This is a genomic window from Streptomyces sp. RG80, from assembly GCF_040446465.1.
In the GTDB taxonomy this organism is placed as follows: domain Bacteria; phylum Actinomycetota; class Actinomycetes; order Streptomycetales; family Streptomycetaceae; genus Streptomyces.
Genome location: NZ_JBEAAJ010000006.1, coordinates 281461 through 339131, shown reverse-complemented (window position 1 = coordinate 339131; position 57671 = coordinate 281461). Strand labels below are relative to the sequence as shown.

General features: G+C 72.2%; 47 protein-coding genes and 1 pseudogene (2 of these 48 only partly in view). 23 read left to right on the top strand and 25 right to left on the bottom strand.

Going from position 1 to position 57671, the window contains the following annotated elements; all coding sequences use genetic code 11:
* A protein-coding gene (locus ABKA17_RS22325; RefSeq protein WP_353693932.1) for a serine hydrolase domain-containing protein crosses the window boundary here: on the top strand, window positions 1–452 show its final stretch. Its footprint begins 748 nt before the window's first position; the window shows 452 of its 1200 coding nt (coding positions 749–1200); its start codon lies beyond the left edge, outside the window; the stop codon is at window positions 450–452.
* On the opposite strand, the gene ABKA17_RS22320 is transcribed toward ABKA17_RS22325, so the two are convergent.
* Window positions 425–1099 carry an NADPH-dependent F420 reductase gene (locus ABKA17_RS22320; protein ID WP_353693931.1) on the bottom strand — a complete coding sequence of 225 codons (675 nt, stop codon included), beginning with the start codon at window positions 1097–1099 and terminating at the stop codon, window positions 425–427. The two genes, ABKA17_RS22325 and ABKA17_RS22320, sit on opposite strands and share 28 nt — an antisense overlap.
* Window positions 1100–1170: 71 nt before the next feature.
* Here ABKA17_RS22320 and ABKA17_RS22315 point away from each other — a divergent pair, with 71 nt between their 5' ends.
* Window positions 1171–1527 carry a winged helix-turn-helix transcriptional regulator gene (locus ABKA17_RS22315; RefSeq protein WP_353693930.1) on the top strand — a complete coding sequence of 119 codons (357 nt, stop codon included), beginning with the start codon at window positions 1171–1173 and terminating at the stop codon, window positions 1525–1527.
* 37 nt (window positions 1528–1564) lie between these two features.
* Window positions 1565–2545 carry a threonine ammonia-lyase gene (locus ABKA17_RS22310; protein ID WP_353693929.1) on the top strand — a complete coding sequence of 327 codons (981 nt, stop codon included), beginning with the start codon at window positions 1565–1567 and terminating at the stop codon, window positions 2543–2545.
* A 33-nt stretch (window positions 2546–2578) separates the two neighbouring features.
* Here the strand turns inward: ABKA17_RS22310 and ABKA17_RS22305 are convergent, their stop codons facing one another.
* A complete protein-coding gene (locus tag ABKA17_RS22305; protein ID WP_353693928.1) occupies window positions 2579–3736 on the bottom strand; it encodes a serine hydrolase domain-containing protein in 1158 nt (385 codons plus the stop codon).
* Between the two features lie 200 nt (window positions 3737–3936).
* On the opposite strand from ABKA17_RS22305, the gene ABKA17_RS22300 reads away from it, so the two are divergent.
* Window positions 3937–4413 carry a hypothetical protein gene (locus ABKA17_RS22300; protein ID WP_353693927.1) on the top strand — a complete coding sequence of 159 codons (477 nt, stop codon included), beginning with the start codon at window positions 3937–3939 and terminating at the stop codon, window positions 4411–4413.
* 30 nt (window positions 4414–4443) lie between these two features.
* On the opposite strand, the gene ABKA17_RS22295 is transcribed toward ABKA17_RS22300, so the two are convergent.
* Window positions 4444–5649: an MFS transporter gene (locus ABKA17_RS22295; protein WP_353693926.1), complete on the bottom strand. Its 1206-nt coding sequence runs from the start codon at window positions 5647–5649 to the stop codon at window positions 4444–4446.
* A gap of 486 nt (window positions 5650–6135) precedes the next feature.
* On the opposite strand from ABKA17_RS22295, the gene ABKA17_RS22290 reads away from it, so the two are divergent.
* The 8 genes from ABKA17_RS22290 (at window position 6136) to ABKA17_RS22255 (ending at window position 22387) form a co-directional block, all read left to right on the top strand.
* The gene (locus ABKA17_RS22290) at window positions 6136–6783 is read left to right on the top strand and encodes a hypothetical protein (protein WP_353693925.1); all 648 of its coding nucleotides are present in this window, start codon (window positions 6136–6138) and stop codon (window positions 6781–6783) included.
* 74 nt (window positions 6784–6857) lie between these two features.
* Window positions 6858–7331: a hypothetical protein gene (locus ABKA17_RS22285; protein WP_353693924.1), complete on the top strand. Its 474-nt coding sequence runs from the start codon at window positions 6858–6860 to the stop codon at window positions 7329–7331.
* Between the two features lie 289 nt (window positions 7332–7620).
* The gene (locus tag ABKA17_RS22280; RefSeq protein WP_353694231.1) at window positions 7621–9642 is read left to right on the top strand and encodes a DUF1996 domain-containing protein; all 2022 of its coding nucleotides are present in this window, start codon (window positions 7621–7623) and stop codon (window positions 9640–9642) included.
* Window positions 9643–9920: 278 nt separating this feature from the next.
* Window positions 9921–10787 (top strand): DUF4132 domain-containing protein, encoded by an 867-nt coding sequence (locus tag ABKA17_RS22275; RefSeq protein ID WP_353693923.1) that lies wholly within the window; start codon window positions 9921–9923, stop codon window positions 10785–10787.
* Complete coding sequence (locus ABKA17_RS22270; RefSeq protein ID WP_353693922.1) at window positions 10784–15688, top strand: DNA-binding protein; 4905 nt, start codon at window positions 10784–10786, stop codon at window positions 15686–15688. The genes ABKA17_RS22275 and ABKA17_RS22270 overlap by 4 nt, the downstream gene beginning before the upstream one ends.
* A 110-nt stretch (window positions 15689–15798) precedes the next feature.
* Window positions 15799–16959, top strand: coding sequence for an ATP-binding protein (locus tag ABKA17_RS22265; RefSeq protein WP_353693921.1), 1161 nt, complete (start codon window positions 15799–15801; stop codon window positions 16957–16959).
* Window positions 16956–20522, top strand: a complete 3567-nt coding sequence (locus ABKA17_RS22260) for a vWA domain-containing protein (protein WP_353693920.1) — start codon at window positions 16956–16958, stop codon at window positions 20520–20522. The genes ABKA17_RS22265 and ABKA17_RS22260 overlap by 4 nt, the downstream gene beginning before the upstream one ends.
* Window positions 20519–22387, top strand: coding sequence for a hypothetical protein (locus tag ABKA17_RS22255; protein ID WP_353693919.1), 1869 nt, complete (start codon window positions 20519–20521; stop codon window positions 22385–22387). Before ABKA17_RS22260 ends, ABKA17_RS22255 begins: the two co-directional genes overlap by 4 nt.
* Before the next feature lie 49 nt (window positions 22388–22436).
* Here the strand turns inward: ABKA17_RS22255 and ABKA17_RS22250 are convergent, their stop codons facing one another.
* Window positions 22437–23429 (bottom strand): helix-turn-helix transcriptional regulator, encoded by a 993-nt coding sequence (locus tag ABKA17_RS22250; RefSeq protein ID WP_353693918.1) that lies wholly within the window; start codon window positions 23427–23429, stop codon window positions 22437–22439.
* Between the two features lie 112 nt (window positions 23430–23541).
* Here ABKA17_RS22250 and ABKA17_RS22245 point away from each other — a divergent pair, with 112 nt between their 5' ends.
* Window positions 23542–23964, top strand: a complete 423-nt coding sequence (locus ABKA17_RS22245) for a VOC family protein (protein WP_353693917.1) — start codon at window positions 23542–23544, stop codon at window positions 23962–23964.
* Between the two features lie 88 nt (window positions 23965–24052).
* On the opposite strand, the gene ABKA17_RS22240 is transcribed toward ABKA17_RS22245, so the two are convergent.
* The gene (locus ABKA17_RS22240) at window positions 24053–25006 is read right to left on the bottom strand and encodes a hypothetical protein (RefSeq protein ID WP_353693916.1); all 954 of its coding nucleotides are present in this window, start codon (window positions 25004–25006) and stop codon (window positions 24053–24055) included.
* 3 nt (window positions 25007–25009) lie between these two features.
* Window positions 25010–25390, bottom strand: a complete 381-nt coding sequence (locus ABKA17_RS22235; protein ID WP_353693915.1) for a hypothetical protein — start codon at window positions 25388–25390, stop codon at window positions 25010–25012.
* A 114-nt stretch (window positions 25391–25504) separates the two neighbouring features.
* Here ABKA17_RS22235 and ABKA17_RS22230 point away from each other — a divergent pair, with 114 nt between their 5' ends.
* A complete protein-coding gene (locus ABKA17_RS22230) occupies window positions 25505–28501 on the top strand; it encodes a CHAT domain-containing protein (protein ID WP_353693914.1) in 2997 nt (998 codons plus the stop codon).
* 25 nt (window positions 28502–28526) lie between these two features.
* Window positions 28527–30062 (top strand): tetratricopeptide repeat protein, encoded by a 1536-nt coding sequence (locus ABKA17_RS22225; protein ID WP_353693913.1) that lies wholly within the window; start codon window positions 28527–28529, stop codon window positions 30060–30062.
* A gap of 205 nt (window positions 30063–30267) precedes the next feature.
* Here the strand turns inward: ABKA17_RS22225 and ABKA17_RS22220 are convergent, their stop codons facing one another.
* Entirely contained in the window at window positions 30268–30882 is a 615-nt protein-coding gene (locus ABKA17_RS22220) for a dihydrofolate reductase family protein (protein ID WP_353693912.1), read from the bottom strand.
* Window positions 30883–31038: 156 nt separating this feature from the next.
* Between ABKA17_RS22220 and ABKA17_RS22215 the strand changes: the two genes are divergently transcribed.
* Together ABKA17_RS22215 and ABKA17_RS22210 are read left to right on the top strand one after the other, a co-directional pair.
* On the top strand, window positions 31039–33054 hold the full coding sequence (locus ABKA17_RS22215; protein WP_353693911.1) for an alpha/beta fold hydrolase: 2016 nt from the start codon (window positions 31039–31041) through the stop codon (window positions 33052–33054).
* An 82-nt stretch (window positions 33055–33136) separates the two neighbouring features.
* On the top strand, window positions 33137–33679 hold the full coding sequence (locus ABKA17_RS22210; protein WP_353693910.1) for a GNAT family N-acetyltransferase: 543 nt from the start codon (window positions 33137–33139) through the stop codon (window positions 33677–33679).
* Window positions 33680–33689: 10 nt separating this feature from the next.
* Here ABKA17_RS22210 and ABKA17_RS22205 read toward each other — a convergent pair whose 3' ends face one another.
* Together ABKA17_RS22205 and ABKA17_RS22200 are read right to left on the bottom strand one after the other, a co-directional pair.
* A complete protein-coding gene (locus tag ABKA17_RS22205) occupies window positions 33690–34103 on the bottom strand; it encodes a DUF6234 family protein (RefSeq protein WP_353694230.1) in 414 nt (137 codons plus the stop codon).
* A gap of 124 nt (window positions 34104–34227) precedes the next feature.
* Complete coding sequence (locus ABKA17_RS22200) at window positions 34228–35340, bottom strand: ABC transporter substrate-binding protein (RefSeq protein WP_353693909.1); 1113 nt, start codon at window positions 35338–35340, stop codon at window positions 34228–34230.
* Window positions 35341–35485: 145 nt separating this feature from the next.
* Here ABKA17_RS22200 and ABKA17_RS22195 point away from each other — a divergent pair, with 145 nt between their 5' ends.
* From ABKA17_RS22195 to ABKA17_RS22185, 3 genes are all read left to right on the top strand, one after another.
* On the top strand, window positions 35486–36004 hold the full coding sequence (locus tag ABKA17_RS22195) for a GIY-YIG nuclease family protein (protein ID WP_353693908.1): 519 nt from the start codon (window positions 35486–35488) through the stop codon (window positions 36002–36004).
* Between the two features lie 69 nt (window positions 36005–36073).
* Window positions 36074–36673, top strand: a complete 600-nt coding sequence (locus ABKA17_RS22190; RefSeq protein ID WP_353693907.1) for a cysteine hydrolase family protein — start codon at window positions 36074–36076, stop codon at window positions 36671–36673.
* 10 nt (window positions 36674–36683) lie between these two features.
* Window positions 36684–37592, top strand: a complete 909-nt coding sequence (locus tag ABKA17_RS22185) for a GlxA family transcriptional regulator (RefSeq protein WP_353693906.1) — start codon at window positions 36684–36686, stop codon at window positions 37590–37592.
* Between the two features lie 83 nt (window positions 37593–37675).
* Here ABKA17_RS22185 and ABKA17_RS22180 read toward each other — a convergent pair whose 3' ends face one another.
* The 8 genes from ABKA17_RS22180 to ABKA17_RS22140 form a co-directional block, all read right to left on the bottom strand.
* Window positions 37676–38602 (bottom strand): L-tyrosine/L-tryptophan isonitrile synthase family protein, encoded by a 927-nt coding sequence (locus tag ABKA17_RS22180; protein ID WP_353693905.1) that lies wholly within the window; start codon window positions 38600–38602, stop codon window positions 37676–37678.
* A 115-nt stretch (window positions 38603–38717) separates the two neighbouring features.
* On the bottom strand, window positions 38718–39917 hold the full coding sequence (locus ABKA17_RS22175) for a cytochrome P450 family protein (protein ID WP_353694229.1): 1200 nt from the start codon (window positions 39915–39917) through the stop codon (window positions 38718–38720).
* Window positions 39918–39965: 48 nt separating this feature from the next.
* Complete coding sequence (gene asnB, locus ABKA17_RS22170; protein ID WP_353693904.1) at window positions 39966–41792, bottom strand: asparagine synthase (glutamine-hydrolyzing); 1827 nt, start codon at window positions 41790–41792, stop codon at window positions 39966–39968.
* Between the two features lie 13 nt (window positions 41793–41805).
* Window positions 41806–43188 carry an MFS transporter gene (locus ABKA17_RS22165; RefSeq protein ID WP_353693903.1) on the bottom strand — a complete coding sequence of 461 codons (1383 nt, stop codon included), beginning with the start codon at window positions 43186–43188 and terminating at the stop codon, window positions 41806–41808.
* Between the two features lie 283 nt (window positions 43189–43471).
* Window positions 43472–44275, bottom strand: coding sequence for an ABC transporter ATP-binding protein (locus ABKA17_RS22160; RefSeq protein WP_353693902.1), 804 nt, complete (start codon window positions 44273–44275; stop codon window positions 43472–43474).
* Complete coding sequence (locus tag ABKA17_RS22155) at window positions 44272–45342, bottom strand: FecCD family ABC transporter permease (RefSeq protein ID WP_353693901.1); 1071 nt, start codon at window positions 45340–45342, stop codon at window positions 44272–44274. The genes ABKA17_RS22160 and ABKA17_RS22155 overlap by 4 nt, the downstream gene beginning before the upstream one ends.
* A 2-nt stretch (window positions 45343–45344) precedes the next feature.
* Window positions 45345–46418 carry an ABC transporter substrate-binding protein gene (locus ABKA17_RS22150; protein ID WP_353693900.1) on the bottom strand — a complete coding sequence of 358 codons (1074 nt, stop codon included), beginning with the start codon at window positions 46416–46418 and terminating at the stop codon, window positions 45345–45347.
* 926 nt (window positions 46419–47344) lie between these two features.
* On the bottom strand, window positions 47345–48052 hold the full coding sequence (locus ABKA17_RS22140) for an SDR family NAD(P)-dependent oxidoreductase (RefSeq protein ID WP_353693899.1): 708 nt from the start codon (window positions 48050–48052) through the stop codon (window positions 47345–47347).
* 101 nt (window positions 48053–48153) lie between these two features.
* Between ABKA17_RS22140 and ABKA17_RS22135 the strand changes: the two genes are divergently transcribed.
* Together ABKA17_RS22135 and ABKA17_RS22130 are read left to right on the top strand one after the other, a co-directional pair.
* Entirely contained in the window at window positions 48154–48996 is an 843-nt protein-coding gene (locus ABKA17_RS22135; protein ID WP_353693898.1) for a helix-turn-helix transcriptional regulator, read from the top strand.
* Between the two features lie 118 nt (window positions 48997–49114).
* Window positions 49115–49699, top strand: a complete 585-nt coding sequence (locus ABKA17_RS22130) for a TetR/AcrR family transcriptional regulator (protein ID WP_353693897.1) — start codon at window positions 49115–49117, stop codon at window positions 49697–49699.
* 27 nt (window positions 49700–49726) lie between these two features.
* Here ABKA17_RS22130 and ABKA17_RS22125 read toward each other — a convergent pair whose 3' ends face one another.
* The 8 genes and pseudogenes from ABKA17_RS22125 to ABKA17_RS22090 all read right to left on the bottom strand — a co-directional run bounded on the left by ABKA17_RS22125 (window position 49727) and on the right by ABKA17_RS22090 (window position 57059).
* Entirely contained in the window at window positions 49727–50203 is a 477-nt protein-coding gene (locus ABKA17_RS22125) for a tautomerase family protein (protein ID WP_353693896.1), read from the bottom strand.
* 84 nt (window positions 50204–50287) lie between these two features.
* The gene (locus ABKA17_RS22120; protein WP_353693895.1) at window positions 50288–50962 is read right to left on the bottom strand and encodes a PaaI family thioesterase; all 675 of its coding nucleotides are present in this window, start codon (window positions 50960–50962) and stop codon (window positions 50288–50290) included.
* 21 nt (window positions 50963–50983) lie between these two features.
* Window positions 50984–52003 carry a zinc-dependent alcohol dehydrogenase gene (locus tag ABKA17_RS22115; protein ID WP_353693894.1) on the bottom strand — a complete coding sequence of 340 codons (1020 nt, stop codon included), beginning with the start codon at window positions 52001–52003 and terminating at the stop codon, window positions 50984–50986.
* A gap of 72 nt (window positions 52004–52075) precedes the next feature.
* A complete protein-coding gene (locus ABKA17_RS22110; protein ID WP_353693893.1) occupies window positions 52076–52399 on the bottom strand; it encodes a putative quinol monooxygenase in 324 nt (107 codons plus the stop codon).
* Between the two features lie 48 nt (window positions 52400–52447).
* A pseudogene (locus ABKA17_RS22105) lies at window positions 52448–53589 on the bottom strand (serine hydrolase domain-containing protein).
* A gap of 2 nt (window positions 53590–53591) precedes the next feature.
* On the bottom strand, window positions 53592–55115 hold the full coding sequence (locus tag ABKA17_RS22100) for a flavin-containing monooxygenase (protein WP_353693892.1): 1524 nt from the start codon (window positions 55113–55115) through the stop codon (window positions 53592–53594).
* A 56-nt stretch (window positions 55116–55171) separates the two neighbouring features.
* The gene (locus tag ABKA17_RS22095; RefSeq protein ID WP_353693891.1) at window positions 55172–56215 is read right to left on the bottom strand and encodes an AraC family transcriptional regulator; all 1044 of its coding nucleotides are present in this window, start codon (window positions 56213–56215) and stop codon (window positions 55172–55174) included.
* A gap of 148 nt (window positions 56216–56363) precedes the next feature.
* Window positions 56364–57059 carry an SDR family NAD(P)-dependent oxidoreductase gene (locus tag ABKA17_RS22090; RefSeq protein ID WP_353693890.1) on the bottom strand — a complete coding sequence of 232 codons (696 nt, stop codon included), beginning with the start codon at window positions 57057–57059 and terminating at the stop codon, window positions 56364–56366.
* 102 nt (window positions 57060–57161) lie between these two features.
* On the opposite strand from ABKA17_RS22090, the gene ABKA17_RS22085 reads away from it, so the two are divergent.
* On the top strand, window positions 57162–57671 hold the 5' portion of the coding sequence (locus ABKA17_RS22085) for a helix-turn-helix domain-containing protein (protein WP_353693889.1). 369 nt of this gene lie beyond the right edge of the window; 510 of the gene's 879 nt are visible here — the first part of the coding sequence; it begins with the start codon at window positions 57162–57164; its stop codon lies beyond the right edge, outside the window.

Below are 57671 nucleotides of genomic sequence, written 5' to 3'. Positions count from 1 at the left end.
TCCCCCTACCGCACTCACGGGGCTACACCAACCAGACGCTGACCGGGGAGGTGACCGACAGCACCGACTGGAACCCCAGTTGGGCATGGGCGGCCGGCGGGATGATCTCCGACCTGCACGACCTGCGCCGCTGGGCGAAGATCGTCGCCACCGGCACGCTGCTACGCCCCGAGACCCAGGCGCAGCGCCTCAAGACGCTGCCCACCGGCATCCCCGGCACGAGTTACGGCCTGGGCATCTTCGACAGCGGCGGCTGGATCGGGCACAACGGCTCCATCCCCGGATACCAGACGGTCACCGTCTACCTGCCCTCGAAGAAGGCCACCCTGGTCCTGATGATCAACACGGACATCGCGTACCAGGGCCAGGAGCCGTCCTCGCTGCTCGCCCGGGCGATCACCGAGATCGTGACCCCGGACAACGTCTACGACCGAGCGCTCCCCCGGCCGTAGTGGGCCGGGCCGGCCGCGTAGGCCAGTGGCGGTGCGATCGCCTGGGCGTCCGCCTCCTCGCCCACCCACAGCGCGATGAACAGCGCCGCGGTCGCCTCCAGGAGTCCCGCTCGGTCCAGCCTGCCGCCGGCCACGGGTGCGCAGCCCACATCGCGCACCAACTCGCGTACGCGCGCGAGGGCCGACTCGTCGTCGCCGCAGACCGGTACGGCCAGCGGCCGCCCGTCGAACACGGGCGGCCGCATACGCCACACGTCCTCGTGACAGAGGTTGAAGGCCTTGACCACATGGGCTCCCGGTGCCGCCGCGGCCAGTCGCTGGGCAGCCGAGGGGCCGCCTTCCGTCAGCAGCCGGAAACCCGGGCCGATCGGGTTGGAGCAGTCGATGAGCGCCTTGCCCTCCAAGGCCGCGCGCAGTTCCCGTACGACGTCCTCCCCCGGCCCGAAAGGCAGCGCGGCCAGCACCACCTGACCGGACTCGGCCGCCGCGCGCAGCCCGTCCGCCCTCGCGCCGCCCCCGATGCGCCCGGCGAGCCGCTCCGCCCTGGCCGCGTCCCGGCCCCCGATGGTCACCTGGTGCCCGGCGCGCACCCAGTGGGTGGCGAGCGCGTCGGCCATGTTGCCCGTTCCCAGCACGCCGATCCTCATCACGCGTTCCTCTCCTGCCGGTTCGACGGTTCATGCCGACGCTAGAGAACCGTTCGGGCACCATTTGGTGCGTGACGACCGACGCCTTCCTCGCCGACTGCCGCGCCCGCCTCGCCTTCGACCTGCTGTCGAACACCTGGAACGCCGTCGTGCTCTGGGCGCTGCGCGACGGCCCCCGGCGCCCGACCGAACTGCGGGAGCGGATCGGGGGAATCAGCTCCAAGGTCCTCACCGAGACGCTGCGCCGCCTTCAGTTCAACGGGCTGGTGCACCGGTACGCGTCCCCCGAGGCACCGTCACGCGTCGAGTACGAACTCACCGCTCTGGGACGGACCTTGCTGGCCCCCATCGACGCCGTCGGCGCATGGGCCTTCGAGCACGGTGACGAGGTGATGGCCGCCCAGGAAGCGGCCTGCGATTCCGCGTAGGGTGCGTCCCGTTCCTCTCCCGCTAGGCTGCCGTGCCGTGCAGAAGACCCGCCTCGAGACCGAACGGATTCGGGCCGCTCGCCGGATGATCGACCCGGTCTTCCTCGACACGCCGCTGTACCGCTGCGAGGCACTGGAGCCCGAACTCGGGTGCGCGGTGAGCATCAAGCTCGAGACGGCGAACCCGGTCCGCAGCTTCAAGGGCCGTGGCACCGAGGTGGTCGCGAGCCTGCTCGCCGGCGGTGACTCGCGGGCGGTGGTGTGTGCCAGTGCCGGCAACCTCGGTCAGGCCCTCGCCTGGTCCGGTCGCGGCCGGGGGCTCGATGTCACCGTCGTGGCATCCCGTTTCGCGACCGCGGCCAAACTCGATCGCATCCGCGCGCTGGGCGCCGAGTTGGAGCTGGTGGACGGCGACCACGAGATGGCTCGCGAGCGGGCGGCGGCCATCGCGCGGTACGAAGGCATCCGGCTCGTCGAAGACAGCCTGGACATCGAGACCTGCGAGGGCGCGGCGACCATCGGGCTGGAACTGGTGGACAGCGCCGCGTCGTTCGACACCGTCCTCATCGCTCTCGGCGGCGGGGCGCTGGCCACCGGTGTAGGTCACGTCGTGAAGGACTTCGCGCCGGACGTGGAGGTCGTCTGTGTCCAGCCGCTGGGCGCACCGGCGTTGACCCTGTCCTGGCGTCAACGACGCGTGGTCACCACCGACGCGACCGACACCATCGCTGACGGGGTCGCCGGCCGGTTCCCCATCCCGGCGGTCCTGGACGACCTCCTCCTGGTCGCCGACGACGCCGTCCTGGTCCGGGAGGAGTCGATCATCGCCGGTATGCGGATGCTGTTCGACCACGCCGGCCTCGTGGTCGAGCCGTCCGCCGCGCTCGGCATCGCGGCGATCCTGGAAGACCGTGACCGCTTCGCCGGCCGGCACGTGGTCACCGTCTTGTGCGGCAGCAACGTGGACGTGGACGCCTACCGCCGCTGGATCGGCCCGCCCGCCGCCCGTCCCTATTGACCGGCCTCTCCCCGAAACGCCACGTCCAAAGGGTCAACCGAGCGCCACGCTCCTCCAGAAGTCCCGCATCAGCGGTGTCGGGGTCGGGCTCTCCATCGCGACCTGTGTGAGAAGGATCGCGACCGTGCCCGTGGACGGAACGACATGTGCCGTCGTGCCCGTGCCGCCGACCCAGCCGTAGCGGCCGGGGACGTTCCAGGGGTCGGCCGCGCTGATGTCGACCTGACCGCCGTATCCCCATCCCTGACCTTCCAGGAAGAGGGTGGCGTTGCCGCGCTGGGCGGGCGTGAGGTGGTCGGTGGTCATCCGGGCAACCGAGGCGGGGGCGAGCAGGCGGCGCCCGCCCGCCTCGCCTCCGTTCAGCAGCATGCGTGCGAAGGCCAGCCAGTCGTCGGCGGTGGAGACCAGGCCCCCGCCGCCGGAGTGGAAGCGCGGGACACGGCTCCACTCCCCGTCCGGGGTATCCACCATCTCCAGGGTGCCGTCCGGGGACGGGCTGTAGGCCGAGGTGAAGCGGTGGCGCTTGGACTCGGGGACCTCGAAGGCGGTGTCGTTCATGCCGAGCGGCTCGAAGATCCGTTCCTTGAGGAAGTCGGGCAAGGAGCGGCCCGACGCCCGGGCGACCAGGATGCCCTGGAGGTCGGAGGAGGTGCCGTACAGCCAGGCGTCCCCCGGCTGGTGCAGCATCGGCACCCGCGACAGAAGGGCCAGCCAGGTGTCGGCGTCGGGCCAGTCCTGGAGCGCGCGGCCGTCCTTCTGGACCGTGAACAGGGACTGCACCGCGGGCAGCGAGAAGTCGTCCGGGAAGCCCCAGCCCGTGCGGGAGCTGAGCAGGTCCTCGACGGTGATCGGACGGGCCGCCGGGACGACGTCCTCGACCGGGGCATCAGGGGTACGCACCACGCTCGGCTTCGCCAGTTCCGGCAGCCACGTCTCCACCGGCGAGTCCAGGGCCAGGCTCCCGTCCTCCACCAGCATCAGGACCGCCGCCGCCGTGATCGGCTTGGTGATCGAGGCGATACGGAAGAGCGAATCCCTCGCCATCGCGGCGCCGCCGGCGGTGTCGACCGAGCCGGCGGTCACGACCTGGACGTCGTCACCGCGGGCCACGAGGCCGACGGCGCCCGGCACCGTTCCGGCGTCGACATACCGGTGCAGAGTGGTGTGCAGTGTGGTGTGCGGCGTGTTCATCGGTGGCCTTCCGGTCGGCTGGTCGTCACGGTTCGACTTCGACTCGACTTACGGCTGATCGTCGCGGGTACGACTCCCGGGGCGGCGAAAAGTCATCGGCCACGTGGCTGCCGTGCTCCGTTCGAGTGGTGTGTTCAGGCCCTCGGTCGTAGCGTCGGAACCGGGACATCCCTCGGCGAGCGGGCAGCGGGGAAACGGCCATGCACATACGCGCACTCACCACGACGATCGCCCTCTTCGCGGCCGCCACCCTCGCCACCGCGGCAGGCACACCGACCGAGGCCCGGTCGGCCCCGGCACCCGCCGCGCAGACCGCGCAGGCCGCACCGCAGGGCGTCGATGTTCCGGTGCTCGTGGACTGCCTGTGGCATCCGGAAGTGCGGCCGGTCGACTTCATGCTCGCCTGCGGTGACGGCAACAGCCGTCTGGCCTCGCTGCATTGGTCCCGCTGGGGCACGGACTCGGCGCGGGCCGAGGGTGTGAACTGGGTCAACGACTGCAAGCCGTACTGCGCCGCCGGCCGCTTCCACGCCTATCCGGTGACCGTGACGCTCGACCACCCGCGGCCGTGGAAGAAGCGGCCTCAGCTTTCGCACTACTCCCGGATCACCCTCGTGTACCCGGACGGTCGGCCGGAGCAGTTCTCACGGACCGTGTCCTATCCGCTCTGGGACTGAACCGCCCGCTCCCCACGACCGGCAGCACTTCTACCGACCGGCGGTGACCTGCTCGGTCTGCGCGCCCGACGACGTGATCACCTCGGAGCGTCGGCCGCCCCGGTCCATGACGCCGCCCATGAACGCCAGCCCCAGCCCCGCCACGCCCAGGGCGGCCCCGACCAGGGCGGGCGAGGCCCAGCCCCAGCCCGCCGAGATGGCGAGACCGCCGAGCCAGGCACCGCCCGCGTTGGCCAGGTTGAACGCGGAGTGATTGGAGGCCGCCGCCATCGTCGGGGCGTCCTTCGCCTTGGCCATGAGCAGGATCTGCACGGGCGTGGTGATGAGGGCACCCATCGCGCCGATGAACGTGATCGTCAGCAGAGCGGGAACCGTGCTGTGGACGGTGAAGTAGAACAGCACCAGCGCGGAGGCCAGCAGGGCGAGCCCCGCGTACAGCGTCGGGCGCAGGGCGCGGTCCGTGAGCGGGCCCGCGATCAGGGTGCCGAGCGTCATGCCGACGCCGTAGAGCGCGAGGACCAGCGTGGTCGAGGAGTCGGACAGGCCCGTCACGTTCGTCAGCATGGGCACCAGGTAGCTGTAGACGGCGAAGAATCCGCCGAATCCCACGACCGCGGTGGCCAGGCCGATCACCACCTGCTTGTTGCCCATCGCCCGCAGTTCGTGCCGGACGCCGGACTGCTCGCCACGGGGCTGGTGGGGAACGAACGCGGCCAGCGCGGCGAGCGCGACGACGCCGATCACGGCCACCGCGACATAGGCGGACCGCCAGCCCAGCTGCTGTCCGAGGGCCGTACCGGCCGGTACGCCGACGATGTTGGCGACGGTCAGGCCGAGGAACATCTTCGACACCGCCCGTGCGGCCCGGTCGGAGGCGACCAGGCGCGAGGCGACGACCGCGCCCACGCCGAACAGCGCTCCGTGGGGCAGGCCGGCCAGGAACCGCGCGGCGAAGAGGAGCCCGAAGTTGGGGGCGAGCGCGGACGCGACGTTGCCGATGACGAACAGCCCGGACAGGAGCAGCAGCAACCGCTTGTGGGGGATCCGCGCGCCGATGCCGGTCAGCACCGGGGCACCGACGACGACACCCAGGGCGTAGGCGGAGACGATGTTGCCGGCCTGCGGCACGGAGACGTCGATCCCGTCAGCGATCTGGGGCAGCAGTCCCATCGTGGCGAACTCGGTCGTGCCGATGCCGAAAGCGACAACAGCCAGGGCCAGGAGAGCCAGTGGCATGGCGCAGCAGAACCTTTCAGAGGAAGCGGTGCGGAAAAAGCGCGGGAACAGGGGCGCGGCCGCGGCAGTGCGGCTCCTCAGGCCCTTCAGGCCCTTCACGCCCGGCATCGTTGCCCGGCGCCCCCCCCAGGGCATGGTGAACCCGCAACCAGTGCAGCAGCCGAACGGCGCCAGGCATTCCAAGATCTCGCCCCGCGCCCCATGATCCATGTCACATCGCTACGACGATCATCTGCCGCCGGTCCGGGCAGAGCGCGGAATCAGCACGACAGCGCACTCAGGGTCCACCACTCGGCGCTCGCGCCGCCCAGTGCATCCGTGCGCCCGGCCGCGTGGCCGGTTCCCGCCCGCCGGTCGAGCATTCGTTCGCCTCGCGGGGTAGTCCTCCGGCATCGGCGGAAGCAGATGCAGGGGGCTGACACTGTGGCACGCCCGTTATGGACGTCCGATCCGACTGAGGAACAGCGTCACTCGAAACGGGACACGGTGCGCAGGCTGCGTGCCCAGGGCCGCTACGGGCCCAGGTTCCGCGATGTCCTGCCCGCCTTCGCGGTTCTGGCGACGGTGGTGTGTTCGGTCGTGGCCGGCCTCGTCGTGGGTTCGCGGGTCGTCGGCCTCGTCGTGCCGATCGCCGGCGTCCTCCTCCTCGCGGCCGTCCTGGCCATCGGGATCAGGCGCCGCCGCCCGGACGCCCGACGCCGTCGTGGGCACTACACCCCGCAGGAACTGTTCGAGCTCGACATCCAGGGGCTGGCCCTGGCGGTGGCGCGGATGCTGCGCCGGGACCACTGGCAGGTGCGGCTGCTCCCCGCGCCGGACCGGCCGCGTCTGTGTGCCCGGCACGCGGACGGCCGCCGGCTCGACGTGGCCTTCCGGCCGGTGGCGGAGCCGCTGCCCGACGAGGCCCTGCCCCACCCTCACACCCATCGGGAGAACCCGGAGACGCTCCTCCACCTGGTCGTCCACCGGGGCACCTTCCAGGCCCGCGACATCCGGTGGGCACGACGCGAAGGCGGAACCTTCCTACTGGACAGCACGGGGTTGCGACGCTGGGCGGAGGGGGCGTGCCTCGACGAGTTGCTGCCGAAAGACCCGAGGGAGCCGAGAGAACCAGGAGAACCGAGAGAACGGTGAGGCATCGCGGGGAGGTGCTCCGCGGAGCAAAAACATGGCGCGCGGATCGACGGCCTCATGCCTTACTGGCTGCCATGGTGGAGCGTTTCCCTGAGATCACGTCCGTGGCGGAGTTCATCCGGCTGCGGGAGAGCGAGGACCCCGCCGAGTACAGGCGCTCGGCGTGGGCGGCGATGGCGTTGCCCCTGTGGTGGGACCTGGTGCGCAACCATCCCGACATGCGGTTCTGGGCCGCGCACAACAAAACAGTGCCGACGGAGATCCTCGCGGAGCTGGTCAAGGATCCGGACTGGCGGGTCCGGGACAGGGTGGCCGGCAAGCGACGCTGTCCGCCCGAACTACTGGAACGGCTGGTCGACGATCCCCATGACGCCGTCCGGCGGGTCGTCGCGGGACATCGTCACTCGCCGCGCTGGGTGGTGGCGCGTCTCGTCGATGATCCGTGGCCGGTGATCGCGCAGGAGGCCCGTGCCCGGCTTGCCGACTGGCCGTCCGAGGGGCCGGCTGTGGGACCGGCCGCGGGACCGGCCGCCCCGAGCGGGGAGTAGCCCTCCGGCCTTCTCCGTTCGGGTTTCCGGTGTACGGGCTTCCGGGCCGTGATCGTCCACCTTCACGGAGCAGGTCAGAACGGGTCTGTGGCGTCCGACGGCACCTGTGCCTCCTATGAGGGTGCTGTGAATTTCCGAGTCGGTTGAACAGGCGTGGTGCCGCATCCGTATGGGACCGGGGGATTTCCATGCCGGGACGGACGACACGCGCAGGAGTACTTCCGTGGGACGCAGCAATCGCAGACGCCCAACAGGTGCGCGGCGGGCGACCTTTGCCGCCGTGGCTCTCATGTTGGGGGGTGGTGGCCTGGTCGCCGCGAATGTCTATGCCTCGGCGACCGAAGACGGCACCGGGACCAGCCAGTCGTCCGACGGTCGTTGGGGTGCCGGTACGATCGGCTGCCCGGACGTGGGAGACGCGTTGACCAGCGTGCCGGACGGCGTGCGGGCGGACGTCGACAAGGAACTCGCCCTGCTGGACCAGCAGACGGCTCAGGCGTACCAGTCGTTGCAGGCACCGGCGGTGCGGGACCGTGAAGCCGCCGAGAGCGAGATCATGAACCCGCTGGCGGAGAACCGGGCCGCCACGATCCAGCGCATAGCCGCCGCTCTCGAGCGCGCGGGCGAACGCCCCGAGGGCCTCGACGAACTGGCGGCGTGCACCCTGCGCCAGTCCGACGACACGGCCGGCGGGGACGACGGCGCCCAGGACGGGCAGGAGGGCCAGGAAGGCCAAGACCAGAACGGCCAGGGCGACCAGGGAGGTCAGGGCGACCAACAGCAGGGCAACGGTGGGCAGTCCGGCAACGGTCCCGTCGCCGCCGACTACGCCGACATCACCAACGCCCCGCCCGCCGCGCAGTCCCCGAACCCCGGGGCCGACGCCTCCCGCGGCACTTTCGTCACCAGCTGCGGTGTGAACGCCAACGGCCTGTTCAACTCGGACAACGTCATCGTCGCGCCGGGCGTGTCCAACGGCGCCCACCACTTCCACGACTACATCGGCAACCAGGCCAACAACGCCTTCGCCGACGACAACGAACTGGCCAACGCCGACACCAGCTGCGTCGACCAGGGCGACAAGTCCACCTACTACTGGCCCGTCCTGCGCCTGCAGAACGGCACCCAGGAGCAGGATGCGAACGCCCCGGGCGGCGGCATCGAGGGCAACGCGGGCGAGATCGTCACGCCCAAGGAGGTCACCCTCACCTTCGTCGGCAGCCCGAACAGCAAGGTCACCGCCATGCCGCGGCTGCTGCGCATCATCACCGGCGACGCCAAGGCGTTCGTCAACGGCACCGCCAACGCCAACGCGTCCTGGAGCTGTACCGGGTTCGAGAACCGGCAGTTGAAGGACAAGTACCCGGTGTGCCCGCAGGGCAGCGACGTGGTCCGCACGTTCAAGTTCCAGAGCTGCTGGGACGGTCGCAACATCGACAGCGCCAACCACCGCACCCACGTGGCGTTCGCCCAGGCCGACGGCGCCTGCCCGGCCGGCTTCCAGGCGATCCCGCAGCTGGTCCAGCGCATCGTCTACGACGTCGACGCGCCGAGCCTCCAGGACGGCGGCCGCACGACGCCGCTCTTCGCGGTGGACGCCTTCCCGGAGCAGCTGCACAAGCCCGTCACCGACCACGGCGACTTCATCAACGTCTTCGACGAGGGCCTGATGAACGAGATGGTCGGCTGCATCAACGAGGGCCGTAAGTGCGGCGTGGGCGCGAACGAGGAGCCCGGCTCCGGCGACAACGGCAACGGCGGCAACGGCGGCAACGGCGGCAACGGCGGCAACGGCGGCAACGGCGGCAACGGCTCAGACGACGGTGCCGACAACGGTTCTGGCAACGGCTCGGACGATGGCTCCGACAACGGCTCGGACAACGGCTCCGGCCAGGAACCCGGCTCCGGCTCCGATTCCGGTTCGGAAGACACCGGCGGATCCGACGACAAGCCCCAGGAGCCGCAGCCGACACCGACCGCCGAGGAATCGACCGGCGCCGGTGACGAAGGCACCGCGCCCGCCGAGAACGAGCCGAAGACGTACACCTCGCCCTCGGCCACCCAGCGGCCCGCCACGCAGTCTCCCGACGCCACGTCGTACCCGCAGGACGACAACACGGCGAGCGCGTCGGAGAGCGCGTCCACCGGGGGTGCCGTGGCGCAGCCTCCGGCCGACGCCCAGACCGAGCCGCAGGGCGGCAAGGGCAGCCTCGCCGAGACCGGCACCCAGTTGTGGCCGGCCGCGGCCGGGGCGGTGCTCCTCGTCTCCGGGTTCGTCCTTCTGCGCCGCACCAGGCGCCGGTACATCTGACGCGGCCCTTCGATTCGCGTACTGCACGGGGCACAGGCCGGTTGGCCGAAAAACCCCGTGCGGTACGCGCGTCCGCGCACCGCCGGTCACGGCCCGCGGCACTGCCGTAGACGCTCCTCGCCGCCCGCGCATCCCCCTGCCGAGACGGCGACCGCCCGCTCCCGGGGCCGATTGTCAGTGATCGCCGCTAACGTTCCTCGCATCGTCGCACTGGCGCCGGGAAGTCCCGGCTGAACTGTGCTTTCTTCTTGCTGTCTTGATGCGGAAGGCGGGGACTCGTGGGTTGGCTCTCGGCGGGTGACGGGTATGAAGTCGCCCTGGTGGACGGACGGGTGGCGGCACGCGCCACCTCGGGCCGGGCGGCGGGGCGGCAGTTGAAAGCGCTGCCGCCCGCACTGCGCGACCATCCGGAGGTGGACCGGCTGCGGCGGTTCGCCGAATGGCTGGATCGGCACGCCACGGCCTGCGTCGCGCAGGTCGACTCCTGGATGGTGTCGTCGTTGCCCGTCCCCACCGCTCTGCTGGCCCGGGTGTGGCCGGACGAGGCCTGGCAGTCCGCGCTGCGTGACATGGCCGTGGTGGGCGACGACCCCGACGAGGTCGGCTTCCTGCGAGGGGCCACCGAGGACGGCGAGCTGCGCGTGGTGAACCTGGACGGCGAGACCGTCCGGCTGTCCCCGCGCACGGTCACGCTTCCGCACCCGGTGCTGCTCCCCGACCTGGACGACATCCGGGAGTTCGCGGCGGAGCTGGGCATCGTGCAGCGCGTCGAGCAGATCCACCGGGCGACGTGGACGCGGCCCGTTGACCTCGATCCCAAGGCCACCGAGATACGGGAGTTCACCGGCGGCTCGTTCCGGTCCCGCTTCGCCCTCGCCGCGCGCGCCAGTTCGCTCGGCTACCGGGTCTCCGGGGGCTACTCCACCGCCCGGGTCCGTGACGGCGGGCGCACCGTGGAGGCCTCGGTGTGGATCGGCGAGCCGTACTGGGAGGACACCGTGGAGACCGGCGGTCTCACGTGGCAGGACCAGGACGGCCGTGCCCTCCCGTTGCGGGAGGTGGGGCCGGTGGCCTGGTCGGAGGGGATGCGGATGGCCGCGGCGCTGTATGCCGGGCGCGTGATCGAGGAGGGCAAGGACGCATGAGCGGGGGGACGCGGGTGTCGTACAAGGAGCTGCTGGCGGCGGGTGCGGTGCTGCCGCCGGACACCGAGGGGGCCGGCGAGCGCGCGGTGCCGCTGACGGCGCGCGCCTACCGTCACCCCGGTCTGGACGACCGTGTGGTGGTGCGGCTGGTGGCCGGTGAACTGGGGGCGGCCGAGGATCTCGCCGCCGGGTTCCTGGGGATGGAGCCGGACGCCGAGCCGGCGGTCGTGGGGCTGGGGCTGCGCCAGTCGTTGGGCTTCCCGGAGTGGGTGCTGGTGCACCACCCCGAGGACGGCCACCACGCGCTGGGGGTCGTGCCGGACCTGGAGCGGGCGGCCCGGCAGGCCAAGTCCCGTCCGAAGGCGGCCATGGACGCCTGTCTGGAGCTCGGTCAGCGGCTGGCCGCGTCGGTCCCGCACTTCCTGCCGACGTTCTACGAGCAGGCCGGGCGGGTGTTCCTCGCCGAGGAGAACGCCACCTACGCCGCCCAGTTGTTCACCCGCGCCCGCAAGGCCGAGGCGGAGCACGGGCTGACGGTGCAGGAGGAGCGCCTGGACGCGGTGTTCCTGGAGTTCGCGCTGGCCGGCGCGCTGCCGGTCAAGGTGCTGTCCGCGTACGTCAAGGAGCTGACCGCGCGGGTGTCTGCGGAGGAGGCGCTGCGTCGCTTCACGCGGTTGTGCCTGCGTCGTACCGCGGGTGGTCTGCCGCCGTCCGCGCAGATGGCGAACGACCTGCGCAAGCTCGCCCGGGCCGCCGGCCAGGACGCCGACCGTGCCGAACAGGACTATCTGGCCGAGCTGCTCGGTCTGCCGGCGACGCTGCGTGCCGCGGCCGGCTGGTGGAAGGGGCATCGGGCGGCCCTGGTGGCGCTGGCCGAGCGGGACCGGCGGGTGCGCGGTGCCCTGCTGGACATGCTGCCCACGAGTGCCGACGACGAGATGCCCGCGATGTGGCTCCAGGTGCTGGAGGCCTCCGGCGCCTCGGCCGGGCTGTGGGACGGCTCCCTGCCCGCGGAGGAGCGGCCTTCCGGCGGCACCGCGGGCTGGCTGGAGCGTTTCCTGGTGTTCCGGGAGCGGGCTCGGTCCTGGCGTGGCTCCACCCGGATGCCGGAGCTGTACCCGCTGGTGGAGCGGGCCGCGGACCTGCTGCGGGCCGAACTCACCGCGTCCGGGCGGGCGTTGAAGGTGCTGCACGACATCGACCTGATCGACCTGCTGCTGTCGTTGAAGGTGCCGGTGGCCGCCCCGGACAAGGGCGAGCATCTGCCGCTGATGGCGTGGGCCGTGGGCGAGGGGCAGCGGGACCTGGTGCTGTTCGGAGCCGACTCCCGCTTCCGTGACGCCTTCCTGCGGGGCGCGGACCACTTCCACAACAGCGACCAGGGGCTGCGGGCCATCCGTCTGCTGGCCGCGTCGCCCGGCGGCCGCCGCTGGCTGACGGAGTGGGTCAGCTCGGTCGTGCAGCGGTTCACCGCGGTCGGTCTGCCCGGGCTGCCGAACGCGCTGACCCGGCTGGGCTGGCTCCCCGCCGAGGCGCTGGCGCTGGCCGAGGACGACGTACGCGCCGCGGTCGGCACCGACCTCGCACCCGTGCTGGCGCGCACCCTGCGGGCCGGGCTCTTCGACGAACTGGGCTGGCCCGCCTGGGAGGAGGCGACCGCCGACCTCGTCCCCAAGGGCCAGGTCGAGGACATCATCGTCGCCGACGCCTGGCCCCACCTCGTCGTGGCCGGCAAGGCGCAGGCCCGGGTCATCGGCGCCGACGGCACCCTGCTCACCCACGATCTGCGGCTGCCCGCGAACGACGTGTCGGGCGACCCGGGTTTCCACCACGTGGACGGCGAGCTCCTCGTGTACTGGAACTCCCGCAAGGACGGTCTGCGCGGCTATTGGCACTCCCGTGCCGACCGCGTCGAGTCCCTCAAGGGACCGCACGCCACCCGCGGCACCGAGATGGACTGGTACCGGGGCGACTTCCCGATCACGCTGCCCCTGCCGGGCGGCGGCCGGACCACCGGCCACGGTGTCCTGCACGCCGGGGACACCACCCTGCCCGAGGAACGCCAGGTGCTCTTCGACGGCTCCTCCTACTGGGTCTGGCACGCCGGCTCCGAGGACCGCGAGACGCACGGCTGGTACGAGTTCGACCCGGCCACGAACGAGCGCGGCCGCATGAGCAGGCCCGCCTTCCTGGCCGACGCCCTGCGCGACGCCCCCGAGGGCAGCAGCTTCGCCGACGGCCGACTGCTCCCCTCCCCCACCGCGGGCGCCACCCCGGCCAGTGCTCCGGTGAACGGCCTGGTGGGCCTCCGGGTGGTGGAACTGCCCGACGGCTCACGGCGTGCCGAGGACCTCGCCGGACACACCGTCACCCTGCCCGCCGAGGTGGGTGTGCCGAGCGCGCTCGTGGTCTTCCCGGGCGCCGAGCGGGCCACCGCCGTCGTGCGCAACAACTGGCAGCTCAACCTGGTCGACGCGGACGGTGTCGTCACCGCCTGGGGCCAGTGCGACCGTACGCCCGGTCTCTTCGGCGACGGGACCCTGCTGCTGCCTCCCGTGCAGTACTGGGAGTGCCTGACCCCGCGTGACCCGGAGGGTTCCAAGGCGCTGCGCGGCCTCGACCGGGACACGGCCGAGGCGTTGCTGGCCGCTGCGGCGCGCGGCAACGCGGAAGGGCTGTCCGACGCGATCCGCGCCCTGCTTCCCGTCACCCACGACGCTCTGGTGAAGGGCATCGCCGGTGTCACGCGCTTTGCCGCGGCCCAGCAGGCCGTCCTGGACGCCGCGGCGGACCGGCTCACCCGCGCCCTCGAAGGCAACCTGGAGGACGAGGGCCCCGCCGGACCGACGGACGGCGCGCTGGTCAAGGCGATGAACGGACTCGGCGCGTCGCGGGGCTACTGGTGGAACCGCGACGACGAGACCGACTGCGTCTTCCGCGCCCTGCGCGTGCTGGCCCGGGCCGCGGGGCTCGCCGAGCCCTCCCTCGCCGACCGGCCGGACGCCCGACTCCACCTCGACGGTCACCGGCTGCCCACGGGACAGCCGGAGTTGGACACGCTTCCCGAGCGGGCGAGTGCCCTGGCCTACCGGGCAGCCGTCGCCACCACCACCGAGGAGCACCGCGAGACACTGCGCACGCTGCTCGCCGCGTTCGACCGCCTCGGGCTGGTGCCGGCGGCGTCCGGGCACTGGCGCCGGGTGCGTCTGCGGGTGGAGGCGGCCGAACTGCGCACGCCTTTGGGCGAGTGGCGCGAAGGGGCGTGGACCGGCCTGCTCCCGCTGCCCGACGGTGCGTTCATCGCGATCACCGGACGCCGCTCGCTCGAGGACGACGGCGGCACGTTCACCGGCTACTTCCACGACCCGTCCGGCCGGTTCGAGACGCCACGGCCGTACACGGCACTGGCATCGGAGCCGCTGGGCCAGGACGCGGACGCCGGACGCCTCGGCACGCTCCTCGCGGAGCTGGCCGAACGTGGCCCGGCGCCCTGGTTCCCGGAGGCCGCCGAGGAGTTCGCCCGGCGCACCGGGGTGACCGACACGATGGCCCGGCTGATCGTCGCCGGCCTGCCGGACATCGACGTCTACGAGCGGAGCTTCCTGAGCTCCGAGGCGCGCACCCTCATCGGGGTGAAGGTCGCCCCGGCGGCGGTCGCCAAGGACGAACTGCACGCCGTCGACGGCGCCGTGCGTTCCGCGGTGGTGGGCGCGCTGCTGCCCGCCGAGCCCGCACGCCTGTGGACCGAGGGCCCGGACGTGGCGGCGGCCACCGCGGTGTGGAACGACCGGCTCGGCAAGCGGACGGCTGTGCCCGAGGAACTGCTCGGCGAGGCGGGCCGCGCCTTCCGGCACGCCTCCTGGAAGATTCGGGAGGCGCTGCCCGCCTTGCTGGACCCGGCCGGTTCCCCGCAGCTCAGCCGGGATCTGGAGTGGGCGGTCAAGGGCGACCGGGTCCGGGCCGTCGGTGACGACACGGACGGGTTCACGGTGGAGACGCTGGTCGGCGCGATCGGCCTGACCGCCTGGCTCGCCCACCGGCTGCCCGCGGGCGACCCGATCCGGGCCGCGCTCCCCCCGGCCCTGACCGCCGTGCGCGAACGGCTGGCCCACCCGGGACTCATGCTCGACCTGGGGCGCTACATCAGCCTCCCCGACTTCCGGAAGACGGCCGGCGCCCCCACCGAGACCGGCCCGGGGTTCGAGCGCTACGGCGCGGTCGTCCTGGCCACCCAGGACGACCAGCCCGCCCCGGCCCTGCGGGTCGCCCTTCTCGACGAGGCGGGCCAGGACCCCTACCTGCCCGCGGTGCGCGTCGACAACCAGCGGCCCTACGCCGCCGAAGTGGCGCTGCGCCTGGTCCGCGACCAGCGGTTCGCCGCCCTCCTCGCGGACCCCGGCGCGCCGCTCGCGGGCGACCGGGACAAGAACGGCACCTGGTGGCCGCAGGACCCGAGCCGCTCGGTTCCCGAGCTGGTGACGGAGGCGGCCAAGGAGTACGGCCTCGGTGAGGACGCAGCCACGCTCTATCTGATGCTGCTCGCCATGCCCGATCCGACCGACCGCATGACGGCCCGCTGGACGGGCTGGAAGCCGGCCCGGCTCAAGGCGGCACGTGCCGAACTGGCCGCCACCGACCTCGTGGTCGAGGCCAACCGGACCCGGGCGGGACGCTCACTGTTCCTGCCCGGCGCCTGGGTCGAGCAGTCGACGCCGCGCGTTCCGCTGGAGCGCTGGAAGCTGCCGCTGTTCGGTGAGGTGACCGACGAGCACGTGCCGTTCGGCCTGATCGTGCCGTTCGAGCCGGCCGCGGAGCTCTACCGCCGGGCGTGGCAGCGCGTGCGGGACGGCGACGCTCCCCGCTTCGAGGAGCTGAGGGTGCGGCGCGGACGCCGTCGCTGACCCGCGCGGTCCCGGGGCGCCGCTCACCGGCGGCGCCCCCGCCCCCCACATCTGTCTCCATCTCCCCCACCCCGCACCGCCACAGACCGATCCATCGAGCAAGGACATCCATGCCCCTGACCGACACGGTGACGGCCCTCCCGGCCCGGCAGACGCTGCCCGCCGAAGAGCGTTTCGCCACCGAACTCGCCTTTCTCGCCGCCCACGACGACGGCCCCCGCCCGCCCGGCTGGCTGCTGACGCCCCGCTCCGTGATCACCTTCGTCTGCGGCAGCGGCGGAGAGGCCCTCAAGCTGCCCGAGGCGCCCGATCCGCTGCCCGACACCCTGGTCATCACGCCCACGTTCGTCGGTGAACGCGCCCTGGTGGAGCGGTGCGTGGTCACCCTCGCCGGAGAACGCGGACTGCTGCTCGTCGGCGAACCGGGCACCGCCAAGTCGATGCTGTCGGAGCTGCTGTCGGCGGCCGTCTGCGGCACCAGCGCGCTCACCGTGCAGGGCACCGCCGGAACCACCGAGGACGCCCTGCGCTACGGCTGGAACTACGCGCTGCTCCTCGCCCAGGGCCCGACCCCGCAGGCCCTGGTGGACTCGCCCGTGCTCGCCGCGATGCGCGCCGGGAAGGCCGCCCGTATCGAGGAGATCACCCGCTGTCTCCCCGAGGTGCAGGACGCCCTGGTGTCGATCCTGTCCGACCGGCGGATGAGCGTGCCCGAACTCTCCGGAACCGACGACGCCCAAGTCTCCGCCGCCCCCGGCTTCACCGTCATCGCCACCGCCAACCTCCGCGACCGCGGGGGCTCGGAGATGTCCGCCGCCCTCAAGCGGCGCTTCAACTTCGAGACCGTGCACCCGATCGCCGACGTCGAGGCCGAGACCGCCCTCGTCAAGTCGCAGGCCACGGCCGCCGTGGCGCGGGCGGGCGCCGCCTTCGGCGTCGACGACGCGGTGCTCGACGTCCTGGTCACCGTCTTCCGCGACCTGCGCGCCGGACGCTCGTCGGAGGGCTGGGACGTGGAGCGCCCGGGCACGGTGATGTCCACCGCCGAGGCGGTGCAGGTCGCCGTCTCCCTGGGCGTGGCCGCCGCCTATCTGCCCGGCGGCGACTCCCTCGACCTGGTCCCCGGCCACCTGCTGGGCGTGGTCCGCAAGGACGACCCCGCCGACCACGCCCGGCTGCTCGGCTACTGGGACGGCCCGGTGCGCCGCCGTGCCGAGGACGGCTCGGCGACCTGGCGCCGGCTGTGGGACCTGCGGGAGAACCTTCGGTGACACTCGCTCAGGAACCGAGGGCGGCCCTCGCCGCCCTCACCGACTCCGTGGTGCCCTATCTGCTGGGCGTACGGCACCACAGCCCGGCGCTCGCCGCCGCCGTGCCCGCCCTGTTGGACGCCTCCGGCGCCGAGGTCGTGTGCGTGGAGCTGCCCACCGACTTCCAGCCGTGGCTGACCCATCTCGGGGCGCCCGGCACTCTCGCCCCGGTCGCGCTTGCCGGGGCCGGCGAGGGCGGGCGGCTCGGCTTCTACCCCTTCGCCGACTTCACGCCCGAACTCGCCGCGGTCCGCTGGGCACGGGAGCGTGGCGCGGAGGTCGTGTGCTGCGACCTGCCGATGTCCGACCCGCGATGGCAAGCCGACGGCCCCGCACCCGTCGCGGACGACGGTGCGCGGGCCGCCTCGGCGCCCACGGCGTTCGCGGCGGCGCTCACCGCGGCCGGGACGGGACGGGACGGCGACGACATGTGGGACCGCAGCGTGGAGGTCCTCGCCCCCGGCTGCGCCCCCGAGGCCGTCCGCCGGGCCGCCCTCGGCGTCGGCTGGGCGCTGCGCCGCGACGCCGAGTCGGCGGGCGGGGTCCCCTCGGTGGACCTGGCGCGTGAGAACCATATGCGTGCGGTGATCGCCCGCGCCGCGGTCGGCGGACGCCGGGTCGCGGCCGTCGTGGGCGCCTTCCACGCACCGGCGTTGGTGGCAGCAGGGGCGGAGACTCACGACGCGGCGCCCGAGTCCGTCGTGGAGCAGCCGTCGGTCGTCGTCACGTCCCTCGTGCCGTATGCGTTCGATCTGCTGGACTCCCGTTCCGGGTACCCGGCCGGTATTCGCGACCCGCGATGGCAGCAGGCGGTGTTCACGGCCGGGGGTGACCCCGAGCGGCTGCACGAGGCCGCCGCGCGGGCGGTCACCGATGTGTGCCGTGAGCTGCGCGCGGCCGGACACGTCGCCGGCACCGGGGAGGCCCGCGAGACCCTGCGTGTGGCCTGTGACCTGGCCCGGTTGCGCGGGCTGGCGGCGCCCGGTCGGGGTGAGGTGCTGGAGGCGCTGACGACCGTGCTGGGCCAGGGTGAACCGCTCGGCCGCGGACGGGCACTGGCGCGGGCGCTGGAGGTCGTCCTGGTGGGCACCGACCGTGGCCGCGTCGCCCCGGGCACGCCCCGCTCCGGGCTCGGCCCGTCCGTCGAGGCCGAACTGGCGGCGCTGCGGCTGCCGGGCCCCGACGAGCCCGCCGCGCGCGAACTGCGCCTCGACCCGCTGCGTTCGGCCCTCGACGGCCGCCGCGAGACCCTGCTGCAACGGCTCGCCGTGTGCGGTGCCGGGTACGGCGAACCGATCCGGGTGTCGGGCACGGGGGACGGGGCCGCGCTGACCACCCGGTGGCGGTTGTCGTGGACGCCGGCCGTCCCCGTCCGGCTGGATCTGGCCGGCATCCGGGGTGTGACCACGGCCCTGGCCGCCGAGGGCACCCTGCGGGAGACCTTCCGCAGGGAGGCGGCGGACGGTGGCCCCACCAGCGCCCTCGTGCTCGCCCAGCTCCGCGGCGCCGCCCAGTGCGACCTGCCCTCCCTGGTCGCCGAGCGGCTGGCCGACGCCGCCGAGGTGCTCCCCACGTGCGCCACCCTCCCCGAACTCCTGACCGCCCTCGACCTGTTGGAGGCGCTGCGGCGGGGCCACCTGCCCGGCGCTACGGCCAAGGGCCGGGAGGCGGCCGCCGAACTCGCCGCCGAACTACTGGAGTCGGCGGTACGGTCCCTGCCTGGCCTGGCAGGCAGCGACGATCCGCAGGACGCGGACGCGCTCGTGGCACTGGCCGCGCGTGCGGGTGAACACCGGCTCGGGTTGCGCATGGACGACGCGCTGGAGAACCTCGCCCGCACCGGCTCCCCGCTGCTCCAGGGGGCCGCGCTCGCCGCCCGGGTCATGCTCGACCTCGACGGCACGGACACTCTAGGCACCCGCGCGGCGGGCTGGATCGACACCGCCACCGGGCCCGGCGAACGGCACGCGATGAGCCGTCGGCTGACCGGCCTGCTCAGCGGTGCCGCGCCGCTGCTCCAGTCGGCGCCGACCGCTCTGGACCCGCTGCTCGACAGGATCGACACGCTCACCGACCAGGGGTTCCTCTCCCGGCTGCCCGCCCTGCGCGGTGGCTTCGACACGCTCAGCCCGGCGGGCCGCGACCGGCTCCTGGGCACGGTCACCGAACGCCTCGGCGACCGTCTCGACCTCTCGCTCGGCGCCTCACCGCGGCTGCTCGCGCTGTGGACCGCCGCCGACGCGGCGGGCCGCGCGGCCGTCGAGTCGCTGCGAGCGCCGCTGGGAACTGCCCTGCCCGCGGCCCAGAGCGCCCCGATCCGCACCGCAACGGACACCACCGACGCTCCCGTGCCCGCCCCACCACCGGCCGCGACCCGGCCCGACGGACCACCCGGCTCAGCCCTCCACCTCACGCCGACCGACCGCTGGCGACTCCTCCTCGGCCGAGAGAGCGACAAACTGCCGCAGAACGCGCTCCGTTACGCGCAGGCACTCGACGAGCTGTACGGCACCGGCCGGGGCGAGGGCTCCGCGGACCTCGGCCGGGAGGGCGGGCAGGGCGGCGGCCAGGACGCGTCCTTCCCTACCGCCCGCGAGTGGGCCGACGAACTCGACGCGCTGTTCGGCGCCGACGTCCGGGAGGAGGTGCTGGCACTGGCGGCCGACCAGGGCCGTAGCGACGTCCTGGCCGAACTCGACCCGAAGGCGGTCCGCCCCTCGGTCGAACTGCTGACGTCCGTGCTGTCCCTGGCCGGCGGTATGCCGGAACAGCAACTGGCCCGGCTGCGCCCGCTGGTGCGCCGTCTGATCGACGAACTGGCCAAGGAGCTGGCCACCCGGCTGCGCCCGGCACTGACCGGACTGGCCACACCGCGCCCCACCCACCGGCCCGGAGGCCGGATCGATCTGCCGCGCACCCTGCGGGCCAACCTCGTCCACACCCGCAGGACGGACGACGGCCGCACCCTGGTCGTCCCGGAACGGCCGGTGTTCAGCACCCGCTCCCGCAGGGAGGCGGACTGGCGGCTGATCCTGGTGGTCGACGTGTCCGGGTCGATGGAGGCATCCGTCGTCTGGTCGGCGCTGACCGCGGCCGTCCTGGGCGGAGTGCCCACGCTGAGCACGCACTTCCTCGCCTTCTCCACGGAGGTGATCGACCTGACGGAGCGCGTCGACGACCCGCTGTCCCTGCTGCTGGAGGTGCGGGTCGGCGGCGGCACGCACATCGCGGCCGGACTGGCCCAGGCGCGTTCCCTGGTGACGGTCCCCAGCCGGACCCTCGTGGTGGTGGTCAGCGACTTCGAGGAGGGATATCCGCTCGGCGGACTCCTCGGCGAGGTACGGGCCCTAGCGGGTTCCGGGGTGCATCTGATGGGCTGCGCCGCCCTGGACGACACCGGCACCCCGCGCTACTCGGTGCCCATCGCCCAGCAGCTCGTCGCGGCCGGAATGCCGGTCGCCGCCCTCAGTCCCCTCGCCCTCGCCCGCTGGGTGGGCGACCGCCTCCGCGGAGAGACCCGATGAACACCGACCTGCCTCCCGTCGCGCCCGAGGTGGTCGCCGCCGCCGTGGAGCAACTGACGTCCCGGCTGCGCAAGAAACTGGACGCCGCGATCGAGACGTACGCGACACTGCCCGTCACCGTCGACGGCGCCGTACGGCGCGTGCGGTGCGGTGAGGACGCCGAGGTCACCCTCACTCCCGGACCGTCCGGCGCGGTCACGGACGACGGCCAGGCGGAGTGCAGCTGTCTGCTCGCGCCCCGGTGCCTGCACCGCGCGGCAGTGCTCGGAGCCGCTCCGGTGGCCGACGCGGACACCGCTGCCGAGGCCCCGGATCCCACCCCCGAGGAGGGCGAGAGCCCGGCAGAAGGACCGGGCGAAGCCGCCGATACGCCCGTCCCCGACATACCGCCGACGGCAGGACCGACCGCGTCTCAGGTGGCGGCCGCGGCCGGACTGTGGACCGCGGCCGCCGCAGTACTCGCCGCCGGTGTGCCCGGCGCGGGCGCGGTGCCGCAGGCCGAGTTGCTGCGGGCCGCGCACACGGCCCGGCTCGCCGGGCTGTACCGCCCGGAGGCCGCCGCCCTGCGGGTGGTGCGCGCGGTGCGCGCGGCCCGCGCCCGCCACGACGGCCACCGGCTGGCCGATCTGGTGGCCGGTCTGCGCGAACTGCTCCTCACCAGCGGCCTGTTGGCAGCGTCCGATCCCGACCCGGCGCTGGTCGGCACCGCCCGGCGCGGTTACCGGCCGGGCGGCAGCCTGCGGGTGCACGGAGTGTGCCGGGAGCCGGTGATCTCGGCGACCGGCTACGGCGGAATCGTCACCCACGTCCTGTCCGACGAGGGGCGCTGGTTCTCCGTGGCCGACGTCAAACCCGGTGGTACGGCACGGGCGCGGGGTGCCGCCACGGCCACCGTCGCGCTCGGTTCCGGCAGCCTCGATCACGCGCAGCTCTCCCGGGGCGGGCTGTTGATCTCCGGTGCGACGCTCTCCCCGGACGGCCGTCTCGGCGCCGGCAAGGGAGTTCGGGCCACCCCCGTCACGGGCCTGTCCTGGACGTCGGGCCCGCTCGCCCGCCTGTTCTCCCGCCCCCTGGCCGAAACCGCGGCGAGGCGGTTGGAGGCCGCCGCGGTGACCGAGCCGGAGCAAGGCGGTCAGGCGGCCGATGAACTGGTCGGCTGTGACGTCATCGTCGTAGGAGCAGCCGAAGACCAGCTGTTCGCACGGGAGTTGCCGCCCGACGGGTCGGCCACGGAGGGGCTGCTGATCCGGCTGGTGCCGGCCAACAGCCATCCCGGCCTGGCCCATGGGGCCAACTTCCGCAAGCTGGCCTCTCGGCCGGGACTGCGGTTGCGGGTCGTAGGACGTCTCGACGCCACGCGCGCCGCGACGCTCCGGCCACTGGCGGTCGGGCCCGTGCCGGACGGCTCGGCGACGCTGCGGCTGCCGCCCGAGTGGGCGGGGCACGCGGATCTGGGCTACGACCGCCTGGAAGGCGCGCACTTCCCGCCGGCCGACGAACTGCCGTCGGTGGAAGGGCTGTCGGCGTTCCCGCCGGATCCAGTGACCGAAGCACCCCTGTGGCGGCTGCGACGGCTGGTCGAGGTAGCCGTGTCCGGGGGCCGCCGGGCCGCCGCCGAGCCCGCGCGTGACGGTGACCGGGCCTCCGGGGCGGCGGCGCTGCGGCGTAGCGGCTTCCGGGCGGCCGCGGAGCTGGCTGAGGCACTCGCCGCGGAGGCCGACCGGCGCGAGCGCGATGTGTTCGGCCGCACCCAGGAGTCCGATCCGGACGCGTACGCACGGAAGTGGCTCGCGGCGGCGGTCTATCTGTCCGGCACGGAACGGGCCCTGGTGGAGGCAACATGGCAGCCGTCACCGGTCACCTGACATCCAACGCCGGGAAACGCCGAGAGCTGAGGCCCGCCGCCGGGTCTCCTCAGGGTGATTGGGCCGGTCCTGGGCCGCCCGCGGCGCGGGTGCAGCGGGCGGCGAGGTCCGCGAACGCCGTCGCCAGCCGGGGTGGGCCGATGACCTCGATCTCGGTGTCGAAGCGGCTGAGGGTGGCGGCGAGTCCGGTCCATGACCAGGAGCCGAGGGTGAGTCGGCAGTGGTGGGGGCCGAGTTCCTCGACGATCCCGTCACCGGCGAAGGGCGCGACCTCGGCCGCCGGGCGGTGCAGGACGACTTCGCCCTGGCAGGGCCAGTCGGTGGCGGCGCCGTCGTTGCCGCGGAATCGGCTGGTGACGAAGGCGGAGACGCTGCCGCCGGGGAGTTCTCGGGGGCTGAAGCGGGGGCCGGTGGGGGTGCGGGGCCGGATGCGGTCGACGCGGAAGGTCCGCCAGTCCTCACGGTCGAGGTCCCAGGCCACGAGGTACCAGCGGTTGAGCCGGGTGACCAGGTGGTGGGGTTCCACTCGCCTGGTGTCGCCGGTCGAGGTGTCGTGGACCGGGGTGTGGTCGAAGCGCAGTTCCTCGCGGGCGTGAACGGCGCGGCCCAGGGCCGTCAGGACGTGCCTGTCGATCCGATCGGTGGCCGGGGCCGTGGGCGGCCGGACGGCCGTGACGGGCAGCAGGTCGATGCGATGGCGCAGTCGGGACGGCATGACCTGGCGCAGGGTGGCCAGGGCGCGGGTGGCGTCCTCGCCGACGGTGGCGTCGGCGGCCGCGGTCCGCAACGCCACGGCCAGGGCGACGGCCTGGCCGTCGTCGAAGAGCATGGGCGGCATGTGGGCGCCCGCGTCCAGACGGTAACCGCCCGCCGGTCCCTTGACGGTCGTGATCCGGTAGCCGAGTTCACGCAGACGGTCGATGTCACGGCGCACGGTGCGCGAGGTGATGTCGAGCCGCGCGGCGAGATCCTCACCGGACCAGTCACGGTGCGCCTGCAGCAGTGAGAGCAGCGCGAGCAGCCGGGAAGAGGTCTTGTGCATACGCTCCATCCTTCCCGCAGTACCGGACACATCCTGTCCGCTACCTCCGACATCGTCGGCACTCGAGCAAGCGCACACGTCATTTCGATCTTCTCGAGGCAGGGAGCAGAGCATGTCCGTCACGACCACCACACACCTGAACTTCCGGGGCACCGCACGCCAGGCGCTGGACTTCTACCGGTCCGTCTTCGGCGGCCGGACCGTCACGGTCACCTACAAGGACGCGGGCGCCGTCCAGAACGAGAACGAGGCGGACTGGGTGATGTGGGGCGAGGTCGCCGGCGACAACGGCTTCCACGTCATGGCCTACGACGTGCCCTCGCAGCTGCCCTGGAACCGGGGCGACAACCCGTTCTTCGTCTCCGTGCGCGGCGATGACACCGAGGAGATCTCCGCCCTGTGGGCCGGACTCGCCGAGGGCTCGACCATCGTGCGCCCGCTGGAGCCCGCGCAGTGGGCGCCCCTGTACGGGATGCTCACCGACCGTTTCGGCGTGACCTGGGTCCTGGACGTGACGGCCCCGTACAACGGCTGATCCGGCCGACCTGCCGTACCGCACCCATCGCACGCCCCCGCACGTACCGTCCGCCGCGCCCGCGGACGGCACGTGCGGGGGCGTGCCATCACGTCTTCTTGCGGAGCAGCCGGGTGATCTCCCGGCCGGCGTCGTGGGTGAGCCGTCTGCCCGTGCCGTTGCTGACGCCGAGCGCGGCGGCCAGCCTGCGTGCGTGCAGGTCGACCGTCGACTCGACGAGTTCGGCGAAGGTGTTGGCCGCTTCGCGCCCGCCCCGCCAGGCGCCCACCAACGTGATGGCCCCGGCCAGCGCGGCGGGCCACCACCACGGGGCCACCGCGAGATACATCAGGCCCCAGCCCGCGCGGCGGGCGGCGACACCGATGGCGTCCCGCGCCGACATCAGGTCCGCCCGAGGCGTCGGGGGCAGCAGCAGCCACAGGCGAGGCCACGCGGAGGACAGATCGATCCGGTAGGCGTCGAACACCCGGTGGTCGACGGCCACCAGCCGGTCCCCCATCCACGTGGGCCGCCGGGGCGGAGCGAGGGCGATGCGGTTGCGGGCCTCGTTCAGGGCGACGGTGTCCGTCTCGGCGGACGGCGTCCGGTCGGGGTCGAGATCGTCGAGTACGTCGAGATCCTCGAGGACGTCGGCTGCGGCGGCGCGGCTCAGTACGGCGCCGTGATAGCGGTCCCGGGCCTCGGTCCAGCGGCGCGAGCGGCGCCGCGTGAGCGGACCTGCGGCACGGTCCAGAGGTGCGGGCCACTCCCCCAGCCACAGCCGCTCGACGGCACCGCCCAGGAAAGAGGCGAGCATGCCCGCGCCCGCCGAGGCGGCCAGGACGAAGGCGGCGGCGAGGACGATCGTGCCGTTGGAGTGCGCGGCGGGACTCGCGGCCACCTCGTCCAGACGGTCCGTCAGGAGGCTTACGTCGAAGGCACCTCGGTGTCCCAGGACGGATCCGGCGGCGGCCACGGACACGTAGAGCAGACCGGGCAGGACGAGCAGCGAGACCCAGGTGTCCGCCAACTTCCCGCCCAGGGTGCCGAGAAAGGCCTCCACGGGTCAGAACTCCCTCAGTCGCAGCGGCAGTCCGGTGAGCTGACATGGCGGCGCGGCGGCCGCTTCGGGGATGTCGAAGGCGTGGATCATGCGGGTGCAGCGCGACTCCCTCTGGAGTGGGCAGAGGTAGAACTCCTCGACAGGGTGCCCGCCTTGCGCGTCAGCGAGGGCGGGAACGGTTCCGCGAAGCAAGCCGGGCATGCCGCACCGGCGCAAAAGATCCGCGGTCTGCCGCAGCAGTGTCGGCAGCTCGGCAGCGGGTTTCGCCAACTCCGCCAGGATGTGGTCCAGTTCGGCACGTAGGTTCTTGCGGTCCGCCAGCTGGCGCAGCCGGTCGGCCTGGTCGCAGATCCAGGCGAGTTGCCGGGCCTGTCGGTCGCTCATCACCGTAGTGTCCCCCGCATTTCGCCCGACCCGCCCTCGATCGACAACGCTTTCGTTCCCTCGCGTGTGGCCGTACCGTACTGGCAGGCACGTGGCCGACGGGAAGCGGGGGCGATGGCGCTTCAGTTGCGTGACGAGCTCACCCGCGCGCTGATGGCGCGGGTAAGCCTGTTCACCGCCACGATGGACCGGGACGCGGTGCTGGATCCCGAAGCGCTGCGGCAGGCGACGGCGTTGATGGCCTGCGTCGCCGACCCCGCTCGCGACCCGCAGGCCGTCGCCGCTGTCGCCGGACTGTACCGGGCTCGATCCCTGCTGCTCACGGGCGAGGCCGCCGAGGACGCGCTGCTCTTGGCGCAAGCCCTGGATGCCCTGGCCGGCCCGGGAGACGACGAGGAAGTCCTGGACGACCTGCCGGACGAGCCCGTCGAACAGACCTGGGCACGCGTGGCCGAACTCGACGGCCGAGCCGCCCTGTTGGAGCAGGAGGCCGTCGATTCGCCGGGCGATTCCGAGGTGCTGGCGCGGGCCGAGGCAGCCGCCCGGGCGACGGTGAGCGCGGCGCCCCGGGCCCTGTTGCCGCAACGCGCCTCGGCCCTGCGGCGGCTGGGCAGCATCCTGCGCCTGCGCTACGAGGCCCGAGGCAACCTCACCGACCTCGACGAGGCGATCCAGGTGCTCCGCGAGGCCGAAGTGGCCCATGGTAGCGGGCATCCCGAGCGCGGCGCGCTGGCCACGACCCTCGGGGTGGCGCTGCGGCTGCGGTACGAGCGGACCAATGCGCTGGGCGATCTGGAGGAGGCGGTGCGCTTCGGGCGGGTGGCCGTGGCGGTGGCCGACGCCGATCGCCGCGCGGCCGTCGAGGGTGCCGACGGGGCCGAGCCGGACCCGAACTGGGCCGGCTGCCTGCACAACCTCGGTATCGCGCTGCGCCTGCGCCACGAGCGCCTGGGCGAACCGGCCGACCTGCGGGAATCCCGGCGGCTGGGACAGGAGGCGGCCGCGTCGGCCGCGCCCGGGCACCCCGGGTTCGGCATGATCCGCCTGGGCCTCGGCAACGCCGCGAGCGGCGAGGAACGCATCGCCGCCTACGAACAGGCCCTGGCCGGACTTCCGCGCGGGGACCCCGCACGCCCTCGCATCCTCGGCAGTCTCGCCGATGCCCTCACACAGATCTGGGTCCAAGAGGGCTCCCCCTCCCCTTCCCCCGCCTCCCCGTCCTCCCCCTCCCTCTCCTCCGTCGCCACCCGCGCCAGAGCCCTGCTCGACGAGGCACTCGCCGCCGTGCCGGACGACCATGGAGACCGGGCCCAACTGCTGTATCTGCGCGGCCGATTACTGACGGCGAGGATCTTGCGGACCGGGACGGCGCTCGGCGGCGTGAACACGCGGCATCTCGACGAAGCCCTCCACTGCCACCGTGCCGCCGCCACGCACCCGGCGGCTTCGCCACGCGTGCGGCTTTGGTCCCTGACGCACTGGGCCAACCTGGCCATGGTCGCGGGCGATGTGCGGCAGGCCGCGCGGGCCTATGGGGACGCGGTGGCGCTGCTGCCCGTCCTCACCCCGCGCAACCTCACGACCGCCGACACCGAGCACACCCTGACCGCGCTGTCCGGTCTGTCCAGTGACGCCGCGGCCTGCCACCTGGCGGCCGGCGAGCCGGAACAGGCCCTGGCGCTGCTGGAGTTGGGCCGCGGGGTACTCCTGGGGCGCGGGCTCCAGGGCCGCGACGACATGTCCGAACTCACCCGGCAGGACCCTCACACCGCTGAGCGCCTACGCACCCTGCGCACCGCACTGGACACCCCGGTCCCCACCCACGGTGACCGCCCCTCGGACGGTGCCACCGCCGCGGACGTCCGGCACGTCCTCGCCGGGGAATGGCACGACCTCCTCGCCGAGATCCGCACCACCCGGCCGGGATTCGAGCACTTTCTCCAACCACCCCCGGTACCCGACCTGTTGAAGCAGGCCGCCGACGGACCGATCGCGGTCGTCAACGTGAGCCGCTTCCGCTGCGACGCCCTGCTGCTCACCCGCACCGGGTTACGTGTGGTCCCGCTGCCCGCCCTGACTCTCGACGAAGTCCGGGGCCTCAGCGAGAAGTTCCTCACCGCGCTGCGCGAATTCACCGACCCGGAACGGGACTTCCTTGCGGACCCCGACCGGCAGGACATCCTCGACCTGACCCTGCGCCGACTCTGGGACACCGTGGCGGCCCCGGTGCTCGACGCGCTGGAGCCCGACGCCTGGCCCGGCGCACACACGCCACGGCGGCTGTGGTGGGTGCCCACCGGACCGCTCACCGTGCTGCCGCTGCACGCGGCGGGCCACCACCGTGAGTCGGGACGCCCGCAGCCCCGCACGGTCCTCGACCGGGTCGTCTCCTCGTACACCCCCACCGTGCGGGCCCTCGCGCACACCCGTAGCCGCCCGGCACGCACCCATGGCCGGGCGCCGAAGGACGAGAGGCGCTCCCGTCTCCTGCCTCGCCGCGCCGGTTCCGTCACGCCCGGCCGTTTCCTGGTCGTCTCCGTCCCCGGGGCACCGGGCAGCGGCAGTCTGGAGCGGGCGGCCGAGGAGGCCGACCTGCTGGCCCGGACTCTGACCGGCGCGCGGCTGCTGGACGGCACGCACGCCACCCGCGGCCGGGTGCTCGAGGAGATCCGGCGCCATGACTGGCTGCACTTCTGCGGCCACGGCGTGACCGAACCCGACAGCCCCTCCCGCAGCCACCTGCTGGTCCACGACCCCGCCGACCAGCGTCTGACGGTCGCCGACATCTCCCGGCTCGACCTGCCCGGCGCGGAACTGGCCTATCTGTCCGCCTGCGGCACCGCCGGCACCGGGACCGCCCTCGCCGACGAGGCGCTGCACCTGGCGAGCGCCCTCCAACTCGCCGGCTACCGCCATGTCGTGGGCACTTTGTGGGAGACCGACGACGAGGTCGCGCTGGACCTCGCGGCGAGAACGTACGCGGCGCTGGGGGCGCCCGAGCCGGTGGCAGCACGTGCCGCCCACGCCCTCCACACCGCCGTACACGCGCTACGCGACCAGTACCGGGACAGCCCGTGGTTCTGGGCCGCCCATGTCCATGTAGGCGTCTGAACGCGGCAACGGGGAGGGGCAGCGGATGAGGATGTGGAAGAGACGCGGCGAGAGCGGGGGCCGGGAGCACGCGGTCGAGATGGCCTACCGGTTCGATCACGCCATCTCCGAGGATCTCGCGCGCGAGGCCGCCGAGAGCGGCAGCCCGCAGGCCATGACCGTCTACGGCATCGGCCTCGGCGACCTGGGCCGGACCGACGAGGCGACGCACTGGCTGGAACAGGCCGCGCAGGCCGGTGATCCGCTCGCCCCGGCCGCCATGGCCACGCTCCACTGGGACCGTCAGGACGCCGCCCGTGCCGTCCACTGGCTGCGCATGACCGAGACCACCCAGGGGGCGCTGGACGCGAGGATCTCCCTGCTGCGGGTATGGGCCCGCAGCACCGTCCCCTTCGACCGGCCGCCCCGCCCGGCCGGCACTCCCACGACCGACGCGCAGAAGGGGCGGGCCGCGGAGCGGGGCGGCGGGCTCTCCCCCGCCGACTGGGAGGAGATCCGGCAGAGGCTGGGACCTCAGCTGTCGGAGGATCCGCGGATGCTGTGCCTGGTGGATCCGGTCGCCATGGAGGCCGAGGCATGGTTCACCGCCGCGGCCGAGACCGCGCGACTCGGCGTCGGCGACACCCTGGACGGGCTGAGCCCCACCCCCGACAACTGGCCGGTGCTGAAAGAGGTCTTGAGCCCGGACGACGACATGCCACCGGAGCACCGGCTGGCGGTGGGAGCCCTCGCCGCGCAGGCCGGAGACCTGGCCGCGGCGGAGGAGTGGTTCGCGGCGGCCGCCCGCGGTGGTGACCCTACGGCGCTGCTGTACCGGGCGGAGGTGCACCGCGACCGGCACGGCATGCAGCGCGCGGACCCGTACTTCAAGGCCGCCTCGGACGCGGGCAGCCCGCAGGCCCAGTACGCGCTGGGCCACTGGTACGCCGAACGCGGCGACCATCACGGCGCCGAGCGCTACTACCGGCTGGCGGCCGACGCCGGATACACCGACGCCTGGCTCAATCTCGGTGTGAGTCTGCGCCAACTCGGCAGGCTCGACGAGGCCGAGCGATGCTGCCGCCGCGCCATCGAGCTGGGCGAGGTCGCCGACGGCTGGAACAACCTCGGCAACCTGATGCGCCAGCGCGAACGGATGGGCGAGGCCGAGCAGTGCTGGGCCAAGGCCGCGGCGGCCGGCAGCGGCCCCGGCATGACCAGCCTGGGCGTCTGCCACTTCGGGCGCGGCGAGGCGCAGGAGGCGGAACGGCTCTTCCGCGAGGCCGCGCAGACGGGCGACCCCACCGGCATGCTCAACCTGGCGACACTCCTCAAGCAGACAGGCCGGATGGCGGAGGCCGAGGTCTGGCTACGACGGGCGGCGACCGGAGCGACTGCCAGCACGACGCCCACCACGGCCACTCCCACCCCGCCCGTCGAGGGCACCCTTGAAGGCGCCCCACCGCCGCGAACACCCACCTCCGACCGCGACGCCGTCGCCCAGTGGCTGTCCGGGAGCGAGGCCGCCGGAGACCCGGCCGTACAGGAAGCCCTGCGAAGGCTGCGGCGCGACGAAGGATGACGGTGACCGTCTGCGGCGTCCGCGCCTACGTGAGGACCAGCTCACCCTCCATGGCTCACCGGCGCGAGCGCCGCGAACCCGCCGACGAGCAGGACGAACACGGTGAGCGCCAATCGTGCCCTGACGTTCTTCAGGAACCTAGGCATGCGGACTCCTCTCCCCGGCGTTCGACCAACGTAGCGCTGTGATCAGGACGTGGACAGGGTCACTTCAGGAAGCGGTACTTCAGGTGGGTGGCCAGGGGTGTGTCGACGACCCTGGCCACTTCGAGGGTCCGTCGCCCGGCGTCCGGTCCTCCGAAGAGTCGTAGGCCGTCTCCCAACAGCGCTGGCACCACGTGCAGTTGGAGTTCGTCGATGAGGTCCTCGTGGAGGTACTGCCGGACCGTGCTCGCGCCGCCCGCGATGTCGACGTTCCGCTTCCCGGCCGCGGCCTTCGCCTGCTCGAGGGCGCTGTGGATGCCGTCGGTGACGAAGGTGAAGGTGGTGCCGCCCTCCTTGACGAGGGTCGGTCGGGGGCGGTGGGTGAGGACGAAGACCGGGGTCCTGAAGGGCGGGTTGTCGCCCCAGAACGCCTCGCCGGTGTCGTACATCATCCGTCCCATGACCACCGCGCCGGTGGCGTCGAACCACTCCCGCATCAGCTCGGAGTCACGGTTCTCCTCCCCGCCGCTCATCCCCTGGCGCTCCCGCCAGCTCGCCAGGTTGTGGATCCACTCGAAGAGCGGTTCGGCGCCGTCGCCTCCCGGATTGTCGAGGGTGACGTCGGTGCCGGCGATGTAGCCGTCGAGGGAGATGGCCAGATCCGCGGTGACGGTCACGATGGGGTACTCCTCAGGTCTCGGGACACTGTCTTCACTCTCGCGTCGATCGGGAACCGGCGCATTCGACAGGGCCGTGGATCGAATCTGCGTCCCCTGGTGAATGGCAGACAACCCCTTTGTCGTGGGCAAGGCCCGGTGGGCAAGATGATCGCCATGACGAAAGCCTCGGCGGACGCCGCCGCCTTCCACGACTTGCTCGCCGCGCAGCCCCGGCCGACCGCCCTGGCCCTGTCGCCCGACGGAAGGCGCTTGGTCCTGTCGGTGCAGTCGGTCGACGAGCGGGGGACCGCGCGGGTGTCGACGCTCTGGGAGGTCGACCTCTCGGGCCGGGGCGAGAGCCGGCTCGTCGACCGGTCCGGGGAGGGGGACTCGGCCCCCGCGTTCGCGGCCGACGGGACGCTGTGGTTTCTCTCCGACCGGAAGAACACGGACACCACCGCCGGTGAAGGCTCCGCCGGACAGGGTGCGTCGTTGTGGGCGTCGTCCGAAGGCGCCGAGGCCAAGCAGATGGTCCAACACCCCTGGGGCATAGCCGCCTTCACGATCGCGGCGAGGGCCGACACGGTCGCCTACACCGCGGATTTCCTGCCCGGCGCGACGGACACCGCGGCGTACGCCGCAGCGCGCAGGGAGCGCCAGAACTCCATGGTCGACGCGGCCCTGTACGACGAGACCCCGGCAGCCGACTGGGGCACGGCCCTCGGACCTGACGAGCCGCACACGTTCGTCGTGCACTCCGGCGGACCCGAGGTGCGGGCGGGCAGCCAGGGACCGGCAGGCTCCGCGGACATGGCACTGTCACCGGACGGATCGTCGGTGGCCTACACACGGGGCGCGACCGCTCGTACCCCGGACACCAACACGGTGGTGATCGCGGACGCGGCCACTGGCGCCCCCCGTCACATCCTTTCGCGCCCCGGGCATCAGTACTACGGCCTGGCCTTCACGGCTGACGGCTCGAAACTGGTCTGCCAGCGCCAGTTGGAGGAGACCTACGACACCGACTGGGGCGTCACGCTGGTCGCCTTCGACGTACGCTCCGGCGAAGAGACCGACCTGCTGCCGGAGTTCGACAACTGGCCGTGGCCCGGACGTGCGGTCCTCTCCCCGATTCCCGGGGACACCACCCTGTGGTTCACCGGGGACGAGCAGGGGCACTGCCCGGTCTTCCGCCGCGACGCGGACGGCACCGTGACCCGCCTGACCGCCTCCGGCGGCTACGACTCGCTCTGCGTGACACCCGACGGGACCACCCTCTACGCGCTACGCAACGCGATCGACAGCCCGCCCCGGGTGGTCCGGCTGGACGCCGTCACAGCCGATCAGGAACCGGACTTCCTCGACGCCCCGGGCGACCTCCACCCGCTTCCCGGCACCCTGACCGAGGTACGTGCCGAGGCGGACGACGGCTTCCCGCTGCGCGGCTGGCTCGTCCTGCCCGAAGGTGCCTCGCCCGAGCACCCCGCTCCCCTGGTCGTCGTCCCGCACGGTGGCCCGCAGGGGTCCTGGAGCACCTGGACGTGGTCGTGGAACCCCTGGCCGTTCGCGGCCCGCGGTTACGCCGTGCTGCTGCCGGACCCGGCCCTGTCCTCCGGCTACGGGCCACGGATGCAGGAACGCGGCCGGGGCGAGTACGGCGGACAGCCCTACCGTGACGTCATCGCGCTGACGGACGCGGCACTGGCCCGCGCCGAGCTCGACGCGCACCGTACGGCCCTCGCCGGATGGTCCTACGGGGGCTATCTGGCCAACCGGGCGGCGACCCGGACCGACCGTTTCAAGGCGCTCGTCTCGGCCGCCGGGATGTGGAACCTGGAGGTGTTCCAGGCCGACACGGACCTGCACGCCTTCTTCCGGAAGATCTTCGGCGACCCGCGGACACAGCGCGAGCGGTACGAGGCCAACTCGCCGCACCTCGACGCGGCGAGGATGACGACACCCATGCTGCTCGTGCACGGCGGCAGGGACCACCGGGTGCCGATGGGACAGTCCCTGAGCCTGCACAGCGATCTCCAGCGGCTCGGAGTGCCGGTCAGATTCCTGCACTTCCCGACCGAGGGCCACGACATCGAGGCACCGCACCACCTGCGGCTCGTGTACGAGACGGTGCTGAGCTTCCTCGACCATCACGTCCTCGGACAGGAGTGGCGACGTCCCTCGATGCTGTGACCGATCCGGTGCACGCTCAACGCGACCGAGGCGACCGCATATTTGGTTGCCGCGCGCCGGTCCGGCCGGATAGGAATCTCGCATGCTTCGAGGCAGCAAGGTCGGGCTCAGGGCCCGGCACGAGGACGACATCCCGATCCTGCGGGCCGAGCTCTACGACGACGTCGTCAACTCCTCGCGTGCCGAGAGCGGGCCGTGGCGGCCGGTCTCGCCCGGCTCGAACGATCCGCGGCTCGTGGTGGACGACAAGCAGCAGGGCAGCGTCCCGTTCTCCGTGGTGGAGCTGGCCGGCGGCACACTGATCGGCACGGCGACGCTGTGGGGCATCGACACCCACAACCGCCTCGCGCACATCGGACTGGGCCTGCTGCCGTCCGCCCGCGGCAACGGCTACGGCACCGACGTGGTCGCGGTGCTGTGCCACTACGGTTTCACCGTACGCGGCCTCCAGCGCCTCCAGATCGAGACGCTGGCGGACAACACCGCGATGCTGCGCTCCGCCGAACACAACGGCTTCGTCCGCGAGGGCGTGCTGCGCTCCGCGGCCTGGGTGCTGGGCGAGTTCCTGGACGAGGTGATCCTCGGGCTCCTCGCCCAGGACTGGAAGCAGGACCCGAAGAGCTAGGTCGCCGTCGTCACGGGCCCGGTGGGGCGCACGGCACCCCGGCCTTCGTCGGGCAGGTGGGCAGCGCGGGCGGGTGGGCGCGGTCGTACTGCTGGTCCCAGGCGGAGATCGTGAGCGTCAACGCGACGGCTGCCACCAGCAGTTGTGCCGCTCCCGCGAACGGGTGCGCCGAGCGCAGGAAGCCCGCGGCGACCACGAGCACGGCCAGGGTGAACCCACCGAGCCACACGACCGGCACCCAGTCCATCGGAGGTGGTCCGGCTCCCTCGTCCGTGTCCCCCCATCCGCGAAGCGACAAGGTCAGTGCGAGAAGAACGAAGACCGGAATCTCCACGAGCAACGCGATCAGGACCAGGCAGCCGCCAGTGAACCCATCGCCTCGAGAGCCGGAGAGCCGCTCGGACCGGTGACCGTCGTCGGGCATGCGCGTCAGGGGCGAACTCGGCTCGAAGCTCATGACCCCACGCTCGCACGGCAGATCGTGCGCAGCGCGCCGGTTCACCGGGCCGAGGCCAAGTCGTGGCTGGGCCGGTCCAGTTCAGTTCACTTCAGCCGGAGTGCAGCACCCGGAAACGACCGGGCCGCGCGGGGTCCCGGTCCACGACCTGGATCGGCGCGGAGGCCCACTGCCACACGTTGATGCCCGGCACGCGGGAGAACTCGATCCGCCCGCGGGTGCCCTCGACGGCGACGCGTGGCCAGGCCTCGGCGACGCGCGCCCGGTCCGGGCCGTGCGTGCGCAGCGCGTCGGCGAGGACGGCGATGGTGTCGTAGCCCTCGAAGGCGACGAAGGAGGGGCCTTCGCCCAGCCGCTCGCGCAGGGCCTCCTCGACACGGGCGCCGAGTGGGGTGAGGTGGTCGGGGAGGTAGCGCAGGAAGGGGACCTCGGCGCCGTCGTCGCCCAGCAGCGTCGCCCACTCCGCGAGCTCCGGCTGCCCGGCGGGAGCGCCGATCAGGATGTCGCCGAGTCGTCGGTCGCGGCGGACGGAGCGGACGATCGGTACGGCCGGATCCGGGTGGCCGACCAGGAGCAGGAGGGCCGTGGCCTCGCCGTCGAGGAGTTCGTCGCACACGGTGGCCGGGGTGAGCACGCTCATGTCGAGTTCGATGAGTGTGGCGCCGCGCGGAGTGAGGTGGTCCCGCAGAATGCGGGTCCCGGCGGCCCAGTAGACGCTCGGCTGGGCGGCCACGGCGATCCGGCGGTGCCCGGCGCCCAGGAGGAAGTCCGCGTAGACCCGCCAGCCTCGGGACTGTGGCGGGGAGAGGCGTGCGACCCATGGGGTCGGCTGTTCGGTGAGCGTGTCGAGCACCGCCGACGAGCACAGGTACGGCAGTCCGAGGGCGTCGGCTCTGGCGGCGGCCGCACGAGCCACGACGCTGTGGTACTCCCCCACCACAGCGGCCACGCCCAGCCCGGCCAGTTCGTCCACGGCCGCCTCGGCCCGCTTCGGATCAGCAGCGGTGTCCCGGACCAGCAGCTCGAGGGGCGCTCCGGCCATCCCGCCGGCGTCGTTCACCTCGCCGGCGGCCAGCTCCAGGCCGGTGAGCAGGTGCCGTCCGGACTCGACCCAGCCGGGCCGGGACAGCGGAGCGAGAACGCCGATCCGGACGGATGATCCGTGAGTCCGCCGCGTTCCAGAGGGCGATGAGGGCGTGATCATGCCGGTCATTGCATCCACCACGGTCACCGACGAGCAACCGATTATCCGCGAGCCCCTGGCCACCGGGCGGCCGCGGCCCATTGTCAGACCCGCGTGCCAACGTGGAGGCAGGACAAGTGGCACACCTCGAAGGAGGGGCCGGGTCATGGCCGATGTGGACGCACAGTTCCTGCGCGGTCTGTTCGACGAGGAGGGCAGCCTGCACACCGCCGGTCGCACGGCCCTGTACCGGCTGTACGGCCCCGAAGGCCTGCTGTACGTCGGCATCACGATCTGCCCGCTCACCCGTATACGCACCCATCTGCGCGAACAGCCCTGGGGATCGGGCGTCATCGCCGTCCGGATCGACTACCCCGAGGATCCGGAGGCGGCCGAACGCCGAGCCGTCCGCGCCGAACACCCGCGGCACAACGTCGTCTTCAACGGGCCCGTCCCTCCCCCGCTCCCCGATCCCGCCTCCCCCCTCAGAGCTCGACTCGGCGTCGAACGGCGCCGGCTGCTGGAGCTCGAGGACACCGTGCCCGAATCGGCTTCCCATCTCCGCCTGCTCAATCGCGCCCTCGCCGCGAAACGGCGCAGGATCGCGGAACTCACCGAGGATGTCGAGGCGGCCGAGGCCGCGGCTGCCCCTCTCCCGCCACAGCCGCGCAGGCGTCCCGGGTGACCGGATCGGTCCGCTGCCGGACCCGATGCGGTCTGTCGTCACTCCGTCCGCGCGGACCAGGCTTGGTGCATGACCCGAGCACTGATCGTCATCGATGTCCAGGAGTCCTTCCGCGCCCGACCGCTGTGGGAGGCCATCTCCGACCCGAAGATCGCCGACAAGGTGAACCGCCTGGTCAGGCTCGCCCGCGAGGCCGGGGACCTGGTGGTGTGGGTGCTGCACTCCGAGCCCGGCAGCGGCGACGCCTTCGACCCGGCCCTCGGCCATGTCCGGTTGCTGGAGGAGCTGGAGCGCGCCGGCGGCGAGCCCCTGATCCACAAGACCTCGCACAACGCCTTCACCACGACCAACCTGCAACAACTCCTCACCGAGCGGGGCGTCCGCGAGCTCACCGTCTGCGGTATCCGTACCGAGCAGTGCGTGGAGACCACCGCCCGTGTCGGGAGCGACCTCGGGTACCAGGTCACGTTCGTCGTCGACGCGACCGCGACGAACCCGATTCCGCACCGCGACGCGCCCGCCGACCAGAGCGTCGCCGAGCTGCTGGCCGACCCGCGCACCCTGTCCGCCGAGGAGGTCGTCCGACGGACCGAGTACGTCCTGGCCGGACGCTTCGCCACCATCGCCACGGTCGAGGAGCTGGAAGCGAGGGCGGACCTTCCGGCATGATGACCGAATCGTGAGCCACGTCGTCTTCTTCCTGGTGCCCGGAGTCCATCTGCTGGACCTGGCCGGCCCCGCGCAGGTCTTCTCCACGGCCGGCGACTTCGGGCACCCCTACACGCTCTCCTACGTCGCCGAGCGGCCGCAGATCATTTCCGCCCAGGGGCTGCCGCTGGTGGCCGACCTCGACTGGCCCGAGCTCGGAGCCCAGGACCTGATCGTGGTGCCGGGCTGGCGGGCGGTCACCCTGGCCGCCTCGCCCGCGATCGGCGCCGTCTCCCTCCAGGTCCTGCGCGACCATCACGCCGCGGGCGGGACGGTGGCCAGCGTCTGTGCCGGGGCCGAGGCGCTCGGACAGGCCGGGCTCCTCAAGGGGCGGCGCTGCACCACGCACCACGACGTGCAGGACGAACTCGCCCTGCGCCATCCCGGGGCGCAAGTGGTCCGCGATGTGCTGTTCACCGCCGACGACCGGGTGATCACCTCGGCCGGCATCGCCAGCGGCCTGGACCTGGCCCTGCATCTGGTCGCCGGCCGGCACGGCCCCGCCGTCGCCGCGCAGGTCGCCCGGGACATGGTCGTCTACGCCCGCCGCAACGGCCACGAGCCGCAGTCCAGCGCGATGTTCCGGCACCGCTCCCATCTCGACGACACCGTGCACCACGCCCAGGACCTCATCGACACCCGTTTCGACGAGCCACTCCCCCTGCCCGCCCTGGCCGCGGCGGTCGGCGTCAGCGAACGCACCCTCACCCGCCTGTTCACCCGCGCCACCGGCCTCACTCCGCTGCGCTACCAGCAGACGCTCCGCGTCGAACGCGCCCAGCACCTCATCAGCCACGGCGCCACGGTCGACGCGGCCGCGCGCTCGGTGGGCTTCGCGGACCCCCGCATGCTGCGCCGGCTCCGCGCACGGACGGAATGAGGGCGAGCGCGCCTGCGGCAAGGTGCCGGACGCGGGTGGCTGCGGGTGGGTGCGGGCTGATGCACGCGGATGCGGGGGGTGCATCAGGTCTCCTCGAAGTGGTCCGGTCTTCCGTCGAGGTGCACGAGCCGGCCGAGTGCGGCGGCCCGGTCCCGGGGCATCAGCGTCCAGCCGCCGTCGGCGCGGCGCAGCGCGGTCGAGTGCCAGGGCGTGGTCCAGGCGTCGGGTGCGTCGAGGAGGCGGATGCCGAACTTCGGGGCGCCGATCGGCTGGGGGTGGATGGACAGGCGTACCGCCCGCGGGTGGTGCTCGGCGATCAGGTCGCCCCAGGCGCGGCTGCGCTGGATGACGCCGTACGCGCGCTGTCGGCAGGCGCGTTGCAGGGCGGAGCGGGTGCCTGCCCAGTGGGCGGTGTCCTCGACGAGGAAGCGGGTGATGCCGCGGTAGAGGGCGAGGGCGCCGGCGTCGGTACGGATCTCGGTGCGCAGGTCTGCCTGGGCGGGGGCGTAGCGGTCGTGGACGTGCGCGCGCTTCGTGGCGTGGTCGAGGTCGCCGAGGACGTCTCGCAGGTCGAAGACGGAGAGTCTGGTCAGTGCCGATCCGGCTATGAGCGAGCGCAGTTCGTCGGCGTAGGCGTCGATGTGCTCGTCGGGGACGTGGACGAGGTCGCCGAAGACATGGCCGTCGGAGCAGATGGTCACCTGGGCGCCCGGCGGGTAGATCCGCTCGATCTCCGTGCACAGGGTGTCGAGGAAGGCGATGGAGAGGCGTTCGCCCTGGTCGGGGAGGTGGCCCAGGACCTTGGCGGGGTTCGGGGACTTGCAGGGGAAGCCGGGCAGGGTGAATCGGATCGGCGCCCCGGCCTGTACGAAGTCGGCGATGCGGCGCAGTTGGTGGGGAAACGCCTCGGCGGGGGCCGCGCGCGTGGGGTCTGTCGTGCGGTGGTGGGGCAGGAGCAGGTCGAGGATCGCCGTGCTGATGCTCTTGGGGCGGGCGGTCGTCAGCGGCATGTCGTTCCTCCGGAGGGCATGACGGCATGGCGCCGTGGCGGGTGGTGGCCGCGCCCGGCGCCGTCGGGTGGAGTGGGTCGGACGGTCGGCTTCGCCGGTCGGTCCTACGGCGGTGTCAGCGGCGTCGGTCGTAGCCGACGGGCAGCTGGTTGGTGCCGCGGCCGAGGACGGCCGGGATCCACTGGATGTCCTCGTCGTCGATGGCCAGGTGGAGGCCGGGGAGGCGGCTGAGCAGGGTGCCGAGGGCGATCTGGAGTTCGGCGCGGGCGAGGGCGGCGCCGGGGCAGAAGTGGATGCCGTGGCCGAAGGCGAGGTGGGGGTTGGGGTTGCGGTCGAGGTCGAGGGTGTCCGGGGCGGGGAAGCGGCGCGGGTCGCGGTTCGCGGCGCACAGGGAGACGATCACCGAGTCGCCGGCCGGAACCTCGGTGCCGTGCAGGTCGCTGTCCTTGTCGAAGAAGCGCCAGGTGGTCAGTTCGAAGGCGCTGTCGTAGCGGAGGAGTTCCTCGACCGCGCGGGGCAGCAGGTCCGGGCTGTCGCGCAGGCGGGTCAGCTGCTCCGGGTGGCGGAAGAGCGCGATCAGGGCGGTGGTGATCTGGTTCGTCACCGGTTCCTGTCCCGCCACCAGGAGCTGGAAGATCATCGAGTCCAGCTCCTCCTGGGAGAGTTCGCGTCGGTCGCGGGCGACGACGAGCCGGCTGAGAAGGTCGTCCTCCCAGTGGTCCCGCTTGTGGGTGACGACCTCGGCGATGTAGCTCTGGAGGCCGTGCAGGCGGGCTTCGTACCGCGGTCGTCCGGGGTCCGTGGGGCCGACCGGCTGCACGACCTTGCCCCAGTCCCGGTCGAAGCGGGCCGCCAACTCCTGGGGCAGGCCGATGACTTCGGCGAGGACCTGGAAGGGGAAGCGGGCGGCGAAGCCCGCTACGAGGTCCGTCGGCCCTGTCTCCGGCAGCTCGTCGATCAGGGCGTCGGCCAGTTCCTGGAAGCGCGGGCGGAGCTGTTCGACACGGCGCGGGGTGAACGCGTCGGTGACGAAGCGCCGCATGTGGGTGTGCCGGGGCGGGTCCTGGTGGAGGAGGTGGACCTGGAGCTGGGAGTGCTGCGGCTCGGGCATGATCGAGGCGCGGGCCCGCCAGCGGTCGTTGCCCCGGTCGTGGTTCTTGCCGAGGCGGTCGTCGCCCAGGGCGGCCTGGGCGGCGTCGTAGCCGGTGACCAGCCATGCCCGCACCCCGCTGGGGAAGAGCACGCGGTGGACCGGGCCGGCCTCGCGCATCTGCTCGTACAGGGGGTAGGGGTTGGCCTTGTAGGGGCAGCCCATCAGCGGGACTGCGTCGATCGCGGGTTCCTGGATGCTCAAAGCAGCTCCCTACAGGGCGAGTTCGGGTTGGTGGTGGTCGAGCCAGAGGGCGAGGTCGACGACGCGTTCGAGGCGTAGGCGGTGGCCCCACTCCAGTCGGTCGGGTGGGGTGTCCAGGCAGGGCTTGAGGAGGGTTTCGTCGGCCAGGGCGCGGACCTGTTCGGTGGCGAGGGCGTCGCGGGCCATGTTCTGCAACCCGCGGTTGTAGTCGGGGTGGTGGGTGGCGGGGTAGTGGTTCTTGGGCCGCCACAGGACCGAGTCCGGGGCCAGGCCGGTGCCGGCCGCGCGCAGCAGGCTCTTCTCCCGGCCGTCGTGACTCTTCAGGGACCAGGGGGTGTTGAAGGCGTACTCCACCAGCCGGTGGTCGCAGTACGGGACGCGGACCTCCAGTCCCTGTGCCATGCTCAACCGGTCCTTCCGGTGCAGGAGTTGGCGCAGCCAGCGGGTCAGGGACAGGTGCTGCATCTCGCGCTGCCGGTGCTCGACGGGGGTCTCGTCGTCGAGGTGCGGTACGGCGGCCAGGGCGCTCGCGTAGGTGTCGGCGCGGAACTCGCCGATGCGCAGGTCGAGTTCGGGGTTCATCGGCATCGCGGCCTCGTCCCCGGTCACGAGCAGCCACGGGAAGGTGGCGGCGGCCAGGGCTTTCGGGTTGTGGAACCAGGGGTAGCCGCCGAACACCTCGTCGGCCGCCTCGCCGGACAGGGCGACCGTCGAGTGCCGCCGTATCTCCCCGAACAGCAGATACAGCGAGGTGTCCATGTCGCCCACGCCGATCGGCGAATCGCGGGCCGCGACGACGGCCCTGCGGTGCTCGGGGTCGAGCAGGGCGCGCGGGTCCAGTACGACCGTGCTGTGGTCGGTGCCGATGAAAGCGCCCGCTTCGACGGCGTAGGGGGTGTCGTGGCCCGTCCGCAGGACGTCTCCCTTGAACCCGGCGGCCTGGTCGCTGTAGTCGACGGCGTACGAGCGGATGCGCGCGTCCGGCCCTTCCCGTACCCGGAGTTCGTCGGCGAGCAGCGCGGTCAGGAGGGTGGAGTCGAGGCCGCCGGACAGCAGGCTGCACAGGGGGACGTCGGCCTCCAGTTGACTGCGGGCGGCTGTGCCGACCAGGTCGTGGATCCGCTCGACGGTCGTCTCCTGGTCGTCGGTGTGGGCACGGGCCGCCAGCTGCCAGTAGCGGTGCTCGCGGATGCCGTCCCGGTCCAGGACGAGCACGGCGCCCGGTTCGAGCTCCCGCACGCCCGACCACACCGTCGGCCCGGTGTTGAACAGCAGGCTGTACGCCTCCCGCAGGCCGTCCGCGTCGACGCGGGGCCGGATCTCCGGGTGGGCGAACAGTGCCTTGGGCTCGGAGGCGAAGGCCAGGCCGCCGTCGATCGCGGCCCAGAAGAGTGGCTTGACGCCGAGCCGGTCGCGGACGAGCAGCAGGCGCTGCGCGCGTTCGTCCCAGACGGCGAAGGCGAACATGCCGTCCAGGTGTTCGGCGACCGCCTCGCCCCACTCCTCGTAGGCGCGCAGCACGACCTCGGTGTCGCTGCGGGTGCGGAAGACATGGCCTCGGCCGCGCAACTCGTAGCGCAGTTCGTGGTGGTTGTAGACCTCGCCGCTGTAGGTGAGCACGATGCTCGGCTCGTCGGGCCGGTCCGTCATGGGCTGTGTGCCGCCGTCGAGGTCGATGACGGCGAGGCGGCGGTGGCCGATCGCCGCCCGCTCGCAGAGCCGGACACCGCCCGCGTCCGGGCCGCGTGGGGTCAGCGAGGCGGTCATGGCCTCGATGACCGGCCCCTGGGTTCGGGCGTCGTGGTGGAAGGACGCCCAGCCGGTGATTCCGCACATGGGTGACTCCTGTTCAGGCGGGGACGGGCTTCTCGGGGACGGTCGCGGGTCGTCGGACCGGCATCGCGATAAGGGGTACGGCGAGACAGGCGGCGACGGCCGCCAGGGCCAGCGCCGCCCGGGCACCGTCGGCGAGGCCCCAGGCGGTGGTGGCGAGGGCCGGGCCGAGGGTGAAGCCGAGGCTCCGGGCGAGCTGGACGGTGGAGCCGAGCGTGGCGATCCGCTCGGGTGGGGCGGCGCCCATGACGAGAGCCTGGGTGGGGCCGCCGTTCAGGCCCATGCCGAGGCCGGCCAGCGCCAGTCGCCAGGCCACGTCCGGTGGCGACCAGCCATCGCTCAACGGGACGAGCAGGAGCAGCCCGACCGCGGTGAGCACGGCACCCGTGACGGCGACCGGTCGAGCGCCGTGGAGGTCGGCGAGGCGGCCGCCCAATGGTCCGGCCAGTCCCATGGCGAGCGGGAAGGCCAGCACGGTGAGGCCGGTCGTCGTGGCGCTGAGTCCGTCGTCACGCTGGAGGTGCAGGGCGACGACGTAGTGCATGGCGGCGAAGCCGGTGGCGAGGGCCAGCACCGCACCGTGCGCCGGGTAGAGCCCCGAGGAGCGCAGGGCGCCCGTTACCGGACGGCCACCGGGGCCCCGCAGCCACCACCACACGGGCGGGACCGCGACGGCCCCGAGCCACAGCCACTTCGGGGCGTCCGCGGCCAGGGTCGACGCCAGCAGCAGCGTGGCCACACCGGTGCCCACCAGCACGGCGTCCACCGTCGAGCGACGGTCCGGGCGGCGCAGTCGGCCGTCCCGGGGCATCGCTCTCCGGACCACCGTCAGGGCCAGCAGACAGAAGGGGATCTTGACCAGGAACACGGCGTGCCAGCCCAGGTGGTCCAGCAGCAGCCCTCCCACGGCCGGTCCGGTCACCGCGCCCAGCGGGCCCAGGGTCGCGGGCACGCTCATCGCCCTTCCCCGCAGCTCCGGCCGTACCGAACGCATCGCGAGCACCGGCATCAGCACGAACAGGGCCGCCCCGAACGCACCCTGCGCGAGCCGGGCGGCGATCAGCCAGGCCGCCCAGGGCGCTACGGCGGCCAGCGCGCCGCATACCGCGAACCCGGCGGTCGAGGCGAGCACGGCGGCACGTGTCCCCACACCGTCCAGCCACCGTCCGGCGGGCAACAGCAGTGCGACCACGGGCAGTTGGTAGGCGAGCACCGCCCACTGGGCGGTCGCGGCCGACACGTCCAGTCCGTCGGCGATGTCCGCGAGGGCCACGTTGACGATGTTCATGTCGAGCATCGCCACGAACGCCAGCAGGCCCGCCACGGCCACCAGCGGCCAGCGGTCCTCACCCACGGACATGTGGCCGGGCCGTTCCGAGCCGGAATAGCGGTGCGTCACCCGTCCGCCTCTCACTGTCGTGGGCGGGCTACCGGACGGCAGCCTCGTCCCACAAGTCGGCGCGATGTCAGGGTGAGTTCCCGTGCGCTTACGACTTTGTGGCTGCTGTGCGAAGTTGCGCTGCGCCATGGACCAGAAGCGGTGCCGCGTCACCGGGGTGAGCTGTGAGCACTGCGCGGCGAGTATCGGGGAAGAGGTCATCGAGGTACCCGGGGTGTGGGGTCGTGCTCGCCGGTCGCCGCATGCTGCCGCTCCGGGCCGGGCAGGGGTGGCCCGGCCCGTGTCATACCGCGGCCCGTCTTTCCCCGGCCGCGTCGGCCGGGGTGCGGTGGTCGAAGGCGATCAGCGGGTCGCCGGTCAGCGGGTGGTCGACCACGGCCGCCCGCACCCCGAACACCTGCGCCATCAGCTCGGGCGTCAGGACGTCACGCGGCGGCCCCGAGGCGACCACGGCGCCCGCGTGCAGCACATGCAGCCGCTCGCACACCGAGGCCGCCGCGTTGAGGTCGTGCAGCGACACCAGGGTCGTACGACGATCGGCGCGCAGGAGTGCCAGGAGCTCGACCTGGTGCCGGACGTCGAGGTGGTTGGTCGGTTCGTCCAGCACGAGGATGTCCGGCTGCTGGGCGAACGCCCTTGCCAGCAGGACACGTTGGCGTTCACCACCGGACAGTTCCGTGAAGCGGCGTCCGCTGTGGCCGGCCATGCCGACGTCCGCCAGGGCGCGGGCGACGATGTCGCGGTCGTCGGCGTCCTCCCCGGCGAAGGCCCGTTTGTACGGGGTGCGGCCCATCGCGACGACCTCGCGGACCGTCAGCTCGAAGTCGTCGCCCCGCTCCTGCGGGAGCGCGGCGACATGCCGGGCCGACTGGACGGGGGTCATCTCACGGAGGTCGGCGCCGTCCAGCAACACCCGTCCGGCCACCGGCTTCAGATGCCGGTAGACGGTCCGCAGCAGGGTGGACTTACCGCTGCCGTTGGGCCCCACGAGGCCCGTGATCTCGCCCTCGGCCGCCATCAGACGCGCACCCGCCACGACCGTACGGCCCGCGTAGGCGACGTGCAGGTCCTCGATGTCGATCCTCAACTGCCGCTCCCCAGGCGCCGGTCCAGCAGATACAGCAGGGCCGGAGCCCCGATGAGCGAGGTGACGACACCTACCGGCAGCTCCTGGGTGTCCATCGCCGTACGGCAGACGATGTCGACGACCACCAGCAGCAGCGCGCCGAACAGCGCCGAGACGGGCAGGAGCCGTCGGTGGTCGCCGCCCAGCACCAGACGGCAGACGTGCGGCACCATCAACGCGACGAAGGCGATCGCACCCGACACCGCGACGAGGACTCCGGTCAGCATGCTGGTCACCGTGAACAGTTCGCGGCGCAGGCGGGTGACGTCGATGCCGATGCCGGCCGCCGTCTCGTCGCCCATCAGCAACGCGTTCAGGCCCCGGGCACGGGCCTGGAGCCAGAGTCCGGCGGCGGGGACGGCGATCGCGGGCACGGCGAGGAGTTCCCAGTTCGCGCCGCTGAGGCTGCCCATGAGCCAGAACAGCACGCTGTGCGTCTGCTGCTCGTCCCCGGCCTGGAGCACCAGGTAGCTGGTGAACCCGGACAGGAACTGGCCGATCGCCACCCCGGCGAGGACCAGCCGCAGTGGTGCGAACCCTCCGCCGCGCCGGGCCACCGCCCACACCAGGGCGAACGTCGCCAGCGCGCCGGCGAAGGCCGCCCCCGACAGTCCCAGCCCCAGAGCCCCGCCCGCCCCGAGGCCGAGCACGATCGCCGCGACCGCCCCGAGGGAGGCGCCGTTGGAGATGCCCAGCAGATACGGATCGGCCAGCGGGTTGCGCACCAGTGCCTGCACCGCCGTACCGACGAGTCCGAGCCCGGCTCCGACGAGGGCCGCCAACAGGGCGCGGGGGACGCGGAGTTGCCACACGATGAGGTCGTTCGTGCCGGGGCGCGGCGCCTCGCCGGAGAGCCGGCGCCACACCACGCCCCACACCTCTCCGGGCGGGATGGACGTCGAGCCCCAGGCCACGGCCGCGGTCAGCGCGGCGAGCAGTGCCACACCGAGGGCCAGGGCCAAGGGCCCGGCGCGCAGCGTGCGCGTCTTCGGGGACGCGGCCGTGCGCCGCAACAGCGTTGCGGCCACGGTCAGTTGACCTTGCCGGGGTAGAGGGTCTCGGCGATCGTCTCGACGGTGTCGGCGTTCTCGACCCCGGCGATGGTGGTCTGCTCGGAGCCGATGCGCAGGAAGTGGCCCTCCTTGACCGCGGTCAGGCCCTTGGTCGCCGAGTCGGACTTCAGCCACCGCTCGGCCTCGTCGAAGGCCTTGTCGTTGGCCGCCTCGCTGCCCCGGTTGCGGACACCGAGCTGGATCCAGTCCGGGTTCTTCGCGATCACGTCCTCCCAGCCGACCTGCCGGTAGTCGCCGTCGCAGTCGGCGAAGGCGTTGCGGGCACCGGCCAGGGTGATCACCGCGTTGGCGACCTGACGGTTGCAGACGACGAAGGGCTGCTTGGTGCCGGCGTCGAAGTCGAAGAAGAAGTACGTCGGCCGCTCGTTCTCCGCCGTGGAACCGACCGCCTTCTGCACGGCGTCCACCTTCTCCCGCATCCCGGCGACGAGTCGCTTCGCCTTGGCACCCGTGCCGGTGACCGCACCGAGGGAGGTGATGTCGGCCTCGACCGCGGACAGGTCCGTCACCGCGCTCTTGCTCTGCGCCGCGCAGGCGGTGGACTTCAGGTAGATGTGCTTGATCCCGGCGGCCTTGAACGCCTCCTCGGTCGGGGCGTCGCCCGTCCCGGCGCCCATGTCCATCGCGGCGAAGGTGTCGATGTACAGGTCGGCGCCGGAGCCGAGCAGCTTCTCCTTCGGGATGACGGTGTCGCTGAGCACCTTCACCTTCCGGGCCCGCGCGTCCAGGTCGGCGGGGAGCGTGCCCTCGCCGGGCGGGAACCCGGTGCCGATCACCTTGTCGCCGGCGCCGAGGCGCAGCAGCAGTTCCAGGCTGGAGGCGTTGCTGGTGACGATCTTCCCAGGAGCCTTCGCGAACGTGGTCTCGGCGCCCGTGCAGTCGGTGACGGAGACCGGATAGGCGCCGGAGACGGCCTTCCCGGCGTTCTCCTCATCCGCGGTGTCCTTCTGCTCGCCGCCGCAACCGGCCGCCAGCAGACCGCCCAGCACGACGGCCGCCGTACTGCTCCACACACGAGAACGACAACGCATCGAACAACTCCCGGATCCACTCGGTACACGGGCGAGCCTCCGTCACCCGGTCCAGTAGTCGGGTCGAAGGCGCCCTGAGTTCCCGCCGAGTTGGAGACGGGAGCTCAGGTTGAGCCGATGTCCCCGGACGTCAGGCCAGGTCGGCGAGGTCTTCCTCGGTGAGGGCGATGTCGACTGCGGCCATGTTCTCCTCCAGGTGGGAGACCGATCCGGTTCCGAGAGGTACTGCACGCCCTGGGCGCGGACACACGCTTCCAGGCCGGCATGCGGGTGGGCGAGTTGGGCCTGACCCACAGGTAGCCAGGCCCTCGCCCGGGCCGCGGCGGGTCAGTCGTCGAGGATCGGCGTCGGCGCGGGCAAGGGTGACGGGGAGGGAACGGGAGCAGGGGCGGCGGAGGCTGAGGCGGTCGCCGAGGGGCAGTCCGGCGGCATGGGCAAGTCCGCCGCCCGGCCTGGGAGTCGGGTCACCGACAGCACACCTGGTGTGGTGACGAGCGTGGCGGCCTGCGGGCCTGTGAGACGGGCGGTGAAACGATCAGGCTCGGTGCCCGCGATGTCACCGAGCCGAACGGTGTACACACCGTCGTCGTAAGCCCGTCGTTCGGTCGACGCCGGAGCTTGGAGCGGCGCCGCTCTGGTCTGCGCGACGACGAAGGCGAGTACCAAGGCCGCGACGAGGACAGAGGTCAGCAGTGCGGCGACCGCACGGCCATTGCCTTGTTTCTTTGTCAATTCCGGTCCAGAGATGGTCTGTCCGATGTGCCGTACGCCCCGGTGGTGTCCGTGCGGGACGTCGGCGGATCGGCGAGGTGGGGGAAGACGGTCTGGAGTGTGGGGTGAGCCGGTCCGGCTACGGGGCCCTCGACACCGCTACAGCGCAGGCCGTGAACGACGGTTGGCGACGGGCCGTCCGTGCCGCTGCGGCCTCACCAGGGCAGCGCGCCCTCGGTGTCGAAGTAGCCGCCGGTCGGACCGTCGGGGCCCAGCTGCGCCATGCGCACGATGATCTCGGCGCCTTCCTCGACGGAGTGCATGCCGGTGTGGCCGTTGAGGTCCGTCTTCGTGAAAGCGGGCGCCACGGCGTTGATCCGCATGGCCGGGAAGGCCTTCGCGTAGTGCGCGGTCAGCATGTTGACCGTGGCTTTCGAGGCCGCGTAGGTCATGCCCGGGTAGCGGTGGGCCGGATGGTCCGGGTCGGAGACGTAGCCGACCGAGCCGAGTGCGCTGCTGAGGTTGACCACGACCGGTGCGGCCGAGCGTCGCAGCAGTGGGAGGAAGGCGTGGGTGACACGGACGATGCCCAGGACGTTCGTGTCGAGGACGGTCCGCATCTGCTCGGCGGTGACATCCGCGGCGCCTGCCACGCTGTTGCCCTCGCCCCGGACCTCGATGCCGGCGTTGTTGACGAGTACGTCGAGCCCGCCGTCGGCCTCGATGGTCTTGGCGGCGGCTTGGACGGAGGCGTCGTCGGTGACGTCGAGCCGGACGAACCGGGCGCCGAGCTCATCGGCGGCGCGGCGCCCGCGCTCGGCGTCCCGGGCACCGACGTAGACGATGTGGCCTGCGGCGACGAGGCGGCGGGCGGTCTCGAAGCCGAGCCCCTTGTTCGCTCCGGTGATCAGTGTTGTGGTCATGTCGCCACAGTCCCGCGCGGTCTGACGGACAGCCAGAAGACTCCGCTTCCTGGGACTGCCAGTACCAGGCACATGCCCGGCCGTCGGTGTTCACTGAGGCCATGACCGCGACCGAACTCGGACAGGCTCTACGGCGCTGGCGCGACCGCATCTCCCCCACCACGGCCGGACTGCCCCTCGGCGGACAGCGGCGGGCGTCCGGGCTGCGGCGGGAGGAGCTGGCCCTGCTGGCCGGGCTCTCGGTCGACTACGTCACCCGCCTCGAACAGGGCCGGGCGACCAACCCTTCCGATCAGGTCGCCGAGGCCCTGTCACGGGCGCTGCGGCTCACGGGAGACGAGCGGGCGTATCTGTTCGGGCTGGCCGGGCTGGTGCTCCCGGGCCCCGAGGTGGTGCCGACGTACATCCCGCCCAGCGTCCTGCGGCTGCTGGACCGACTGGTGGACACACCGGTCGCGGTCACCGACGCCGCCTTGACGCTGCTGATGGCCAACCCGATGTACCAGGCGCTGTTGGGCGACACGTCCGGCGCACGGGGCCTCGAACGCAACGGGGCGTGGGGCGTGTTCCTGGGACCGTCCACCCGGATCCGGCACACGCCGGAGGAGCAGCGCGTCCTGGAGATCGGCATGGTGTCCGAGCTGCGGTCCGCCGCCGCCAGGTTTCCCGCCGACCGTCAACTACGCCGGCTGATCAGCGAGTTGCGGGCGGGCAGCGAGCGGTTCGCCGAGCTGTGGGAGGCGGGTGTCGTCGGCAGTCTGGAGGTCTCACGCAAGACGATCGAGCATCCGCAGGTGGGCCTGCTGACCCTGGACTGCAACGTGCTCCGGATGGACGGCAGTGGCCTGCGCATCCTCGGCTACTCGGCCGAGCCGAGAAGCGAGGACGCCGAGAAGCTGGAGCTGCTGGCGGTGATCGGTACACAGAGCCTGGCTGCCGAGTAGTACCCACCCGGGCCGCTCCCCCAACACGTCGAGCTTCGCCTCCCGACCTCGCGATAGACTATCTCGCGATAGACTATGACGATTGTTATAGGAAGTGGGACCGGAAGGGGCCTCGCAGGTGAGCAAGTCCAGCCCGTCAGCGCGTGAGCGGATCGTGGCCGGCGCGGCCGACATGATCAGTCGGCGCGGCCTGAACGCGACGAGCATCCGCGAGATCGCCAAGCACGCCGAAGCGCCGCTCGGGTCGACGTATCACTATTTCCCCGAGGGCAAGCAGCAGTTGACAACCGAAGCCGTCCGCTACACGGGCGAGTGGACCGCTCGCAGCCTCCGCGCGGAACTGCGAGCGGGTCCGGCAGCCGGACTGCGGGCCTTCCTCGCGCTGTGGCGCAAGATCGTCGTCGACAGCGACTTCCGGGCCGGTTGCCCCGTGCTCGCGGTCTCCATCGAGGAGTCAGCGATCGACGAGATGCCGGCCACCCTCGCGGCCGCCGCCGACGTCTTCGCCACGTGGGAGAGGCTGCTCGCCGACTCCCTGCGCGAGCACGGCGCCGAGCCCGATCAGGCGGCGCAGCTCGCGACGCTCGTCGTCGCTGCCGTCGAGGGAACCGTGGCCATGTGTCGCGCCAAGCACAGCACCCAGCCCCTCGATCACACCGCCGACCAGCTCCAGGCGCTCATCCTCGCCGCGATCAAGGACTGAGCCGAGCCCCGCTCGACACCCGCGCTTTCACGCGCCCAGCGCGGCTCGGACCGCCTTGACCCTCTCCTCCGTGAAAACCCCGCTCTCCAGCAACGGCAGGATCGACAGCACGCCACCCGAGGAGCCCCAGCTGCCCTCGTCGATCACCCGGAAGTTGACCCACCAGGCCGGCGCCGGCCGCTCCAGCCCGCAGGCCGCCGCCAGTGCGGCCAGGACGCGTTCGATGACCTCGGCGCGCACCTCCGACTGCCAGGCGGCGTCCATGACGGCGAGGTCGATCACCATCACGTCGAGTTCCTGGTCGGCGTCCGCCAGCAGCCTGCCGCCGATGGCCATCATGTCCCGCTCGCGCTCGACGAAGTGCACCTGGAACCCGGCCCGCGCCGCCGGGACGGGCTGACCCACCTCGGGCACCAGCACCGCGTCGGTCAGCGTCTCGGCCAGCTCGCGGCGCTGCTCCAGGCTCAGACGGCCCTTCGGCGCGTTCACGGTGATGATGGTCACGGCATCCTCCTATGACAGTCGTTATAGACCTCAGGCTACACGCTTCCATAACGACTGTCATAGGAGGCCGGACAAGCCGAGCCGTCAGGCGATCGGCAGGCTCGGGAACAGCGCGCGGGCACGGTCGGGGTCCGGAGACACGAAGACGCCGTCCGCTGCCACCAGAACCGTGGCGTGGTCCTCTTCCGTGGTGATGACGCCGCCTACCGAGATCCTTCGGTCCTCGACCCCGGCGACCTGGGCGAACGCACGCAAAGGCGTGTCCAGGGGAACGGGGCGGTGATAGCGCAATTGCAGCGAGACCGCCATCGCCGGCATCCCGGCGACGACGCAGGCCCAACCCATCAGCTCGTCCAGGAGCATGGCGCTCATGCCGCCGTGTCCGTAACCGGGCGGGCCTTCGTGCGCTTTGCCGAGGACGCAGGTTCCCGCCACTCCGCCGTCGGCCGGTGTGTAGGTCATGGGCGGCGCGAGCGGGCTGCCGGCACCCGTGACAGGGCTGTACATGCGCACCCCTCCCGGGAACTCGTCCACCGACGGGATCTCCGCGCGAGCGCGGCGCCGCCCGGTCAACTTCCCGGTGAGGCTGCGGACTTCGTCCGTCACACGGTGCAGGGTGTCCGGCGAGGCCGCGGTACGCACAGTGGCGTCGACCAGGGCCCGCAGCTCATGGCCCAGTGCGGCGATCGCGGCCCGTTCACGTTCTGGTTCCTGGGAGTTGTTCGCGACCGACCGCGCCCCGCCCCCTCTCCGCCCCACCGGACCATGGGACCCGGTACCTCAGTCCTCCAGGACGAAGATCGGCTTGTGGCCTGCGCGGTCCGAGGTCAGTACGTCGGGGATCTCGTGCCAGCCGTAGACGCCGCTGGTCACCAGCTCGGGGTGGAGCGTCCCGGCGGCCACCGCCTCCAGCGTCGGTGTCATGTTGGGCCGCGCGTGCCCCTTGCCGTTGTGGAAGTGGACTCCGCGTTGGTACAGCGCGAGCAGGGGGAGCTGGACGTCGTCGAAGTAGATGCCGACGCTGTTGACGTAGCCCTCGGGCATGACCGACAGCAGCGCCTTGCGCAGCCGCGCGGCGTCGCAGCCGGCGTCGACCGCGAGGTGGAAGTCCTTCTCCCGCTTGCCGTTGACGTCGTGGACCTCGGCGCCGAGCTGCTCGGCGACCTTCATCCTGACGGGGTCGTCGTCGTAGTACACGGTGCGGGCGCCGGCGCAGTGGACCGCGACGTCGACGCAGTACAGGCCGATGGAACCGGTCCCGCCGAACACGGCGATCTTCGGGTCGGAGATCCCGGCGACGGTCGGCATCACCGTCTCCCAGCCGAGGGCGAGATTGTCGCCGATCGAGGCCAGGTGCACCGGGTCGACCCCGGCGGGCAGCTTGGCGAGGTTGAAGTCCGCGTAGGGAACGCGGATGAGTTCGTCGAAGGTCCCGCCCCAGGCGCCGTTCACCGGAAGTCCGTACTGGGCGTCGCCGTGGCGGAGACAGCGGGCGGTGTGTCCGAGCCTGCACTGCGCGCAGGCACCGCAGGCTATGTGCCACGCGACCCCGACGACGTCACCGACCGCGACATCCGTGCAGTCGGGGCCGACCTCGACCACCGTACCCACGCACTCGTGGCCGATCGGGAACGGGCCGAATCCGGAGAACGGCGTCTTGTCGCCGATGACATGGTGGTCGAGATCGCACGTCGTGGCCGCGAGCGGGCGTACGAGCGCGTCCGTGCCCTCGACGAGGGTGGGGGCGTCGACCTCGTCGAAGCGCAGTTGTCCAGGCGCGACGAACATCAGGCTCTTCATGGGAAAGCTCCTCGGTTCAGTGGGGAACCAGGGGTCGGCCGGTGTGCCGGCCGACCCGGTCGCCGTACTCGGTCAGAGGGCGCCGGCGTCCGGGTCGCCGGCCGGAATCGCGTCCAGGAAGACCATGTCCGGGGCACTGGCCAGCGCCTGCGCCAGGGCGGCGCCGATCTCCCGCATCGCGGCGCCCCTCATGTGCGCGTCCAGCGCCTCCCGCGAGGCCCACTTCTCGATCATGACGAACTCACCGGCGGTACCGGCCTTGCGGTGCAGCGCGTACCGCAGGCATCCGGGTTCGGCGTGCACCTTGGCCGCCGCTGCCGTCAACGTCTTCTCGATCAGCTCTTCCTGACCGGGCTTGGCGACCATCGTCGCCACCAGAACCACAGGGTTGGTCATGGGGTCACACCTTTCACTTTATGACACTCGTTATAATCATGGCAGACGTCAGACCGACGCCAGTGCCGCGAACGCGGCCTTGACGTACTGGTTCGTGCGGTCGCTGCCGAGGATCCCGGCGCCCATGCCGTTCATGACGTACGAGATCGCCGCTCGGCGTTCGGTGTCGATCACGACGACCGAGCCGCCCCATCCGGTCCAGAAGCAGATCCGTCCGGGCGGGAGATACGGCACCGCGGGCGACGGCAGCCCGAACCCGATCCCGAATCGCAGATGAGCCCCGAGCACCAGGTCCGTGCCATCGGACTGCTGACGGAAGATCAGGTCGATGGTCGACGGCGACAGCAGGTGTACGCCGTCCAGCGTGCCGCCGCAGGCGATGACGGAGTGGATCCGGGCGAGCGACCGGGCGTTGGCGTGGCCGTTCGCGGCGCCGATCTCGGCGCGACGCCACTCGGGCCGCCACGACTCCTCGGCACCGCCCGGAGGTCCGGTGAAGGTCTGCACCGCCACACCGTTCGGATCGGCGGCGGCGAGGTCGCTCGGCCGGAGCGGAGGGGGTACGACATCGGCGACCCGGTCGGACTCGGAGTCCGGCAGACCGAGGTGGAAGTCGGCGCCGAGCGGACCGGCGATCTCCTCGGCGACGAACCGGCCCAGGGTGCGCCCGTCGATCCGCCGGACCAACTCCCCCACCAGATGACCGTAGTTGAGCAGGTGGTAGCCGGACGCCGTGCCCGGGGTCCACCACGGCGCCTGCGCGGCCAGCCGGGCCGTCGACGTCGGTACGTCGAGGACGTCCGCGACGGTCACCGGCCGCTCCCAGCCCGAGACGCCGGAGGCGTGCGAGAGCACGTGCCTCACCAGCACCCCTCCTTGCCGCGCGCGGCGAACTCCGGCCAGTACCGGGCCACCGGCGCGTCGACGTCGAGGACTCCACGCTCGACGAGCAGCAGCGCCGCCAGGGACGTGACCGTCTTCGTGCACGACCAGACGTTGGTGATCGTGTCCCGCCGCCACGGCGCCGAACGGCCCTGGTCGGCCCATCCGCCCCACAGGTCCACCAGCGGCTCCCCGTCGACGACGACCGCGATCGAGGCGCCGAGTTCCTCGCCCGCGTCGAGGTTCCCGGACAACCGCGCGGCCAGTTCCGCGAATTGCTCGTCGCACTTTCCGTCCAGATTCGCCATGGTCAGCGTCCCGTCCGGATGTCGTCGCCGGCCGCGCGCACCGCCGTGCGGGGCACGCCGCGCAACTCGCGGCGCAGGCTCGCGCGTGCGATGTCGGCCATGTCCAGCAGATACGTCTGGCGCATCCGCCACGGGGCTCGGTGGCCCTGCCGGGGAAAGCTCTGGACGCCTCGCTGGACGTAGCCGGAGGCCAGCTCGATCATGGGCCGCTCCCGGACGCCGGGCTCCGCGCGCGGGGTGACCGCCGCGAGCCCGGCGCGGCGCATGTGGTGGAGGACCCGGCACACCAGCCGCGCGGTGAGGTCGGCGCGCATGGTCCAGGACAGGTTGACGTAGCCGAAGCAGAGCGCGAGGTTCGGCACGTCGCTGAGCATGGCGCCCCGCCACAGCAGGTGACGTGCGGGATCGACCGGCTCGCCGTCGACGCTGACCGCGATGTGGCCGAACGCCAGCATGCGCAGCCCGGTGGCGGTCACCACGATGTCGGCCGGCAGCACCTTGCCCGACCGCAACCGGATCCCCTCGGCGACGAAGCTCTCGATCTGATCGGTGACCACGTCGACCTCCTCGCGCCGGATCGCCTTGAACAGGTCCGCGTCGGCCGTGATGCACACCCTCTGGTCCCACGGCGCGTACGCCGGGGTGAAGTGCTCCCGCACCGCGTCCTCACCGAGTCGCCGCGCGGCGGCCGTGGTCAGCAACGCCCGCGCCCGGTCGGGGAAGCGCCGGCAGTAGTGGTAGAAGCCGTTGGAGTAGGCGGCGTTGCGCGCCCTGATGACCCGGTGCGCCGGTCCGGCGGGCAGCCGGCGGCGGACCCTGGCGGCGAAGCGGTCCCGGCGCGGTACCGCGGTGATCCATGTCGGCGTGCGCTGGAGCATGGTCACTTTCGCCGCGTCGCGGGCCATCGCGGGGACGATGGTGATCGCGGTCGCCCCGCTGCCGATCACGACGACACGCTTGCCGGTGTGGTCGAGCCCCTCGGGCCAGAACTGCGGACGCACCACCGTGCCGGCGAAGGACTCGACGCCCGGGAACCGCGGTTCGTGGCCGCGTTCGTAGTCGTAGTAGCCGGTGCACATATAGAGGAACGAGCAGGTCATGATGGACCGCCGCGGACTGTCCTGGCCGCCGCTCCGTTCGACGGTCACCGTCCAACGGGCCGTCTCACCCGACCAGTTGGCCGAGATGACCTTCGTGGAGCAGTGGAGGCGGCGGTCGATGCCGAACCGTTCCACGGTGCGGCGCAGGTAGTCGAGGATCTCGTCCCCGTCGGCCATGGAGTTCTCGCCCGTCCAGGGCTGGAACGGAAAGCTGAGCGTGTAGATGTCGGAGTCGGCGCGGACCCCGGGGTACCGGAACAGGTCCCACGTCCCGCCCAGTGACTCGCGGGCCTCCAGTACGGCGTACGACCGGTCGGGGCACCGTGACTGGACCCGGTATGCGGCATCGATGCCGGAGATGCCCGCGCCGACGATCAGGACATCGACGTGGGCGGGCAGCGAGGCGGAATGGGGGGAACTGGTCATGGCACCCGAGTATGGAAGCGCTTCCTGCACCCCACTTAACCCTGGACGACAATAATTTAACCCTGCCCGACACGCGGTGACCGCGAGGTACACCTTGCGTCACGGCGGACCTGCGTCGGCGTCCGACCGAACCAGCGCCGGGACGCCCGGGTCAGCGCCGCCTGCCCGGACAGCTCCGACAATGACGCGACCTGCGAGAACGGCATGTCGGTCCCCGTCAGCAGCCGGTGTGCCGTGCTCTTGCGTACGTCGTCGAGGATCGCCTGGAACGAGGTGCCCTCCTGCGCCAGCCGCCGCTGCAACGTACGCGGATGCGTGTGCAGCCACCCGGCGACCAGATCGATCCGCACGGGAACCGTGCCGAGGGCGCGCCCGACCGCCGATCGCACCGTGGTCGTGAAGCTGTCGCCGGGATCGGTGTAGTGCGCCTCCAGGTACTCGACGACCATGCGCCGCAGTTCCGGGTTGACCGGGGTCGACATCGGCTGGGCGAAGAGGTTCGTCGGCACCCGCAGCAGAGCGCGACCGGTGTCGAACCGGACCGGCGCGCCGAAGAACTCGGTGTACACCGACTCGTCCGTCAGCGGCGGATGAGGCATGTAGACCCCGAGCAACTCGTATCCGCCGCTCATCGTGACGAGATTGCGGTGCAGCAGCCCCAGACCAGCGTCGATCGTCTGTGGCTCGTACGGAATGTCCGCATGCAGCATCCGGTACTCGACGGCCCCCACACCCGCATAGCGTTCGGGATCATCCGCACGGGACAGCCGGACGCCCTGGTTGTGCACGAACAGGAACCGCGACGCGCAGTCGACGCCCTCCCCGACCGTGTCGCAGTTCCCGACCGCCAGGGCCAGCGGGCCGAGCATCGACATGTCCTGGTACGCCGCCAGCCGAAGCCCCAGATCCGGACAGTCCAGTTTCCTCGCGGCAGTGCGCAGGATCCGCCCGGCCGTCACCGTCGGCAACAGGCCGTGGTCGGAGTCCAGGTCACCCGGCGAGACGCCGAACTCAGCCAGCAGTCCCGCCCCGTCACCGCCGAGATCGTCGATGAGGCGATCGATACCCCGGACAGCGGCGGCCCGGATCTCCATCTGCATGTGTCAACGCTATCCCCGCCAGGACAACGCCCTTGGCAGCTTGAGGCTCGGGCGCGAGGACGAGGACGGGGTACGGCCGGGGCGGCCCTCGCGACCGCTCTCCGGCCGTCCTCGTCAGTACTCGGCGCGACTCGGGTTCAGAGGTGGATCACCAGCCCAGCTCACCGTGCCGGTCACGGAAGGTTCCGGTCGGGCCGTCCGTCCCGATGGTGGCGAGTTCGACGATCGCGTCGGTGCCCTCGGTCACCGTCTGCGGGCCGCTGTGGCCGTTGAAGTCGGTCGCCGTGTAGCCGGGGTCGGCAGCGTTCACCTTCACGTCCGGCCAGGACTTCGCGTACTGCGTGGTCAGCATGGTCACGGCGGCCTTCGACGCCGTGTAGAGCGGCGCGAGGTTCTTCGCCTCGATGCGCCCGGCCTCGTGGGTCAGCGTGAACGACCCCATGCCGCTGGAGACGTTGACGATGACCGGGTGCGCGGACTTGCGCAGCATGGGAAGGAACGCGTGCGTCACCCGGACGATCCCCACGACGTTGACGTCGAAGACCGTGGTGGCGTCAGCGGCGGTGAGCTGGTCGGCGGGGATGTGCGGCCCGAAGACACCGGCGTTGTTGATCAGGACGTCGATGCCGCCCTCGTGAGCCGTGATGTCGTCGGCGGCAGCGGCCACCGACGCGTCGTCGGTCACGTCGATCTGAACGAAACGGGCGCCGAGTGCTTCGGCGGCCGCCGCACCGCGCTGCGCATCGCGAGCGCCGACGATGACGGTGTGACCCGCCTCGATCAAACGGCGTGCGGTCTCGTACCCGAGGGACTTGTTGGCTCCGGTGATGAATGTTGTCGTCATGGCTTCACTCTCGGCCGGTGCCGAGAGGACAACCAGTGCCCCCTGCGACGGTAGGACTGCCAGTACCAGGCACATCGGCTTCCCGGCGGACACAATGGTCGGGTGGAAGAGACCCTTGGCACGGCGTTGCGCCGCTGGCGCGACCGGCTTTCTCCCCTCGACGTCGGGCGGACCTCGCGGCGAGGACGACGTGCGGTGGGTTTGCGGCGCGAGGAACTGGCCGACCTTGCCGGGCTGTCGGTCGACTATGTGGTGCGGCTGGAGCAGGGGCGCGCCACGAGCCCTTCGGCACAGGTCGTCGCGAGCCTGGCCAGGGCACTGCAGCTGGAGCCCATGGAGCGCGACTACGCCTACCGGCTGGCCGGCCTTCTCCCGCCCCCGGAGGGGACGATCTCCACGCATGTCCCGGCCGGGGTCCAGCGGATGCTGGCTCGCCTCGGGGAGTTCCCGGTGGGCGTGTTCAGCGCCGACTGGACCCTGCTGTCGTGGACTCCCTCATGGTCGGTCCTGATGGGCGACCCAGGCGCACGGACCCACGCCGAGCGGAACCTCGCACGGGCGGTCTTCTCCGCAGGGCCCAGCAGCCTCACGGCCTGGCCCGTGATCCAGGAC

Coding starts and splice junctions, on each gene's coding strand:
- ABKA17_RS22320 (WP_353693931.1), bottom strand. CDS start 1,099: ATGAGGATCGGCGTGCTGGGAACGGGCAACATGGCCGACGCGCTCGCC.
- ABKA17_RS22305 (WP_353693928.1), bottom strand. CDS start 3,736: ATGAACACGCCGCACACCACACTGCACACCACTCTGCACCGGTATGTC.
- ABKA17_RS22300 (WP_353693927.1), top strand. CDS start 3,937: ATGCACATACGCGCACTCACCACGACGATCGCCCTCTTCGCGGCCGCC.
- ABKA17_RS22295 (WP_353693926.1), bottom strand. CDS start 5,649: ATGCCACTGGCTCTCCTGGCCCTGGCTGTTGTCGCTTTCGGCATCGGC.
- ABKA17_RS22285 (WP_353693924.1), top strand. CDS start 6,858: ATGGTGGAGCGTTTCCCTGAGATCACGTCCGTGGCGGAGTTCATCCGG.
- ABKA17_RS22280 (WP_353694231.1), top strand. CDS start 7,621: ATGTTGGGGGGTGGTGGCCTGGTCGCCGCGAATGTCTATGCCTCGGCG.
- ABKA17_RS22270 (WP_353693922.1), top strand. CDS start 10,784: ATGAGCGGGGGGACGCGGGTGTCGTACAAGGAGCTGCTGGCGGCGGGT.
- ABKA17_RS22265 (WP_353693921.1), top strand. CDS start 15,799: ATGCCCCTGACCGACACGGTGACGGCCCTCCCGGCCCGGCAGACGCTG.
- ABKA17_RS22255 (WP_353693919.1), top strand. CDS start 20,519: ATGAACACCGACCTGCCTCCCGTCGCGCCCGAGGTGGTCGCCGCCGCC.
- ABKA17_RS22250 (WP_353693918.1), bottom strand. CDS start 23,429: ATGCACAAGACCTCTTCCCGGCTGCTCGCGCTGCTCTCACTGCTGCAG.
- ABKA17_RS22245 (WP_353693917.1), top strand. CDS start 23,542: ATGTCCGTCACGACCACCACACACCTGAACTTCCGGGGCACCGCACGC.
- ABKA17_RS22235 (WP_353693915.1), bottom strand. CDS start 25,390: ATGAGCGACCGACAGGCCCGGCAACTCGCCTGGATCTGCGACCAGGCC.
- ABKA17_RS22230 (WP_353693914.1), top strand. CDS start 25,505: ATGGCGCTTCAGTTGCGTGACGAGCTCACCCGCGCGCTGATGGCGCGG.
- ABKA17_RS22225 (WP_353693913.1), top strand. CDS start 28,527: ATGAGGATGTGGAAGAGACGCGGCGAGAGCGGGGGCCGGGAGCACGCG.
- ABKA17_RS22215 (WP_353693911.1), top strand. CDS start 31,039: ATGACGAAAGCCTCGGCGGACGCCGCCGCCTTCCACGACTTGCTCGCC.
- ABKA17_RS22210 (WP_353693910.1), top strand. CDS start 33,137: ATGCTTCGAGGCAGCAAGGTCGGGCTCAGGGCCCGGCACGAGGACGAC.
- ABKA17_RS22205 (WP_353694230.1), bottom strand. CDS start 34,103: ATGCCCGACGACGGTCACCGGTCCGAGCGGCTCTCCGGCTCTCGAGGC.
- ABKA17_RS22200 (WP_353693909.1), bottom strand. CDS start 35,340: ATGATCACGCCCTCATCGCCCTCTGGAACGCGGCGGACTCACGGATCA.
- ABKA17_RS22195 (WP_353693908.1), top strand. CDS start 35,486: ATGGCCGATGTGGACGCACAGTTCCTGCGCGGTCTGTTCGACGAGGAG.
- ABKA17_RS22190 (WP_353693907.1), top strand. CDS start 36,074: ATGACCCGAGCACTGATCGTCATCGATGTCCAGGAGTCCTTCCGCGCC.
- ABKA17_RS22180 (WP_353693905.1), bottom strand. CDS start 38,602: ATGCCGCTGACGACCGCCCGCCCCAAGAGCATCAGCACGGCGATCCTC.
- ABKA17_RS22175 (WP_353694229.1), bottom strand. CDS start 39,917: ATGGGCTGCCCCTACAAGGCCAACCCCTACCCCCTGTACGAGCAGATG.
- asnB (WP_353693904.1), bottom strand. CDS start 41,792: ATGTGCGGAATCACCGGCTGGGCGTCCTTCCACCACGACGCCCGAACC.
- ABKA17_RS22150 (WP_353693900.1), bottom strand. CDS start 46,418: ATGCGTTGTCGTTCTCGTGTGTGGAGCAGTACGGCGGCCGTCGTGCTG.
- ABKA17_RS22140 (WP_353693899.1), bottom strand. CDS start 48,052: ATGACCACAACACTGATCACCGGAGCGAACAAGGGGCTCGGCTTCGAG.
- ABKA17_RS22135 (WP_353693898.1), top strand. CDS start 48,154: ATGACCGCGACCGAACTCGGACAGGCTCTACGGCGCTGGCGCGACCGC.
- ABKA17_RS22115 (WP_353693894.1), bottom strand. CDS start 52,003: ATGAAGAGCCTGATGTTCGTCGCGCCTGGACAACTGCGCTTCGACGAG.
- ABKA17_RS22110 (WP_353693893.1), bottom strand. CDS start 52,399: ATGACCAACCCTGTGGTTCTGGTGGCGACGATGGTCGCCAAGCCCGGT.
- ABKA17_RS22100 (WP_353693892.1), bottom strand. CDS start 55,115: ATGACCAGTTCCCCCCATTCCGCCTCGCTGCCCGCCCACGTCGATGTC.
- ABKA17_RS22095 (WP_353693891.1), bottom strand. CDS start 56,215: ATGCAGATGGAGATCCGGGCCGCCGCTGTCCGGGGTATCGATCGCCTC.
- ABKA17_RS22090 (WP_353693890.1), bottom strand. CDS start 57,059: ATGACGACAACATTCATCACCGGAGCCAACAAGTCCCTCGGGTACGAG.